Origin of the sequence: Streptomyces sp. NPDC088762 (genome assembly GCF_044750905.1) — a bacterium.
In the GTDB taxonomy this organism is placed as follows: domain Bacteria; phylum Actinomycetota; class Actinomycetes; order Streptomycetales; family Streptomycetaceae; genus Streptomyces.
Window position 1 is genome coordinate 1 of the sequence record NZ_JBIVKT010000003.1, and the last position, 45,869, is coordinate 45,869.

The 45,869-nt window shown below is 69.4% G+C and carries 40 protein-coding genes, 1 tRNA gene and 7 pseudogenes; 24 read left to right on the forward strand and 24 right to left on the reverse strand.

Annotation, left to right across the window (positions count from 1 at the left end; translation table 11 throughout):
- Positions 1-579 precede the first annotated feature (579 nt).
- Positions 580-652, forward strand: a tRNA-Cys gene (locus ACIP5M_RS08235).
- A gap of 67 nt (positions 653-719) precedes the next feature.
- Here the strand turns inward: ACIP5M_RS08235 and ACIP5M_RS08240 are convergent.
- Positions 720-995, reverse strand: a complete 276-nt coding sequence (locus ACIP5M_RS08240; RefSeq protein WP_401193592.1) for a hypothetical protein — start codon at positions 993-995, stop codon at positions 720-722.
- Between the two features lie 190 nt (positions 996-1,185).
- The gene (locus ACIP5M_RS08245) at positions 1,186-1,965 is read right to left on the reverse strand and encodes a helix-turn-helix domain-containing protein (protein ID WP_401193594.1); all 780 of its coding nucleotides are present in this window, start codon (positions 1,963-1,965) and stop codon (positions 1,186-1,188) included.
- 1,183 nt (positions 1,966-3,148) lie between these two features.
- Here ACIP5M_RS08245 and ACIP5M_RS08250 point away from each other — a divergent pair.
- Positions 3,149-3,937, forward strand: a pseudogene (locus tag ACIP5M_RS08250) (glycosyltransferase family 2 protein); the annotation flags it as partial.
- A gap of 472 nt (positions 3,938-4,409) precedes the next feature.
- Here the strand turns inward: ACIP5M_RS08250 and ACIP5M_RS08255 are convergent.
- Together ACIP5M_RS08255 and ACIP5M_RS08260 are read right to left on the reverse strand one after the other, a co-directional pair.
- Entirely contained in the window at positions 4,410-5,381 is a 972-nt protein-coding gene (locus ACIP5M_RS08255; protein ID WP_401193597.1) for a hypothetical protein, read from the reverse strand.
- A 411-nt stretch (positions 5,382-5,792) separates the two neighbouring features.
- Positions 5,793-6,659, reverse strand: a complete 867-nt coding sequence (locus ACIP5M_RS08260; RefSeq protein ID WP_401195031.1) for a GyrI-like domain-containing protein — start codon at positions 6,657-6,659, stop codon at positions 5,793-5,795.
- Between the two features lie 120 nt (positions 6,660-6,779).
- Between ACIP5M_RS08260 and ACIP5M_RS08265 the strand changes: the two genes are divergently transcribed.
- The 6 genes from ACIP5M_RS08265 to ACIP5M_RS08290 all read left to right on the forward strand — a co-directional run bounded on the left by ACIP5M_RS08265 (position 6,780) and on the right by ACIP5M_RS08290 (position 11,195).
- Positions 6,780-7,619 carry a phytanoyl-CoA dioxygenase family protein gene (locus ACIP5M_RS08265; protein ID WP_401193599.1) on the forward strand — a complete coding sequence of 280 codons (840 nt, stop codon included), beginning with the start codon at positions 6,780-6,782 and terminating at the stop codon, positions 7,617-7,619.
- 40 nt (positions 7,620-7,659) lie between these two features.
- A protein-coding gene (locus ACIP5M_RS08270; protein WP_401193602.1) for an IS5 family transposase occupies positions 7,660-8,510 on the forward strand; the annotation gives its coding sequence in 2 pieces (ribosomal slippage) (positions 7,660-7,999 and positions 7,999-8,510; 852 coding nt in all).
- Between the two features lie 384 nt (positions 8,511-8,894).
- Positions 8,895-9,182, forward strand: a complete 288-nt coding sequence (locus tag ACIP5M_RS08275; protein WP_401193604.1) for a hypothetical protein — start codon at positions 8,895-8,897, stop codon at positions 9,180-9,182.
- 243 nt (positions 9,183-9,425) lie between these two features.
- Positions 9,426-9,842, forward strand: a complete 417-nt coding sequence (locus ACIP5M_RS08280; RefSeq protein WP_401193606.1) for a polyketide cyclase — start codon at positions 9,426-9,428, stop codon at positions 9,840-9,842.
- Entirely contained in the window at positions 9,842-10,270 is a 429-nt protein-coding gene (locus ACIP5M_RS08285) for a MarR family winged helix-turn-helix transcriptional regulator (protein ID WP_401193609.1), read from the forward strand. Before ACIP5M_RS08280 ends, ACIP5M_RS08285 begins: the two co-directional genes overlap by 1 nt.
- Before the next feature lie 160 nt (positions 10,271-10,430).
- Positions 10,431-11,195 carry a helix-turn-helix domain-containing protein gene (locus ACIP5M_RS08290; RefSeq protein ID WP_401195033.1) on the forward strand — a complete coding sequence of 255 codons (765 nt, stop codon included), beginning with the start codon at positions 10,431-10,433 and terminating at the stop codon, positions 11,193-11,195.
- A 55-nt stretch (positions 11,196-11,250) separates the two neighbouring features.
- Here the strand turns inward: ACIP5M_RS08290 and ACIP5M_RS08295 are convergent, their stop codons facing one another.
- From ACIP5M_RS08295 to ACIP5M_RS08325, 7 genes and pseudogenes are all read right to left on the reverse strand, one after another.
- Positions 11,251-11,793 carry a hypothetical protein gene (locus ACIP5M_RS08295; RefSeq protein ID WP_401193612.1) on the reverse strand — a complete coding sequence of 181 codons (543 nt, stop codon included), beginning with the start codon at positions 11,791-11,793 and terminating at the stop codon, positions 11,251-11,253.
- Positions 11,790-12,563 (reverse strand): GAF and ANTAR domain-containing protein, encoded by a 774-nt coding sequence (locus ACIP5M_RS08300; RefSeq protein ID WP_401193613.1) that lies wholly within the window; start codon positions 12,561-12,563, stop codon positions 11,790-11,792. Before ACIP5M_RS08300 ends, ACIP5M_RS08295 begins: the two co-directional genes overlap by 4 nt.
- A 649-nt stretch (positions 12,564-13,212) precedes the next feature.
- A complete protein-coding gene (locus ACIP5M_RS08305; protein ID WP_401195106.1) occupies positions 13,213-13,542 on the reverse strand; it encodes a hypothetical protein in 330 nt (109 codons plus the stop codon).
- Positions 13,543-13,622: 80 nt separating this feature from the next.
- Positions 13,623-13,991: pseudogene (locus tag ACIP5M_RS08310) on the reverse strand (ATP-dependent DNA ligase); the annotation flags it as partial.
- 186 nt (positions 13,992-14,177) lie between these two features.
- The gene (locus ACIP5M_RS08315) at positions 14,178-14,591 is read right to left on the reverse strand and encodes a hypothetical protein (protein WP_401193616.1); all 414 of its coding nucleotides are present in this window, start codon (positions 14,589-14,591) and stop codon (positions 14,178-14,180) included.
- A 355-nt stretch (positions 14,592-14,946) separates the two neighbouring features.
- Complete coding sequence (locus tag ACIP5M_RS08320; RefSeq protein ID WP_401193618.1) at positions 14,947-15,375, reverse strand: pentapeptide repeat-containing protein; 429 nt, start codon at positions 15,373-15,375, stop codon at positions 14,947-14,949.
- A gap of 124 nt (positions 15,376-15,499) precedes the next feature.
- Positions 15,500-16,450 carry an RNA-binding protein gene (locus ACIP5M_RS08325; RefSeq protein WP_401193620.1) on the reverse strand — a complete coding sequence of 317 codons (951 nt, stop codon included), beginning with the start codon at positions 16,448-16,450 and terminating at the stop codon, positions 15,500-15,502.
- Between the two features lie 1,316 nt (positions 16,451-17,766).
- Between ACIP5M_RS08325 and ACIP5M_RS08330 the strand changes: the two genes are divergently transcribed.
- Both ACIP5M_RS08330 and ACIP5M_RS08335 read left to right on the forward strand, forming a co-directional pair.
- Positions 17,767-18,102, forward strand: coding sequence for a transposase family protein (locus ACIP5M_RS08330; RefSeq protein ID WP_401193623.1), 336 nt, complete (start codon positions 17,767-17,769; stop codon positions 18,100-18,102).
- Positions 17,984-19,360 (forward strand): ISL3 family transposase, encoded by a 1,377-nt coding sequence (locus ACIP5M_RS08335; RefSeq protein ID WP_401193626.1) that lies wholly within the window; start codon positions 17,984-17,986, stop codon positions 19,358-19,360. Before ACIP5M_RS08330 ends, ACIP5M_RS08335 begins: the two co-directional genes overlap by 119 nt.
- A 56-nt stretch (positions 19,361-19,416) precedes the next feature.
- Here the strand turns inward: ACIP5M_RS08335 and ACIP5M_RS08340 are convergent, their stop codons facing one another.
- Positions 19,417-19,941, reverse strand: a complete 525-nt coding sequence (locus ACIP5M_RS08340; protein ID WP_401193628.1) for a hypothetical protein — start codon at positions 19,939-19,941, stop codon at positions 19,417-19,419.
- Positions 19,942-21,304: 1,363 nt separating this feature from the next.
- On the opposite strand from ACIP5M_RS08340, the gene ACIP5M_RS08345 reads away from it, so the two are divergent.
- Entirely contained in the window at positions 21,305-21,484 is a 180-nt protein-coding gene (locus tag ACIP5M_RS08345; protein WP_401193630.1) for a hypothetical protein, read from the forward strand.
- A gap of 282 nt (positions 21,485-21,766) precedes the next feature.
- Positions 21,767-23,173 carry a hypothetical protein gene (locus ACIP5M_RS08350; RefSeq protein ID WP_401193633.1) on the forward strand — a complete coding sequence of 469 codons (1,407 nt, stop codon included), beginning with the start codon at positions 21,767-21,769 and terminating at the stop codon, positions 23,171-23,173.
- Positions 23,174-23,190: 17 nt separating this feature from the next.
- Here ACIP5M_RS08350 and ACIP5M_RS08355 read toward each other — a convergent pair whose 3' ends face one another.
- Complete coding sequence (locus tag ACIP5M_RS08355; RefSeq protein WP_401193635.1) at positions 23,191-23,511, reverse strand: hypothetical protein; 321 nt, start codon at positions 23,509-23,511, stop codon at positions 23,191-23,193.
- Positions 23,512-24,034: 523 nt separating this feature from the next.
- Between ACIP5M_RS08355 and ACIP5M_RS08360 the strand changes: the two genes are divergently transcribed.
- The 5 genes and pseudogenes from ACIP5M_RS08360 (at position 24,035) to ACIP5M_RS08380 (ending at position 27,139) form a co-directional block, all read left to right on the forward strand.
- The gene (locus tag ACIP5M_RS08360) at positions 24,035-25,105 is read left to right on the forward strand and encodes a hypothetical protein (RefSeq protein WP_401193638.1); all 1,071 of its coding nucleotides are present in this window, start codon (positions 24,035-24,037) and stop codon (positions 25,103-25,105) included.
- Between the two features lie 41 nt (positions 25,106-25,146).
- A pseudogene (locus ACIP5M_RS08365) lies at positions 25,147-25,248 on the forward strand (TetR/AcrR family transcriptional regulator); the annotation flags it as partial.
- A gap of 327 nt (positions 25,249-25,575) precedes the next feature.
- Positions 25,576-25,704 (forward strand): annotated as a pseudogene (locus ACIP5M_RS08370) (transposase); the annotation flags it as partial.
- A 205-nt stretch (positions 25,705-25,909) separates the two neighbouring features.
- Positions 25,910-26,662, forward strand: coding sequence for a hypothetical protein (locus ACIP5M_RS08375; RefSeq protein ID WP_401193641.1), 753 nt, complete (start codon positions 25,910-25,912; stop codon positions 26,660-26,662).
- Between the two features lie 354 nt (positions 26,663-27,016).
- Complete coding sequence (locus ACIP5M_RS08380; protein ID WP_401193643.1) at positions 27,017-27,139, forward strand: hypothetical protein; 123 nt, start codon at positions 27,017-27,019, stop codon at positions 27,137-27,139.
- Between the two features lie 675 nt (positions 27,140-27,814).
- Here ACIP5M_RS08380 and ACIP5M_RS08385 read toward each other — a convergent pair.
- Together ACIP5M_RS08385 and ACIP5M_RS08390 are read right to left on the reverse strand one after the other, a co-directional pair.
- Positions 27,815-28,105 carry a hypothetical protein gene (locus ACIP5M_RS08385; protein ID WP_401193645.1) on the reverse strand — a complete coding sequence of 97 codons (291 nt, stop codon included), beginning with the start codon at positions 28,103-28,105 and terminating at the stop codon, positions 27,815-27,817.
- A 180-nt stretch (positions 28,106-28,285) separates the two neighbouring features.
- On the reverse strand, positions 28,286-28,798 hold the full coding sequence (locus ACIP5M_RS08390; protein WP_401193647.1) for a hypothetical protein: 513 nt from the start codon (positions 28,796-28,798) through the stop codon (positions 28,286-28,288).
- 1,361 nt (positions 28,799-30,159) lie between these two features.
- Here ACIP5M_RS08390 and ACIP5M_RS08395 point away from each other — a divergent pair.
- From ACIP5M_RS08395 to ACIP5M_RS08405, 3 genes are all read left to right on the forward strand, one after another.
- On the forward strand, positions 30,160-30,315 hold the full coding sequence (locus tag ACIP5M_RS08395) for a hypothetical protein (RefSeq protein ID WP_401193649.1): 156 nt from the start codon (positions 30,160-30,162) through the stop codon (positions 30,313-30,315).
- A gap of 221 nt (positions 30,316-30,536) precedes the next feature.
- Positions 30,537-32,033: a UDP-N-acetylmuramoyl-L-alanyl-D-glutamate--2,6-diaminopimelate ligase gene (locus tag ACIP5M_RS08400; protein WP_401193652.1), complete on the forward strand. Its 1,497-nt coding sequence runs from the start codon at positions 30,537-30,539 to the stop codon at positions 32,031-32,033.
- A 353-nt stretch (positions 32,034-32,386) separates the two neighbouring features.
- The gene (locus tag ACIP5M_RS08405) at positions 32,387-32,542 is read left to right on the forward strand and encodes a hypothetical protein (RefSeq protein ID WP_401193655.1); all 156 of its coding nucleotides are present in this window, start codon (positions 32,387-32,389) and stop codon (positions 32,540-32,542) included.
- Positions 32,543-32,616: 74 nt separating this feature from the next.
- Here ACIP5M_RS08405 and ACIP5M_RS08410 read toward each other — a convergent pair whose 3' ends face one another.
- The gene (locus ACIP5M_RS08410; protein ID WP_401193658.1) at positions 32,617-33,735 is read right to left on the reverse strand and encodes a serine hydrolase domain-containing protein; all 1,119 of its coding nucleotides are present in this window, start codon (positions 33,733-33,735) and stop codon (positions 32,617-32,619) included.
- A gap of 151 nt (positions 33,736-33,886) precedes the next feature.
- Between ACIP5M_RS08410 and ACIP5M_RS08415 the strand changes: the two are divergent.
- A pseudogene (locus tag ACIP5M_RS08415) lies at positions 33,887-34,448 on the forward strand (transposase); the annotation flags it as partial.
- A 329-nt stretch (positions 34,449-34,777) separates the two neighbouring features.
- Here the strand turns inward: ACIP5M_RS08415 and ACIP5M_RS08420 are convergent.
- The 4 genes and pseudogenes from ACIP5M_RS08420 to ACIP5M_RS08435 all read right to left on the reverse strand — a co-directional run bounded on the left by ACIP5M_RS08420 (position 34,778) and on the right by ACIP5M_RS08435 (position 37,907).
- Positions 34,778-35,875, reverse strand: a complete 1,098-nt coding sequence (locus ACIP5M_RS08420) for a MerR family DNA-binding transcriptional regulator (protein ID WP_401195035.1) — start codon at positions 35,873-35,875, stop codon at positions 34,778-34,780.
- Positions 35,876-36,117: 242 nt separating this feature from the next.
- Positions 36,118-36,925 (reverse strand): annotated as a pseudogene (locus ACIP5M_RS08425) (IS5 family transposase); the annotation flags it as partial.
- Between the two features lie 43 nt (positions 36,926-36,968).
- Positions 36,969-37,133: a hypothetical protein gene (locus ACIP5M_RS08430; protein WP_401193660.1), complete on the reverse strand. Its 165-nt coding sequence runs from the start codon at positions 37,131-37,133 to the stop codon at positions 36,969-36,971.
- Between the two features lie 136 nt (positions 37,134-37,269).
- Positions 37,270-37,907: pseudogene (locus ACIP5M_RS08435) on the reverse strand (helix-turn-helix domain-containing protein).
- A 138-nt stretch (positions 37,908-38,045) separates the two neighbouring features.
- Here ACIP5M_RS08435 and ACIP5M_RS08440 point away from each other — a divergent pair.
- Positions 38,046-39,032 (forward strand): alpha/beta fold hydrolase, encoded by a 987-nt coding sequence (locus ACIP5M_RS08440; protein WP_401193663.1) that lies wholly within the window; start codon positions 38,046-38,048, stop codon positions 39,030-39,032.
- 914 nt (positions 39,033-39,946) lie between these two features.
- Here the strand turns inward: ACIP5M_RS08440 and ACIP5M_RS08445 are convergent.
- The 4 genes from ACIP5M_RS08445 to ACIP5M_RS08460 form a co-directional block, all read right to left on the reverse strand.
- On the reverse strand, positions 39,947-40,171 hold the full coding sequence (locus ACIP5M_RS08445; RefSeq protein WP_401193665.1) for a transposase: 225 nt from the start codon (positions 40,169-40,171) through the stop codon (positions 39,947-39,949).
- A 145-nt stretch (positions 40,172-40,316) separates the two neighbouring features.
- Positions 40,317-41,117 (reverse strand): transposase, encoded by an 801-nt coding sequence (locus ACIP5M_RS08450; protein ID WP_401195037.1) that lies wholly within the window; start codon positions 41,115-41,117, stop codon positions 40,317-40,319.
- Between the two features lie 210 nt (positions 41,118-41,327).
- Positions 41,328-41,504 carry a transposase family protein gene (locus tag ACIP5M_RS08455; RefSeq protein ID WP_401193668.1) on the reverse strand — a complete coding sequence of 59 codons (177 nt, stop codon included), beginning with the start codon at positions 41,502-41,504 and terminating at the stop codon, positions 41,328-41,330.
- 299 nt (positions 41,505-41,803) lie between these two features.
- The gene (locus ACIP5M_RS08460; protein ID WP_401193670.1) at positions 41,804-42,274 is read right to left on the reverse strand and encodes a hypothetical protein; all 471 of its coding nucleotides are present in this window, start codon (positions 42,272-42,274) and stop codon (positions 41,804-41,806) included.
- A 144-nt stretch (positions 42,275-42,418) separates the two neighbouring features.
- Here ACIP5M_RS08460 and ACIP5M_RS08465 point away from each other — a divergent pair, with 144 nt between their 5' ends.
- Positions 42,419-44,152 carry a serine/threonine-protein kinase gene (locus ACIP5M_RS08465; RefSeq protein ID WP_401193673.1) on the forward strand — a complete coding sequence of 578 codons (1,734 nt, stop codon included), beginning with the start codon at positions 42,419-42,421 and terminating at the stop codon, positions 44,150-44,152.
- Positions 44,149-45,753: a serine/threonine-protein kinase gene (locus ACIP5M_RS08470; RefSeq protein ID WP_401193675.1), complete on the forward strand. Its 1,605-nt coding sequence runs from the start codon at positions 44,149-44,151 to the stop codon at positions 45,751-45,753. Before ACIP5M_RS08465 ends, ACIP5M_RS08470 begins: the two co-directional genes overlap by 4 nt.
- Positions 45,754-45,869: the final 116 nt, after the last annotated feature.

Below are 45,869 nucleotides of genomic sequence, written 5' to 3' on the forward strand. Positions count from 1 at the left end.
CCCGCGGAGCGGGTACCTGAGCGCTGCGCGCTCAGGAGAGACCGGCCTCGCTGCGCTCGGCCGGGGTGCCTTCGGCACCCTGCCCCTCCGCTTCGCTCCGGGGCAGTGAACCGCCTCGCTGCGCTCGGCGGGGCTCGGCTTCGCCGAGCCATGGCCGGCCCTTCGGGCCGGGGTCCTTCGCTGCGCTCCGGACCTGTTCGGCTTTCGCTGCGCTCCAGCCGAATGGCCTGCTTTGCAGGCCTGAGTGACTCCGTTTCACGGAGTCCGGGCCTCCGGCCCGTTGGGCGGGTCCGCTCCGCTCCCCCACCCGGGTCCTTCCGGCTTCGCCTTCAGGACCAGCCCGCTCCGCGGGCGCCGGCAGCAACGTCAGTGGTGCCGGTTAGATTTTCTCTTGACGGGGTCGGCAGCGAAGCCTCCAGCACTGGAAACCCAACGGCAGAAACCTCCTGGGCCTGCTTGGGGGCGGCCACGGCCTAACCGGCGACCGGGGCAAAAGGGCCATGCAGACGCTTGCCAGCACCGGTCCCGTCACCATTCAGAAGCCGCTTCAGGGCTGGCATAGGCTGTACAGGCGCGGTGGGGGTAGGTAGCGCAGAGGTCGACGCGCCCCCCTGCAAGGGGGATGACGCCGGTTCGAATCCGGCCCGCCCCACCGCGTGCTCTCAAGATGACCCCGTTTCACGGAGTCAAATCCTGCGGCCTGTTGGGCGGGCTTGTCCTCAGACCCAGTACCCGCCGCAGTTGGCGTCGCATTCGCAGGGTTGTGGTTCCACGTCCGGTGCCAGGATCAGCGGGCCCAGTCTCCGCACCAGTTCTTTGTCGTCCAGGTGGCCTCCGAACCGGTCCCAGGAGGCGATGAACCGTCCGGGGGCGAGTCCGAGGTCGAAGACCGTCGTAAACGTCGAAATAATGCAGAAGGAGATCGCGCCGTCACGGTCGACCGGATCGCTGATGCGGGTCTCCAGGTCGCCTCTCAGACAGGTGAGCATCTCCAAGCGTGGACGCCCCTCCGATCGCCTTCTGGCGCAGCGCCTGCTCGATCTCCCGCTGCTCGGCTCCGTAGCCCATACCCCACCCCTTCGAAAGAACCAGCCTACAAAGCAGTGATTCAAAATAGTGCCCGGCTTTAGACAGGAAAAGATGGCATGGTGCACGTCGGGTCCTGCGAGCGCGTGCCGGTGGACGTCACGTTCCAGGCAGGTTGATGAGGTATCCGTCGCGGGAGTTCTCACGCATGGTGCGCGCCAACTCGGAGATGTGTTGTGCCTGGGTGGCAGACAGTCGGCGCACCTCCCACAGCAGCGCCGCGGCGTCCACGGCCTCCGAGCTGGGAGGGCGTGGCACATCGCTTAGAACAATGCCCGTCAGTGCGGCCAGTTCGTCGGCATCGATCCCCAGTAGAGCGGCGAAGTCCGTCACCAAGTGGGGCGTCAGTTCCTTGCGCCCAGCCCCGATCACACCGTAAGTGGCCGCCGACAGGTATGTGGGCGTCACCACCGCCAGCGTCTTCGCTATGCCCATCCAGTCCAGATTCCGGTACTGGAACATGCGGACGACCGCACCGCCCGGACCGCCGGTGAGCGGTGCGAGCCGCTTGGGGACGAATCGGGAATGCCGTGCCTCCTGTGGCAGTGCACGGATGAGCTTGAGGAGTTCACGTCGGCCCGCCGCTGGGAGGTGCACCGCATCCATCACTACGTACGGCACCCACCGCGAGGCTGCGGTGTGTAGCGGCGCCATTTCGTTCGGGACCTCCAGTCCCGCGAGGATGAACAGATCGACGGCATGGAAACCCAGCGCAGTCGCAAGGCACCGGAGCAGCCCCTCGCTCGGGGTCTTCCCCGCGAGCACTGCGCGTACCTCGACGGTGCCCAGCCCGGCCCGGTCGGCCAGCTCCTGCACAGTGAGCTTTCTGTGGTCCAGCAGCCGCGCGAGCATCGCGCCGAAACCAAGGTGCCCCGTCATCCCAGCAGCCTACTCAGAAGCGCTTGCAAGGCGTCAGTCCCCCGTTGCGGGCGTGCGGGTCCACCGGCGGATGGCAGTGATGCCACAGTGGTGTCCGTACCGATGTGTGGAGAGGTGCCATCCGTCGTACTCGCCGCGTGTGCCGAGGTGTTCCTGATCGGCCTCTGGGGCAGCCAATGGGCATGGTCACACACGCAGCCATGCGCGAGGCCGGTGAACCTCGGACGGGCGTTCGCCGTACGGCTGCCCTCAGTGGAGAAACGACCTGGTCCTTGATGTGCAGGATCGCTGCCCGCTACGGCCAGGAACCCGGCTGCCTACTCGGCCACTGGCGGTGGAAGAACCACCAGCCCCGGCACCCTGGCGGCACGCTCCGCGCGGACGCGGAAGTCCTGCTCGGTCCGGCGGGCCGGGATGTGCTGGTCGAACTGAGCAGAGTCAGCCAGGAGACGCTCAGGCGTGCGCTGCCGTCCTGGGGCAGCGACGATGACGGACTCTCGGCACAGGGAGAGGGAGACGCCCCACAGGCGCTCTGGCGCGTTGGTGGTTCAGTCATCGGGCCGGTCGCGTTCGGCTGCCGGCCGTGCACGGCACGGCGCACCGGGCAGTCGCATCGCGCGGTGCGTTACGCCGAACGCTGGGATCGGGTCTGCACGCGGCATGGTCTCTGGTTGCTCGACGCAGACGCCGACCAGCAGTTGGAGAATCTCGACCTGCGGAGGGTCCCGGAAGTCGTCGGGGCGCAGCGGCGGTGGGGTGGGGTGTCCCGCCGGGCGCGGCGCGCCGGGGTGGAGCCGGCCGAGGTGTTCGCTCTGGCTCGGGCAGTCGTGTGCCGGTGGTGGGAGCATTCTCTGCACTGGGAGCAGGAACGGATCTGGCCGCGTCGTCTGGAGCAGGTCGACGGCCATGAGGCTCGTGGGGACGTTGACGTTGGCGGGCCATCGCGCGGGACGCGGTGGTCTTCCCCGAGATCGTCGCCGTGGCCGACGTCCTGCTGGGCCCGGTCGCCGAAGAACTGGGTGGACCGACAGCGGGAGAGCGGGACTGCCCCGCCCGCTCCCTGGGGAGAGCCGGTTCGGCCGCCATCTTTGCGAGCAGGTTGGACGTCCCTGGCTCGGGCCGCTGGTCGCGACGGATGGTGGCCCGCTGATCACGTGGAAGGCCGCCGTCATCCGCTGGCTGGCAGGATGAGTCGGCTGTACGCATCGTCGTGGTCGGCAACGGCTGTGCGCTGCCCGGCCTGCCGGACGGGGTCACCGCGGTGGAGCTGGCGGAGAACCTGGGGGTGTCCGGCGGCCGGAACGTCGCCTGGCAGCGGCTGCGGGAGTTCGGGGACGTCGACGTACTGGTGGACCTGGACGACGACGGGCTGCTCGTCGATGCCGATGTCGTGCGACGCATCGCTGACCTTTACGAATCCCAGGCTCGTCTCGGCATCGTCAGCTTCCGGATCGCCGACGAGACGGGCCAGACCCAGCGCCGCCACATCCCCCGCCTGCGCGCGAAGGACCCGATGCGGCGCGGCCTGGTCACGACGTTCCTCGGCGGGGGCCACGCGCTGTCGATGCCGATGCTGGAGGAGACGGGCGGCTGGCCGGACGCGTTCTTCTTCACCCACGAGGAGACCGACCTCGCCTGGCGCGCGCTCGACGCCGGCTGGGACATCCTCTACGAGCCCCAGCTCGTGCTCCAGCACCCCCGGACCTCTCCCGCCCGGCACGCCGTCTACTACCGGATGACCGCCCGCAACCGGGTCTGGCTCGCCAAGCGGCACCTTCCCGCCCCCCTCGTCCCCGCCTACCTCGGCGTGTGGATCGTGCTCACCGTGGCCCGGACACGGTCGGCGGCCGGACTGCGGGCCTGGTTCGGCGGGTTCGCCCAGGGCGTTCGGACCAGCGGCGGCGAACGCAGGCCCATGCGGTGGCGCACCGTCCTACGGATGGCACGGCTGGGCCGGCCGCCCCTCGTTTAGGACTGCGACACGGTCTGCGCGAGCCAGCCACGCGCGGCGTACGGGACGTTCTGCCACGCCACGTAGCAGGCCACCCCGTCGGCGATGGCCACCCGCGACTGACGAGCCGTCAGCTTCGTAGCTGCATGGCGGGATTTCGTTGCTGCGAGGGCGCCGACCGAACCCACGCCATCGCCGGCGTGGACCATCACGGGTCGGCGGCACCGCCCATGCGCTACGGGATCAGTGAGTGTTGACCCCGTTGTGCTTTCACCCATTGAAATCCTGGTCGGATGCCCTCCTGTGGCGCTCCCGTTCCCTTTCACGGCAGTGAGAGCCGCCGTACATCGCCAGCGGGCTTATCCCGTGCAGGGGACATTGCCAGGCCGTGTGTCGGAAGTGATCTAGTGACCTGGTTCGGAAAGTCTTCGACAGGTCGCCCGGCTTTCAGGCACAGCCATCAGCGGTGTCAAGACGTGCCGCACCTCGGTCGCTAGCCGACGGAAACGACCCGGTCGGGCCGACCGTTTGGGGCGATGGTCACTTCGTGGACCGCGCCTGCCTGGGTGGTCATGCGAATTCGGTCGGGAGCCGTCCACACGGTCTCGCTGAGCGCATTGTCTTCGGAGTCGCCGTTGAAGCAGCCGACACTCCAGCGGCGTTCCAGCGGTGGTTTCCCCTCGTCGACGTAGACGCACCAAACCGGGTCAAGAGAGCCGCTCCGCGCCACCACGAGCAGCTGGCGGTCGCCGCGATCGGGAGCCGGCTCAGTCTTCACCTCCTCGTCCGAGCCACCGAACGCAGCCGAGACAAAGCCGCCGAGAAGCAACGTCGGTGCGCCGATGACGAGCAGCGTGGCGACCAGAGGCACCCGCAGTGAGGACTTCGTCAGCCCCAAGAGGACTGCCCCGGTCAGCGCGGCCAGGGCGAGCCGTCCCAGCAACAGGACGTACTCACGGATCCCGATCAGCAGGACCAGCGAGCCCCCGTCTCCCGACTCAAGTCCCGCCACGGCCGTAGCACCGAGGACGACTGACACCGTCAGCAGCAGGAAGGCCCACGGTCTGCGATACCGAGTGAAGTTCATGATCCCCCAAACGACATGGATCACGCAGCATAAGAGGGAAGGCACGACAGAGGCCAGGGCCGATGGGCATGGGTCACAGCCACTCGTTGATGGCTGCGATGAGGACGGTCGCCTCATAGCGGACGGCGAGTCCGGTAGGTTCGCGGCCAGCGAAGGAGCGCTGCCGGCACGGGCGGCGGCCCGCCGCTGCAACCCTTCAGACGACAGGGCGCCAGCCTCGCTGTCCCACACGAGCAGTTCCCCATCGAGGACCAAGCCGTGCGGCAACTGCGCCTCCGCAGCCGCGACGAGATCGGAGAACGCGCCTTGGACCAGAGCGCCGCGGCGGGTCTGGAGCAGCACCCGCCCACCCGGCCCGGCCGCGGTGAACACCAGCACCCGATACCCGTCGAACTTCTGCTCGATGGCCAGGTCGCCCGCCAGGCCGCCGGATCCGGGGGACGGACTCGGCGGCCTGGGCGAGCATCGGCTCGAGGGGCGAGAGCAGAGGCACTCGGGGTGGCCTCCTTCGCCGCCGCGTCGGGCCTGGCACGCTCAGCATGACCGGCGGGCCGGGCCCAGGACCGGCGGGCGCTGCCGAACGGGCCGGTCCTGTCGCCCGAGCTGCTGCTACTCCTGCGGCCATTTCCTGCGGGTCCTTGCCCCTCGCACCACGAGCACGCCAGTTGGCGGATGAGCACCGTACTTGGCGGAGCTGAGCGTTCTGGTCGGCGGGCCGGTGGCTGTCCGCCTTCTCATCGGGACCAGCACGCCAGCCCCGGCGAACAGGGCCAGGGAGGGAATCCGGAATCAATCGGTTTCCCGTTCCACCGGCAGCCATAGCTCGGCCTCCGCCTCGGTGCCGTCCGCCGACATTCGCGTACGAAGGATCTCCGGCCCGGGGCGGCTCCGGTACGGGTTGGATGGGAACCACTCGGTGAACGCATCACGCCACAGCGCCTGGATCGCCTCCGGCGCCGGCCCCGAGGTGGTGAAGACCGCCCATGTCCCGGCCGGCACGGGCAGCGTGGCCATGCCCTCCGGCGCGGACGCCGAGGTGACAACCCCGTGGTAGTAGTCGAGGTCGGTGCCCTCCGCCCGGCTGGGATCGAGGTCGTCGCAGACCGCGAGGATGCCGTGCGGCTCCTGGTCGGACAGCTTCTCCAGCAGCTCCCTTGCCTGGTCGCCGATCCCGCGGACGAAATCGATGATCGCCTGGTTCGGCCCCGAGTGTACGAGCGGCACCCGGGCCTTCGCCCCGACGACACTGAACTCCGGCTTGTGCACGACGCGGTAGCGCATGCTGCTGCTCCCGTCGACGATGAGGCGGAAGGTCATCCGGGGCTGGGAGCTGAGCGCCGCGCCGGTGCGCCGCGCCTCGCCGGGCCCGACGCCGTGCACCACGCGGAACGCCCGCGCGAATGCCTCGCCCGAGCCGTATCCGTACCGCACCGCGATCTCCAGCAGCGTCCGCTCACAAGCCAGTACCTCCGCGCCCGCGATGGTCAGCCGCCGGCGCCTGATGTACTCCGACAGCGGCATCCCTGCGAGCGCCGAGAACATCCGCCGCAGGTGGTACTCCGAGGTGGCCGCGACCCGCGCCAGCTCGCCTACGTCGACCGAGCTGTCGAGCTGCCGCTCGATGCGCTCCATGGCCTGATTGAGCCGCTCCAGCACGCTCGCCTCCAAGATCTCCGACCATCGATTCAATCAGGCGAGGTCCTGCACGCCGCACCCGAGAAAAGCGGTGCGGCAAGTGTCGGGTGACGGGGACGGGCGGCGCCGCACGATGGAGGCATGGACGACACGATTTTGGTATCTCGCTTCCTCCGCGACGGCTTCGTCAAGCTGGAGGGCGCCGTCGCGCCCCGCGTGGCCGCGAGCTGCACGCGGCTGCTGTGGCGGGAGACGGGATGCGACCCGGACGACCCGGAGACGTGGACGCAGCCCGTGCACTGGGTCGGCGGGATGGCACAGGGACCGTTCGCCGCCGCACCCAACTCCCCGGCCCTGCACCAGGCGTACGACCTGCTGGTCGGCGCCGGGCGCTGGGAGCCGCGCTACTCGCTCGGAACCTTCCCGCTGCGCTTCCCGCACGATGAGGAGCCCGGCGACGCGGGCTGGCACATCGAGGGCAGCTATGCGGTGGAGGGCGAGACCTGGCCCTTTACCAATCTCCGCTCACGCGGCCGGGCCCTGCTGATGCTGTTTCTGTTCAGCGAGGTCGGGGAAGAGGACGCCCCGACTCGGATCCGGGTCGGCTCCCACCTCGACGTGCCGAAGGTGCTGGAGCCGTATGGGGAGGAGGGTGCGAGCGGCCTTGCCATCGCGCCAGACCTCGTAGCGGCATCCGCCCACCGGCCTCTCGCCCTCGCCACCGGTTCCCCGGGGGACGTCTTCCTGTGCCATCCGTTCCTGGTGCACGCGGCACAGCCGCACCACGGCGCGCGGCCGCGCTTCATGGCCCAGCCGCCGCTGATGCCGACCGCGCCGTACGAACTGGAGCGGGCCGACGGCGCGTACTCACCCGTGGAGATCGCGATCCGCCGGGGCCTGGGGCAGGCCACCCCCGGTCCCGACGGGGAGGACGCCGGACCCGGCGACCAGAGGGCAAAGCTCCGCCAAATCGAGCGCTAGGGCGTGTCCGCAAAGTGGGTTGGTCGTTACGCCGTTCGTGGTGCGACGTCATGAACTGACTGATCAGGCGTGGGCGGTGATCGAGCCGCTCGTGGCCCCGTCCCGGATGGGTCGTCCGGTGCGGGACCGTCGGCAGGTCCTCAACGGGATCCTGTGGAAGCTGTCCACAGGTGCGGCCTGGCGGGACCTGCCCGAGCGGTATGGACCGTGGAAGACCGTCTACGAACGGTTCCGCCGCTGGTCAGCGGACGGCACCTGGGACCGGCTCCTGTCCCACGTCCAGCAGCACTCGGACGCGGTCGGCGAGGTCGACTGGTCGATCGCGTGTGTCGACTCGACGATCGTGCGGGCCCACCAGCATGCGGCCGGGGCCCGAAAAGGGGGCCCTGGACCGGTGAAGCACTCGGACGCTCCCGCGGCGGGCTGAGCACGAAGATCCACCTGGCCTGCGACGGCCAGGGACGCCCTCTCGCGTTCACGGTCACCGGCGGGAACGTCAACGACTGCACCCAATTCGAGCCCGTGATGGCCCGCATCCGCATCAAGCGCCGAGGGCCCGGCCGGCCCCGCACCCGTCCGGTCCGGGTGGTCGCCGACAAGGGCTACTCGTCGCGGAAGATCCGCGCCTACCTCCGCAGGCGCGCCATCGCCTGCACCATCCCCGAACGCGTCGACCAGATCAGCGGACGCCTGCGACGCGGTGAGAGCCTGTGCCGCCTCGACCGTGGCGTCTACCGGCGCGGCAACGTCGTCGAACGCTGCTTCAACAAGCTCAAGCAGAACAAAGCCCTCGCCACCCGCTACGACAAACGCGCCCGCCACTACAAAGCCCTGGTCACCCTCGCATGCCTGCGGCTATGGCTCCCAGCAGACATTGCGGACAGGCCCTAGGACATCGGGTGAGGGTGATGTCTGCGAGGACGGCGAAGCCCCGCCAGGTTCCTGGCGGGGCTTCGCCGGTCGGCGCGGCTCGTGTGCGCGGTGGTGCAGTGGTTACGGGGGGCGGGCATGGGAGGACCTGGGACCCGGCGCTGCGGGCGCGGAGTGGGGCGGGGACGGAGGGTGCCGGGGAGGTCCTTGGACGCTTTGCTTCGAGGACCGCGTGCTGCTGGTCGTTGCGTACCGGCGGACCAACTTGGCCGTCTCGCGACGTGAAAGGGCATGCCCTCGGCCCGGCGCGCCGCCCTGGCCCGCCGCTCCAGGGCGCTCAACTCCTCATAGAGAGCCGTGGCCTTCTCCGTCATCCCCCGCTCCGGTCCCCGTACGTGCCCGCTCGTGCCCGCTGCGGTCACGCCGGGTAGCCATTCTGCGTCGGGCGTTCAAGACGCGTTCGGTCCGGCCCCCGAAGGGCTCGCGCCGGCCCGCCCCCGGTTCGTCGGCCACTTCGCCGGCATCATGCTCGACGGGGAACAGGTCGACCTTGCCTCCCTTCCCCTCCGGCTACCGGGCCCGGCGCCCGAAGTCATGGCGACGGACCTTGACGCGGTCGACACGGTGCTGTCCGAGCGGGCGTCCCAGCTCGGGGTGGACTTCAGGCGCGGCGTCGCGGTCTTGACCGTCTAAGTGGTCGACTCTCGAAATCCCTTGGGGGTTGCCGCAGTGGTGGGTGCCGTGCCAGAGGCCGGGAGGATGCCTGGGCGGTGAGGCGGAGCTCGCATGTGTGGGCTAGGACCTCCTCGGTGGTGCGGGCGCGGGCAGTGGTTCGGGTGGGATCGGGGCACTGCGGGATGGGGTCCGTGCACCACTGGACAGATAATCTCTGCACAGATAATCTATGGACAGAACATCTAGTCGAGGAGACCACTCATGTGGGAGTACGAGCACAGCATCGAGACCAGCGCCACCCCCGAGGCGATCTGGCGGCTCTGGGCCGACGTTGAGAACTGGGGCACGTGGAACGCCGAGATCGAAAAGATCGAGATGAGTGGCACGTTCGCGGCGGGCACGCAGATCACGATGACGCCGCCCGGGGACGGCCCGGTACTGCTGCGCATCGCCGAGGCGGTCGAAGACGAACTGTTCGTCGACGAGGCCAGCTTCAACGGCCTGCTGCTGCGCACCACCCACCAGATCGACCGGATTGACCAAGACCGGATCCGGGTGGTGTACCGGATGGAGATCACCGGTACCGGCGCCGACGAGGTCGGCCCGCAGATCGGCCCGGGCATCACCGCCGACTGGCCCGACACGATGGCCGCGCTGACCGAACTGGCTCTGAGCTGATGCCCCTCAGCCCCGGCGACAGCCCCGGATTTCTGCTGTGGCATGCCACCCTGCGCTGGCAGCGTGACATCGCCGCAGCTCTGGCCCCGCTCGATCTCACCCATGTGCAGTTCGTGCTGCTCGCCTGCGCCTGGTGGCTCAACACCCAGGGCGAGCATCCCAACCAGCTGGCTCTCGCCCGCCAAGCCGGCACCGACGTCAAGATGACCTCCCAGGTACTACGCACCCTGGAACACAAAGGACTCATCGGGCGTGAAGTCGACCCGGCCGACACCCGCGCCAAACGACTGCGCGTCACCGGCGCCGGCGCCGACCTGGCCCCACGCGCGATTGCCGCCGTTGAGCGCGCCGACGCGCGGTTCTTCCAGCCGGTGCCCTTCGACGACGCGGTAGCCCTGCTCAGCCGCCTGGCTCATCCCGAATCCTGAAACGCCCTCACCGACAACCGCAGGCCACCGAGCCCGAACCCACCGGTCGGTGGCATCTGCAACAGGCCAGCCCCACCGTCCCCAAAGGAACGGCCGCCTTCCTCTCATGCCTGTCACCCCCGCCGTGGCCGTCGTGCTGACCCCCTTCGAGCGCCACCGGCTGAAGAAGATGGCCTACGGTCACAAGACCCCGCATCAGGCCCGGCAGCGGGCAACCATCGTGCTGCTGGCGGCCCGAGGGTGCCCCAACTCCCGGATAGCCGCGCAGACGGGGATGCACGTGGACACGGTGCGCACCTGGCGGAGCCGGTTCGCCGGCGGCGGCCTGCCTGCCCTGTCCGACCGCAGGCGCTCGGGGCGACCGCCCTCGTTCACCCCGCTGCAGGTCGCCGAAGTCAAGGCGCTGGCCTGCCAGTTACCCGCCGAGACCGGGACCCCGCTGTCGCGCTGGTCGTGCCCGGAACTGGCCCGCGAGGTGGTCGCCAGGGCCATCGCCCCGGCCATGTCGGCCTCCACGGTGCGCCGCTGGCTCAAGGCCGACGCGATCAAGCCCTGGCAGTACCGGTCCTGGATCTTCATCCGCGACCCGGACTTCCGGATCGGGCCGGGCCGGCCACGCGTGCGGCCCGACCGCGTCATCGGCGACAAGGGCTACACCTCGAAGGCGATCCGAGCCTGGCTGCGGTGCCGCGGCATCGCACACACCATCCCGGAGCGGTCCGACCAGGTCCGCAACCGGGCCCGGCGCGGCAGCCCAGGCGGCCGCCCGCCCGCCTTCGACAAGCAGGTCTACAAACGCCGCAACCTAGTGGAACGGTGCTTCAACCGCCTCAACCAATGGCGCGGCATCGCCACCAGGTACGACAAGACCGCCCAGTCCTACCGAGCAGCCGGCACCCTCGCATCACTCCTGATGTGGGCGTGACACTTTGACGACAACTCCTGCCGCCCGGGCGGTCCACCGCCCCGGCGTGTGGACGTCAGCCGGACGCGGTTAACTGGCCGGTGCCCACGACCTTGAGGAGGGCGAGGCGTTCGGCGGTGTCGCTGCCGACGGGCGGGGTGTACAGGACGACGCGCTGGTCCCCCTCCGGGGCCAGCAGGACCTGGCAGTCCAGTTCGACCGGGCCGATCAGCGGGTGCAGGACGCGCATCCGCGATGCCCGGCGCACGGAAACCTCGTGCAGCTCCCACAGGCAGGCGAACTCCTCCCCGAGCTCCAGAAGCCGCTCCACCAGGCGCGCCGCGGCGGGGTCGCCGGCGCGTCGGCCCACGGCCGCCCGCAGGTCCGCCACATGCAGTCGGCTGTAGTACTCGTGCTCCTCCACTGGGTACGCGGCGCGCTGGGCCGGGTCGGCGAACCAGCGCCAGACCACGTTGCGGCCGTGCTCGGACACCGAGCACATCCCGCCCAGCAGAGCCTCGGCTATCGCGTTCTGGGCCAGGACGTCACCGAGATCGCTGATCACCTGCACCGGCGTGGCCGGCATCTGATCCAGCAGGTGCAGCAGTCCCGGGCTCACGTGGTTCTCCGGCCGTCCGAGCGGCGGGCGCCGTCCGGCGGGCGGGCGCGCAGTGCTTGGCCGTCCGGTGGCGGGGTACCGGTGATGTTGGTGACGAGGTCGGTACACAGGTCGCGCAGTTTGACGTTGCGGTGCTGGGAGGCGGTGCGCAGGATCGCGAAGGCCTCTTCCGCGCTGCAGCGCTGCTGGCCCATGATGATTCCGGTGGCTTGGTCGATGACGCTGCGGGAGGCCATGGCCGTCTGTAGGTCGGCGGCGAAGACGCGGGCGTCGGCGATGCGTTGGGCCAGTGCGATGGCCCCGGTTGCCTGGGCGGCGAGGGCTCGCAGGTCCGTGAGGTCGGCGTCGGTGACGGCGTCCGGCTTGCCCGCGTAGATGTTCAGGGCGCCGGCAGCGTCGGTGTGTGCGGCGATCGGCAACGACAGTGAGGATCGTGTCCCGAGGGCGGCGGCGTAGGCAGGGTACGGACCCCAGCGCGTTTCGCCGAGCATGTCGGCCACCGGCACTTCCTCGCCCGTGCGCAGGGCCTGCAGGCACGGCCCGTCGTCCTGTCCGTACTGTGCTTCGTCGAGTTCGGGGGCGTGCTTGCCGGTGCTGACGACGGTGATGGGGCGGCGACCCTGGCGCTCCAGGGTGATGCCGCAGCCTTCAGCCGTCGGCACCAGTGTCAGAGCAGCGTCGGACAGGCTCTGAAGGAAGCTGTCCAGGGAATCGGTCTCCAGCAGGATCGAGGTCACATCCGGCAGACCGGGCGTGGGAGCGACGGACATGATCAGTTTCCCTTTCAGGGCCAAAGCCCGCAGATGGTCAGCGCCCCGTGCCGCCAGGAGCCTGCGGAACCCAACCCGAAGGGACATCTCCAGCGCGACCGGCCGCCAGCGCCCGCCCCGAGTCGTTGCCCCTGTACGCCGACGTGGATGCGGCTGTCGTCGCCGCCCAGGCGCAAGCCCCCGACGGCCCGAAGTGGAGGGCACCGGTCGAGCCATCCCACCACCCGGCGCCCAAACCGGACGGCTTCGTCTGATTCCCGACCTGGCCTAACGATCACCCTGACCGTACCCACCACACCCCACACACGGCGGCCGGTCAGCCGCGCCGTAGCCGTTGGCGCCCGCTGCCCGCTGCCCGGCCAGGAACGTGCAGCGGATTCGGCCTCTGGGGCGCCACTCCATCACCGGCCCGACCGAGTCACTGGTGCTCGGCGCACCAGCCCCCGGGACGACGCCACCGCAGTCGTGCCGTTTGCACGCACACGGCTCCCCGGGCCCGGCTACGGCATCACGCGGCGCGCCGACGCAGCCACCGAGGCGCCGCCCCGAAGGCCGCCCAGCCCCCGCCCGGAACAGCTCCGCACACCCTCGCGGCCGCTACCAGGGGCTCAACCCCCGAGAGCGTCGCTGACGTCGTCGGGTCAGCCCTCTAGGCGGAGTGGATGTCCGCGTGATGCGGCGATGTATTGGGTGACGGCGTTGCAACCTGCCTCGACACGTCGAGGCGCAGTGTGCCCGTGCGGCCGACCGCGCCCAGTCGGCCCGCGGCACCGGGGCGGCCCAGAATGAGGATGTGGGGGCGGGCCAGGGCGCCGGTGATCGCGCCGATGATGGCTTCGGTGGTGTCGCGTCTTCTGATCTTGGCCCAGGCGCGGCGGCCGGCCTGATACGGCGCCCCCATGGGCTTGACCACCACCCCTTCGAGACCGGCACGTCGGTCCAGGACTCCACCCAGTCCGCCGCCGGGCACAGCGTCCACGACGAGGACACGGCGCGGGCGGCGAACAACACCTCCAGGCACCGTCTCCTCTCCGCGAACGGGAACCCGGTCAGCTCGATGGCGTCGGCTTGGAGGACGTCAAAGGCAACGTAGAGGGCAGGCAGGCGGGCGGCGAGAGCACCGGCATTACGGGCCCGGGAGACGGCCCGGCGCTGCAAGCCCTCGAACGACAAGGACCCGGCCTGCACACCCCAGACGAGGACCTCGCCATCGAGGACCAAGCCGCCGGGCAGCCGGCCGGCGGCCGCCACCAGCTCAGGAAACGCGTCCTGGACCAGCGCGCCGCGGGGAGTCTGGAGCAGCACCCGCCCACCCGGTTCGGACGGGGTGAAGACGAGCAGCCGAAAACCGTCGAACCTCAGCTCATACGCCAGACCCGGCCCCGAACGGGGCGGTGTCGGGATCGTCTCCGCGGCCTGCGCCAGCATCAACACGACCGGCGGCCTGAGCACCACCTCCCCACCATCCACCGGCCCCCACCCCCAACCCTGGGGCGCGCCGAACCGCACGCCGGCGGCGGACGCCGTACGGCCGAGCACAGAGGGGTGACCAGTTTGATCGCTGCGCAGCGGGCTGTTGCGAGGATCAATCCCCGGCGAAAAGGAGTCACCGCTCTACCGACCCTCGGGGCTGGCCTCCCCCGCTCGCGCGGCGGCCGCCGCCTCCAGCAGGAGCCAGCCGTCGACTTCCACGGCCCGCCGCTCCCCCGGTTGCCACCCCCGGGCGAGTGCCACGTCGAGCAGTGCCCGGACGGCGCCCGGCTCGTGCAGGTTCAGGTCTGGGCCTTGGGTGAAGCCCACGTCCCCGGAGCCGAAGGGGGCGCCGCCCGGGACGTACCGGCCGGGCCCGTCGGCAAAGACAATGCGCAGCGGGCCGCCGGTGTCGGCCGGCTGCGGGGACAGGGTAAGGATTTGGCGGCAGTCCACGGACCGGCCCTCGTGGTCCTTGCGATGGCTGTGACGCATCGTCCATATGTACACGCGCCTTTCGGCGACCAGCCGACGGGGCTTCTTCGGATGGCGAGGCATGCAGCCGAGGGTACGCGGCTTGATCCGCAAGACATCCCGAGCCGTGATCAAGCTTCGATGAAGTCGTCAAACGTCGGTGAGACCGGTCAAGGTCGATGAGACGGGTGACCAGGCCGGGCGGTGCAGGCGATCACTTGGCCGGTAAACCGAAGATGCACTCTCTTGGGAATGTCAGCTTCCACAGCGCTCTAGGAGGCCCACCCCCACCACCCCCGCCACCGCGCCCTCGCCCGGCCCCTCACCTGGGATCCCAGCCAAAAGCCGACCCTGTACCCGCTGACCTGTTAACCGCACCCTCTGGTCCGTCAGAGCCACCGGCTGATCGATGGGGCTCCGGGCGGTCCCCGGCACTCGGTCAATAACGCCGGTGGTGGCTGGGGCGTGCTTGGGGTTGAGATCCCGGGGGGGGACAGTCCCCCGGTGGTTTCCTTTCTGGCTCATGCAGCACACCTCTGAGATCTTTCTCAGCCACGAACTCGCAGTTCAGGTTCGCGGCACCCAGATCCGCGCCGGCCAAATTCGCGCGGCGCAGGCACGCATCGCTCAGGTTCGCGCCGCGCAGGTCCGTCCTGTTCAGGTTGGCCCTGCTCAGATCTCCACGGAGCATCACGCTGACTTTATGCAGGTCACCTTCATGCAGATCGACGCGCGTGGTGCCGTCGTTGTCACTGTCTCTGGATGTGAGAACGCTGACTGCCGCGGTGATGCGCTGGTCCGGATCGTTTCCCCATCCCCTGGCTTCGGCTTTGACCTGTGGGAGCGGATGAAGGATGACAGCCGACATCACGGGTTCAAACAGTAGCGCGCTCAGTCACATCAGCCGGTGATCGGTGTGACTGAGCGCGATACCTGGCCTGGTTGGACAACTTCGATGCACAGCATCGGCTGGTCGCCATGCGCGGCCGGTGTCACCACCGAGCGCGCAGCACGCCGTCGCTGTCGGGAAGGACGGCACAGAGCAGCGGTTGGCGTTCGTCGGCGTACAGGGGCAGGGCACAGGCGGCCCGTGTGCCGGCCACCATGGCGGCGAGCTCCTGGTACTCGGTGTCGTCGACGATCGCGTGGCTGATCGTTCCGTCCTGCGCCTCCCAGAGGAACTCCACGGATCCCTCCTCGGGCAGCGCGGCGAGGACCGCGCCAACGTCGGGGCTGAGGTCAGGCCAGACGGTCAGCACTGCGCGCGGGCCGAGACCGGCGCGCACTGGGTCGAGGTTGTCCGCCGTGAGGCGGTGCCAGCGTGCGGCGTTGCGGACGTAGGCCTCCTCCAGGAGCAGCGTCTGCCGTGAGGCCAGCTCCGTGCGTACGCACGCCCAGAAGCCCTCGTCGGCGGCCTCCGTCACGTCCGGTTCGTCGAGTTCCGCAGCGTACGGCGAGGTCGTCATCGGCTCCGGGAAGAGGCCGAGTTCCTTTGTGCGGGCAACGGCGTCCGCGCAGGGCCGGTCACTTCCGACATACACGTACTGGTCCCACCCGACGTGCACAGTGAACACATCGCTCACCTCCAGTCGGCACCAGGCACCGTTGCCGCGGAGCATGGCCCGGACCAGCTCCAGAGCAACTGGAAGGGAGACCTCGGCCCCGTCGTGGTAGCCGGTGAGGTCGGGTGAGAAGAGCCCCCCGAGGCCGTACCCTTCAATCGGCGGCTCCGCCCCAAAGTGGACGAAGCCGGTGACCGCCGGCTCGCGGATCTCCAATCGGTCGACGTCCGAAGCCTCCGCAAAGGCGGCGACCGCCGCCAGGTACGCCGCTTCGACCGGCCCGTGGTCACTGACCGTGTCCTCGGCACCGATGTAGTGGCCGCGTGCGTCGCGGTCGGCGGGGTCGTACTTGGTGATCTGGTGGACGAACGCTGGCGGCATGCTGCTCCCTGGACGGTCAGAGGGGCTGCCAGCGTAGTTCCCTGTCCATCCAAGAGAGGCGGTGCCCCGTACACGTCCCCTGTCGTTCCCGCGGCATGACAGCCCGGAAGACAAGTCGCTGCGGCACCCGCCAACTGCGATGCGGAGCCTGCGAATCCAGTGCTCACCGACGCACGACCAGACGGCCCGGCCCGGCACCGCAAAAGCGGCGCCGGCCGGGCCGTTCCCGCGGCGGACCGCCGCGGCAGACCTGGACGTATCGCGCGCGTTGCCCTCCCCGACCACGGCGGCCGCGATCCCCGACCCGCCCCAACGCGCTGGTCATCTGCGGCAGCACGGCAGACGGCGGCACCCACTTCGGCGACGCGAAAGATTTGGCGACGTCCTCCCGCGCTTTCGGTGACGTCTCGATGGCCTACGGCCTGGACCCCGTGGGGTAAAAGCCCGCGAAGACCGACGGGTACGCACATACTGGAGCGCCAGGGGGCAGAGCCCCGACACGGCGCAATGGAACCCGAGGCCGGTCCGCAGCCAGGAAGCGGCAACGACCCCGCCTGCACTTCGACGGTCAGGACCTGTGGTGTGGCATACACCGACACTGCCGGCAAGCCCCAGCTCAGCCGGCGCATCAACGTAACAAGCACCTCCCCCGGTACCTGGAGCACACCCGTCCCATCGGAGACGAAACACATCCCACCGTCCTGGGCGCCCCGGCGTCAGCTGCGTCAGCTGCGTCAAGGGCACCGGGTGCCGGTGGGGAAGTCCCTGGACAGCCGCACCGCCGAGCAAGCGGCGTGGGGTCACCATTCCGGGGACGAGCGCGAGCGGCTGCCTCGCATTTCGGGTACCGACCAGCGTCTCGACTGGGGATCGGGGGCGCCGCCGCAGCGCCGCCCCCTGGCTACCGGGCCGTCCGGGGCCGCCGGTGAGCCCACAGGAACGGCAGGAAGTACGGCGCCGTTGGCGATCCTGGCACTGGCCGCGATGACGACGGCCGGATGGGCCGCCTGGCTGGGCTGGGACCAAACCCGCGATGTGCAACCCGACGGATCGACGACAGGGCTACCAACCGTGGCAGGTGATCGGGCTCGTGCTGACTTTGCTGGCCCTGGTGTGCTGGGCGGTGTCCCACGGATACGAAACTCTGGCACAGATCTTGGGGAGCCGTCGCAGAGCATTACCTCGACGTTCGATTGCGAGGAGACTGGCTCGTGTGAGACGGCGTACGCCTTGTCGTCTGACAGTCGGAAGTGACGCTCCATCAGGTTCATCCCGGTCGCTGCTGTGGTCGGCTGTGGACGGTGATGGTGCTGGTCATGCAGATCGATGCACCGTTCTGGGACTCGCTGGTGTTCGACGGGATCGACGATGTGGATGTCAAGGCGGTGACGGCCGCGTTCGGCACGGTCGAGGTGGTGGCGAGAGGCCGCGCGGCCGGGGCCGCATGTCCGGACTGCGGCCGCTTCTCGGACCGAGTCCACGACCGTTACCAGCGCAGGCTGAAGGACTTGCCACTCGCTAGGCAGGGGCTTCGTGATCCGTCTGACGGTCCGGCGCTTCATCTGCGGGTCGGTGGACTGCCCGCGCCGGACGTTCGCCGAGCCGTTCTCGCGGCTGGCCGCCCCGTACGCACGGTTCACGACTCGGTTTAACCGCGCCTTGGAGCGAGTGGCGCTCGCGCTGGCCGGGCGGGCCGGCGCCCGGCTGGCTACTCAGCTGGGCTTCGGCGCGGGGCAGATGACCTTGTTACGGAGGGTCATAGCATTGCCCGATCCACGGTTTAGTACTCCGCGTGTGCTGGGGGTGGACGACTTCGCGATGCGCCGCGGCCAAACCTACTCCACCGTCTTGACCAGCGTCGAAGACCATCGTGTGGTCGATGTGCTCCCGACGCGTGAAGCCGGACCGCTGGCCGCCTGGCTGGTTCGTCACCCAGGCGTGGAGATCATCTGCCGGGACCGGGCGGGCGCCTATGCCGAGGGTGCCCGGCGCGGTGCCCCCGACGCCGTGCAGGTCGCCGACCGGTTCCATCTGTGGCAGGGACTCGGCCGGGCCGTGGAGACCTGCGTCGCCGCCCATCGAGACTGCCTGAGTAGCCCTTCGCCCAACGCTATGTTCCCGGAGGGCACCCGACTGGCTTCGGGCCAACCGCGGGACGAACCGGCGCCCATCGGTCGGCGAGCTGAGCGCAAGAAGGCCGCGCACGCCCTAGTCCACGAGCTGCTCGCTCAAGGTCATTCACGCCGGGCGATCGCCCGGCACTTGAGCTGGGGCCTCAACGCCGTGCTCAGATACACGAACGCCGCGCGCTGGCAGGACACCATCCGCGAGAACCGGCCCCGGTCCAGCAGGCTGGACCCTTACAAGCCCTACCTGGAGCGACGCTTCGCCGAGGGATGTACCAGCGTCACCCGCCTCCACGGCGAACTCGTTGCCAAAAACTCGCCCGTCACCTATCAGATGGTCCGGAGCTACATTGCCACCCTCCGTGGGGCTCCGGTTGGCGCGCCGCCCCGGCCCCCGACGGTGCGGCAGGTGACCGGCTGGCTCACCCGGCACCCCACCGCTCTGAGCGATGACGACCGCGCCGGCCTGAAGGATGTGCTGGCACGCTGCCCCGAACTGGGCACGGCCGCCGGGCATGTCCGCGACTTCGGCGAGATACTCACCGACCGCCTCGGCTCCAGACTCCCTGCCTGGATCGACGCAGTCGACGCCAGCCAGCTACCGTGCCTCACCGGCTTCGCGCTCCACATTCTCCGAGACCTCGACGCCGTGACAGCCGGGCTCACTCTCGACTGGAGCTCCGGCAGCATCGAGGGTGCCGTCAACCGCATCAAGAAGATCAAGCGCCAACTTTACGGACGTGCCGGATTCGAACTGCTCCGCAAGATGATCCTCCTCCAGTGACTCTCCGCGATTTGCGACCCCAGACGTAGCGCCAGAACAGCCTTCGACCTCACTCGTCACAAGCGCGGTCCGACCGTGGGGTGTGCGACGAAGGCACCGGCCGCAATCTGCAGTTGCGCTTCCCATGTCGCCGCGTCGACCCCCAGCGTGTACTCGATGCAGCACGCGCATGGCGGGAGTAGCGCCAGGAATGCTTGCTCCTCAGCAGTCACAACCTGCATCTCCGACCAGTCGTCCGATGCCAACTCGGCAAGATCTACCTCCCCGGCGGTGAATCGCGCGGCCAGCCTGCGCAGCGCGAATCGTCGGGCCAGGTGGCGATCGGGCAGAATCATCCCCAATTCTTCGAGAGCCTGCTCGAATGTGTCACGGATGTCCCGGGGGTCCGCATGACGCGGCAGACCGGCGAGCTCGCACAGGGCTGGCGTATCCATTCCCACTGCGAGTGCCAGGGCAGCGGTCATCGGCAGGTCTTCCGGACACACCTGATACGCCTGATACAGCCACGCTGCCTCCACCAAGGGCGGATGCGCACTGCGGACAAGGCTGCCAGGTTCGGATGTGTTGTCAATCGCTGCCATGTTCATACGATGCCAGCACGGCTCGTGAGAATGCCGGGAGTTTTGGACTGCCCCGGCAAGCCGCCCGGTGCTCTGACCCATCTCCTGCCTTGCCCCGGTGACACTCCGCGACCGCTCCCCAAGATCTGTGCCAGAACCCAAAAGTCAGCGACATCACTCTCGTGGAAGAGCCAGCTCTTGGCGCCGGGCAACAGGCGCTCTCGTAACTCACCAACAAAGCCACTTCGTTGATCGGGCCGGCACATCAGTGCACGAAAGGGACCGTGAGCCTTTGGCTGATGATGGTGCCACCGCCCGGCGGAAGTGGCATGTCGCGGGGGCGTCTTGGCGCCAGTACATCAAATGGGTGAATGATCGTTTCCAGTTCCCGCCGTATGCGTTTGCAGCCTGCGGACACGTGTGTCCCTGCATCTGAAGAAGGGCACAGGTGGATGACCGAGGCTGTGGCCGAGACAGAGCGCGTCCTGCGGGAGTTGGAGCCAGCGGTGGAGCGACTCCTCGAGCGGCACCTGGCCACCGCCCGCGACTGATTCCCGCACCAGTACGTGCCATGGAGCGCGGCACACGACTACGAGAGGGGCGCTTTCAGTACATCGGCCGCACAACCACCCTCGCCCAGGCAACTTGTGCGGCTCTAGCGGGGAAGTTGCATCGGTCTGGGCACGGGCACCTTTGGACGGGTGGTCCATCTCCGCCGGGTGGGGAAGCAGGGAAAAGCTGTCCGTCACGCTGGTGGAGCCCGAGCTCGTGGTGGAGGTCGGCATCGACGTCGCCCGCGATGCCTCCGGTCGCTGGCCTCACGCTGCGCGCTGGCAAACCGGGCGCGCCCCGACCACTCCCCCGGAGACGTCCTCCGTTGGTCGTCGACGGCGCCGGCCTGAGCGCGCCGGACTCGCCCGGCCGGTCAGGTGTGACCTCGATGACGAGGGCCGTTGCGGTGACCGTGCACGCTGCCCCGCTGTCAGCCTTGGGCTGGGGTCAAGGGCACCCTGGTGGGCCTCACCAAGGACGCGATCGACGGTCTGTACGAAGCCGCTGCCGGAAGCGACCTAACACGGGAGAGCAGCGCTGGCGCGGGGAGGACAGCGAGTATCCCAGCGTGGGCACGGGAGGAAGCCAGTTCGTCCGCGTCACCGGACGCAGCCGGGCCGGTGTCAGTTTCCACCGGCTGATCGACCCGGACCGGAGTGGTCAGAAAGGAGATCCCACAGGATGTTGATCCCGCCGACTGCGAGTTCGATGGCATCAGCACCCTTGTCTGCTTCCGGAACTGGCAAGGCCTCTCCGTATGTGCCTTCGACACCGCAAACGGCGAGCTCCGCTGGAAACTGCCGGACAAGGCCGCCAACCGGATCGCCCCACCGTGACCGCCGTGTGGCAAGGACGGATCTACGACCGAACCAACAGCGGCCCGCTGACGCTGGACGCCCGCTCAGGCGAAGACCTGCCCACTCCGCCCGGCATCGCGCCCTACGCGGTGAACGAGTACGTGGGCCTGGCCCTCAGCGGGACGGACGCCATGGCCTACCCGGCCATCGCGTGACGCGGGCTGGCGAGACACCCAGCCGCTACGGCCCGACACTGGGCAACGGGCCCGCGGGGCTGGGACGTCGCAGGCGTATCAAGCCGCCTGAGAATGTGGCGAGACTTCGATTACCCCGTGACGCGCGTCCCACACCGTCTCGGTGGTCGATCAAGGCCAGCTGGGCCCGATGTCCGGCGTCCGGACGCATCTGCGGCTGCACCCTGTACCCGGCTGTCTCGTCGGAGCAGCTTGCTACTGTCCTGGCGACGATCCCGCTAACTCCTCTGGAAGGACGAGAAGATGCGCTCGGCACACGCACTGACCGCAGCAGCTCTGCTGGCGTTAGTGACCACCGGCTGCTCCAGCGGTACTGGCACTACGGGGGACAAGCCGCTCGGGTGGCCCGACGGCGCCAAAACCGCCGCACCGCTCACGAAGCTGAGCGTACCGTCCTCCTTCGACACGTCGCAGGGATGGGACGAGGTGCTCTCATGGGTACCGCAGTCCGCGACGACGCTGCCGGTGACGGTGGTACCGCGGTCCCAGGCCGTCGCGTTCATGCTAGCCGCCTCAAACGGCTACACCATCTCCGCTCGAGGAAGCGACGGCAAGCTGGCCTGGCGGTCTGCCCCGTGGTCCGCACCGACCCCATTAGCAGAAGCCCAGACCTCCTCCAACGGGCCGACAGAGATCCCGGACGTGACAGGCGTGGAAATCGACGGCCACGGCTACGTCGTGGCCTACGCCCACGGCCTGCGCGGCAAGGATCAACTGCACGAGGGCGCCGAGATCGTGCGCCTCGCGATCTTCCCGGCGGACGCGAAGGGTGAATCGGTCAAGCCCCTGCGCGAAATCGATGTGCCGGTGTTGGCCGACCCCGGCGAGATCCATGTCCAGGCCACGGGCGGCCGACTGCTCGTGACCTGGGGGGAAGAGGGGACTTTCCCGAACCGGGGCGCGCTCGTCGACGTGACCAGCGGAGAAGTGGCTGTCCAGGAGGACGCGGACCGGCTGCTGACCCAGTGCCGCACCGCGCCCATGTGCAACACCAGCCGCGTCGTCGCCGCCACGGCGGACGGTCCCCTGGTCGCCATGGGCGGAGGAGGCTTCGGCATCCCCGGGCGCTACTTCAGCGACACCCTGACCCCCGAAGGTGTCGGCGCCAAGTCAGGCTTCATGGGCTTCTGGAACGGCAGCGTCTACGGTGTCGCGGCCGGACACGCCCTCATCAGCTGGCAGGCTGCGTCGGCTGGCGACATCCCAGTGTGGGCAGTCCACGACCTGCGAACCGGAGCGCCGCAGGCCCGACTGGTCTGCGGACAGGAGGTCGCCCGCAGCGACAAGCCCGGCCGCGACTACCCGGTGGTCTCTTCTCCCCGTGGCCACTACCTGGCCGCCGGCTCCGTGGTCTTCGACCTCAAGAACAAGAGGGGCATCTGCCTGCAGGGCGACGGCAACCGCAAGACGATCGCGGTGGTTTCGATCCAAGACAACGGCACCGCGTTCGGGGGAGTGCTCGACACCTCGGCCGGCGGCACTAACGTGTTCGCCCAACTGGACTTGAGCACCCCCAGCGGCAACGCGACACCTCTTGAGACGGGGACGGAGGTTCCCTACTACCACACCACAGACGGAGCGGGCGTGTTCCTCACCCGCAACGATGACAAGAGCCTCCGCGTGTCCGTCCGCGAGCCGGCCCGCCCCTGAACAGCGCCACCGGGAGTTCAGTTGCCTGGCCACCACCCGATGTGCCCGTTCTTCACCTCCTCGGCGTCGTGAACGGACGCCCAGGAGGTCGGCAGGTAGTCGTCGTCGCGGCCACGGATGACCCTCGCCTCTGGCCGCTGAACCGGCGGAACGTCGAGATAGGCATCGATCCGATCGTTCGGGATACCCCTGCCGAGGCGACGCCTGCGCTCGTAGGCGGGCAACTCGCTGAGGTTGCGGGACAGGCAGAACAGCCCCCGGACGCAGCAGCGCTTGCTCGAACGCGTCATCCCACAGCGGCTGTGGTCGTGGTCGGTCTGCTGACTGGCTTTGTTCACGAGAACGGGTTCTGGCGCAACTTCTGTGGAGCTCCGTCGACCGGGCTTCTGCCCGCCTCAGGGCGAGCAGCTGACCTGCCGGTTCCCGGGCGTGCTCCGGCCTCGGACATCGAGATCCGGCTCGACACCACAGAAGTTGTGCCAGAGCCTCTCGGGTTCTGGCACAACTTACCTGCAGCGGCAGGCGTCCGACGGTCGCCGCCGTTCCCCCACTGGCTTTGTTCACGGGAACGGGCTCTGGCACGCGGCGGACGGCTGGGCATGCGAAAGGGCCACCACCCGAGGGGGTGGCGGCCTTGTTCCGACCTGGTGCGGCCAGCCCGCGCCGTTGCACTGCTCGATACGAGCGGGCGACGCAGCTTGTACGCGGGCCGTCATCGTGCGCCACCTGGTGAGGCTGGAGCGGGCTGCTGCCCAGGGCATCGGTGTCGAGCCCGAGTGATGATCGGTCCTGTCAGAGGGGTCTCTTAGTCTCGGTTCATGATCAGCGGATGGTGTGTCCGCGTTATAGGGAGGGGCTGGAGTGAGCTGGTTGCGCAGGAAGGCAGAGGACCGTCCGCGTTGGGTGCTGGATCCGTTGGTGGGGGTGGGTCCGCTGCGGTTCGGGATGGATTCCGACGAGGTCAAGGCCGCTCTAGGTGGACCGCTCCCCGGGAACGGCCAGGTCGCAGCCGACGGAATCCGCTGGCAGGCCTATCAGGGGACGAGCCTGACCTGCATCTACGACCGGGGGATGATCCTCGTCGCCGTGGCGGTCCATGCCATGGAAGGTCCTCTGGTGAGGGTTGGCGAGGTGGAGTTGATCGGCCGGGTTCCCTCCGAGCTCCGCGCTGAGATACATGACCTTGCCCAGTCCGAGGACGTCGTGGTGCAAGTGAACTGGACTGGCGATCCGGAGATACCTGCATGGGGGGTGTCCCTGGGGGCCGGGCGGGAACTGGGGCTGTCGGCCGAGGGCGGGCTGGAGCCGAAGGACACGATGGTGACCTCCGCCCTGCTCGTCGGGCCCGGGTTGGCCCACGACCCCTACTCGACCGCGCCCGTCATGCACTGGCGTAACGTCCGTGAGCGGGCAAGGAACCCGGGGGCCTGGCCGGTGGTACCCAGCCATGAGCGCCCGCTCTGGGAGTGGGCGCCGCTGGAGCGGGTCGGGCCGCTCCGGTTCGGAATGAGCCCGGACGAGGTGTCGGCCGCCCTGGACGGCGAGACGCCGGCAGCCCGGCTCGGCCACTTCCCTCACTGGCGGTTCGGCCGGCCCGGCCAATGGCAACTCAGCGAGGACCGGTTCGAAAAGGCCGGGGTGAGCGCGCACTACTGGCGGCATCCCGACGGCGTTCCCCACCTGGGCGCCGTGACTTCCTACGGCCGCACCGGACCCCAAGTCCTCCACGCAGGCATCCCGCTCGTCGGCGTGACCCCCTCCGCTCTCGACGCGGCCATCATCCGGCACATCGAGGACCACGACCTGGGTCTGCGCTTCTGCCCCAGCGCAGCGGCCGTCTGGGACGGGCTCCAACTGGTCCTGAACGCGGCAAGGGCCGGGGACGTCGCCGTGAGCGAGGCCACGTTCTGCACGGAAGAATGGGAGGTATAGGCGAGACAGACCCACAGCCCCAAGCGCGCACCGGTGAGCACCGCTTGGCACAGGTCGCGGACCGCTGGGCGTTGCTGACCGCTGATGACGCCTCTCTGGACGGGCTCCGGGCTCTGGTGGACGGCCTCCTCACTACCCGCTGACGGACCGCCGCCGCCGATGAACGCGTCAAGTCCTGCGCCGCTGACATTCTGTCAACACGCCAGCACCCGTCTCCTCTGACGAGCATGGTCGCCTTGAGCTGGATGGGCAGCCACCACTCTTCGCGGGTCTGGTTTCCGCCAGCCAGGGTGCGGGCCACGTGGGCCTCGATGGCGCGGACGATGAGTAGGTGCGGCAAGACCCCGTAGCCCAGTCGGGCCAGGGCGGCGTCCTGGAGATATGTCCTCGGAGCCACCAACTACGAAGCCACCTCATCATGCTGAATCAGAATCAACCTGAACGAATCGTCTGAACGACACCACCCTTTGGCACGCGTCGAGCATGTCTTTGCGCGGATGAAGACCTGGAAGATCCTTCGCGACTGCCGCCTGAAGGGCGACGGCGTTCACGCCGCGATGCTCGGCATCGCCCGGCTGCGCAACCTCGCCCTCACGGGATATCTTCCGCCCCCATCGAAGACCTTGGCGTGCGTGACGCCGGCACTGCGGCCTCCGCACCAACGGCAGCCTCCGGGTGCGACGGGGCCAGTTAAGGCCGACACTGGTGGCAGGGCCATGCCGGCCCCCGGCCGGCGGCGAACCGACGGCTGATTGCTGCCGTGCCGGAAAAGGAGGGATACCCCGCAGAAGGGATGACGGGATCATGGCGGACAACCTCGTTGGCAAGTCACAACAGGACGGAATTCCCGGGGTCTACGGCGGAAACGACGTTAACGGCAACGGCGTGGTCGGGGAAACGAATGGCATAGGTCACGGAGTCTTTGGCCAGAACGAAACGGGTCACGGAGTGGCCGGAAGGGCATGGCATTTCGGCGCATTCGGAGTCTGGGGTGTTTTCGGTGATAGCGAGGTAACCCCTCCAACCTCAGACCACTTCGGGTCTCCCAACTCTGCCGGTATCAAGGGAACAACGGCAAATCTGGCGGCAGTTGACACAGATCCTCAGACCAAACTGAAAACATCATCGGGTGTCGTAGGAGAAGTATCAAACCCGGGATCCGGGTTTGGATACGGAGTCCTCGGGTTGGGGCACAAAGACGAGGGTGTCGTCGGTTGGAGCGAACACGGAGCCGGCGGCAAGTTCCACGCTGTTGATGGTGGTGGCATCATCGTGGAGTCCGAGGGCAGCTGGGGTGGCCAGTTCACGTCCACGAAGCGCGGACAGATCAAGCTCGTCCCAAGAGAGGTAGCATTCGGGACAGACCCACAAGGAAATCCCCGCCCGAAGCTGCCGAGATTCGCAGAGTCCGGCGAGATGACCATGGTCACCCAGGAAGGCAAGTGCAGTCTCTGGCTGTGCGTCAAGTCTTGGAAGCCTGGCGGCGGCGTAGTTCCGCAAACGGACGCCCGTTGGGCAGAGGCGAAGCTGGGCGCTGCGTTCAACGGCGAGACCTAGACCAGCTAACCGCCGGGCAGGGCCAAGCTGGAGCGCAGGTGCGGCAGCAGGCGCAGCGGTGGGGCCGATCGCCGTCGTTCTGGATCACACGACCGCTACCGCCCTTCACGACCCCAAGGACCCGTACAACGAAGCCGTCGCCGCGTTCCAGCGGGGCCTGGCGGCCCTCGCACAGGGCGTGGAGCGGGAAGGCGCGGACCGGCCGGTGCCGCGCGGTAAGCGGCTGGGCACCCGACTGGTAGGGAACGACCTGGTGGTGGACTTCGTCGCCGCCCTTGACGATGAGGGTGAGGTATTGGGAGGACATCGCGCAGCACCAGGAGGTGGCTGCCCGGCAGGGCCGCGGCTGCGGCCATGGCCGACAACAGTTTGTCGGTCAGCGCGGTGCCATCGGCCTCCGGCGACGCCGCGCCGAATGACAGCGGCCTGCTGTGGTGCCGTTCCACCATGAACGAAGCTGGTGAACCCGCTCCCTGACGGGTAAGGCCCAACGCCTTCCACCGGCGTCCCGCGTTTCGCCGCTGGCCATGAACGACCTGCACGCATACGCCGACCTCGACTCGGCGCAGCTGCGCACGGCCGCGACGGCCGGTGACCTCCGCCGCCTGCTGCGGGATCAGGTGGCCCGGGCGCACCCCGGGCTGCCGTTGAGGAACGGCAGTCGCTACCCCGTCGGCAAATCCGCCGACGAAGCGGCGTGCACGTGCCTGCCTAGCGCCGGCGGTCAGGCGGGAACGCGGACGCGAGCACGCCCGTGGGCGCGGCCGGCGAGGTCGGGGCGAGTTCGGGGTGGCTTCCGCGCCCAACGACCTGGAGAAGTCGGGCCAGTGCGAGGAGTTCGCCGAGTCGGCCTGCGGTCCGGGGGGCGGTGAGTGCGCGCGCCTCGCTGGGCAGCCCTCCTGAAGGCCCTCCATCCGCCGCTGGTTCTGGTCCCCCGCCGTCTTCGGCGCCGTCGCCGAAGGCGAGACGGGCGAGGAGGTACGCGCCACCGCCCGCGCGCTGGGCGCCCGCCTCTGCCTGCGCCTGCCCGCAGGCTGACCCGCCCAGCCACCGGGCGCCGCCCGCACCCCACGGGAACGCCGACGGCCCCCTGGCATGCACCACGTGGTGCATGCCAGTGCCGTCGTCTTTCAGAGCAGCCGGGCCGCCGGGTTACTGCGTCCAGCCGGTCGCGGAGCGTATCGTCTCCAGCTCCTCGGCGGTGGGCGTACGGAACTCGAGCAGCTCCTCGTAGCAGTCGAGCACGCCGCGGCGCAGCTCGTCGGCTATCTCCTCCAGGCAGTCGGTCTCGAACATGTCGTTCGCGTCCGCCGGCCTGCCCGGGGCCTCGGTGTCGTGGCGGATGAGTGCCGGAGCCTGCGAACTGGTGCTGCAGCGGTTCGGCGGCCGGCTCGGGCCCGGCTGCTGCAGGCCGGAGCGGTTTCGGCCACGCCTGCCGGTCATCAAGGTCCGTCTGATCGGGTCCCCGCGTGGTGAACCGTAATGGGGCGGGCCGTCTGTCCTGCCTGGCGCAGGTCAGACGGCCGCGGCATGCGCCGCTACGAACGCGTCGGCCCCGCGGCGCCCGCCTGGCCAAACCGGGTCGCAGCCAGTGGGGCAGGGAAGGCCCTCGGCCCCGTTCTTTCACTGTCCCCCGAGATAGACCCGGGTGATCCCGCCTCCCAGGTCCTGGAGGGTGATGCCGATGCTCTGGAGCATGGACCTGCGCTTGTCGCCGATGCACGGCGGGCAGACGCTGCCGGTGCGCGCGTTCGGCACGGTGTCGGGACTGGGCAGACCGAGGTGTGCGAACGACACCGGGGACGGGTCCTCCCTCGGAGGCAACGGAGTCTGGGACTTCAGCGGCTGGTCCAGGCGCAGGTCGGCTGCGATCGCCTCGGCCTCGGCGTGCGGCACGGTGAAGGACAGGAGGTAGCTGTCGGAGTCCCAGCCGTCCACGCCCGCCCCCTTCACGTCCTGGGCGTCCGCGGGAATCTGCACCCGCAGGTATGCGGCTGCTTCCTCGCCCCCCACGCCCTCCAGCCACTGCGGGACAACAGCCCGGTTGTCCTTCGGTTCCGGCACAATGCCCAGCCCCACGGCCGTCATGGCCACCACCGCGACACCGCCCCCGACCGCGACCGTCCTGCGTTTCACCGGTTCTCCTCCTCGCCGCGTGACGGATCGCTGCGAGTACCGTCACGGCCCGCGTCCCCCGGTGGCGCCACATCCGCAGCAGGTGCATCAAAATCGTACGTCAGCACAGAACTGGCTCCCCGCATGTCGAACTGCTCCAACCGGCCCTGCACCGCCGCAAGCTCCCCAGCCCTCGACGGTGCTATTTCCGCGGCTTGTCCCGATCCCGAAGACTGTCGTCGCGAACGATCCTGGTCCCGCCGCCGCTGGACTCCTCCCCGCCACCCCCCTGGCTACCCATTGCGTCGTGCCCTTGGTCGTCGTAAGGACTCGACTCTGCACCAGCTCCGGACTCGTAACTCAAATCCGCTGTCGAAGGAGAGTCAGCTCCTGAAGACGGCGGTTGGACTGGTTCCGGCTTCGGCTCGGCCTCAGACCCTGCGCTCCCTGGGTCGGGAGCTGTCGCGTCCGGCGCCGGGCCCGGCCCCGGTTCGCGCTCCCCAGGCTCAGGCTCAGGGCCCGGGTAGTCACCGGGTCCAGACTCAGGACCCGGGTAGTCACCAGGCCCAGGCGTACCAAACATGGGAGGTGCTGGAATCTCAGGCCGCTGTGGAGGTGCGGGTTCCGTTCCACCACCCTGGCCCTGCTGCGGCGGCGCGGGCTCGGTCCCACCACCAGGGAACGAAGGAGGCGAGGGCATTGGCGGAATTGGCGGGATCGGTGGTAGAGGGGGGATGGGCGGAATTGGCAGGATAGGGGGTAGTGGAACACTCGGTCCTCCTGGCTCCTTTGGTTCGCCGGGTTGTCCTTCGCCCGGCTTGCCCGCAGGCCCGGCTTCGCCTGGATCTGCCGGTTGCCCGGGAGGCGCCGTCTCGGGGGGGCTGGGCCTCCGGTGGCGGTGGCGACGGGTCTGGCGTAGACGGTGGCAGACCACCGGGCAGGGACGGCTCTTTGGATGGCGGCTCGGAAGCCCCTGGGGGATCCGGTGCCTCAGGGGGCTCGGGAGGTTCTGGGCGGGCGGCTGGTGGAGCCGGCCCCTTGGGGCCCCCTCCCGGCCGAGCCCGGAATCCCCTCGACTGAGGTTTCGCCCCAACAGCGCAGCGGGAGTGGACGACCGAAGGCGTTGCAGGCCAGACGAGTGTGGTCAGTCGCCCCACCATCCCCGCCCGGTACATCCACACGGTGCCTTTGAAGATCACCTGGTCGTCCGGTCGCGCGTGTGGCAGGCAAACAAACCAGCCGGCAAAGGACAGACGAACTTCGTTCGGCATCGGACAGTAAGAGCCTGGTGCTGTGACCGGACGCCGCCCGTAGCGGTGGACCTCCGCGATCGAATGGCCGGCCCGGCCTGCGGGGTACGCGAGCGCACGTACACTCGCTCCATGAACCGCACACGACGCGTCACGGGAGAGCGCCGGCCGCAGGCCGCCCCCACCGCGCGTGCGGGCTCCGCGGGCCGGACGGGCGTCAGCCCCCGGACAGCCGCCGACGGCCAGGCCCCCACGGTCGGCCGCGGCGTCGTGCGCGGCCACGGCTAGCGCTTCCACCGCCCCCGGGCCTCCTCTCTCCCGCAGCACCACCCAAGCGACGGGCCTCGCCCCGGCAGCCCGGTCTGATCACCGCACCCCGGCCGGCCCTCACCGCCTCTCGGGCAACCCATCGCCCCTCCATCTCACCACCGCAGGTCCGACGCTCCGTCGGCGCTGCCGCCAGGCGAGGGCCGCAGGCCGGGTCCGTAGCCATCTCCGAAGGGACCACCGTGAAGTTGAGCGGGTTGTTGACCGGCCATGAGCACCACGTCATCCAGGGCGACACCGAATCGACGGGGATCACCGCGGGCACCACTTTCGACGTCGACCGGGTGGTGCCGGGCTCGCTCTTCATCGCCGTACCCGGCCACCGCGGCGGCGGCCCCGCCTCCATCGGTGCGGCGCTCGCGCGCGGGGCGGTGGCGGTGCTCGTCGACACGGAGGGAGCCGTCGCCGTGCCCCCCGGACGGAAGCTGCTGCCCGCGGCGTGCGTCGTACGGGTGCCGGACACCCGCAAGGCGGCCGCGGTCGTCTCCTCCCGCTACTTCGGCGAGCCGGGCCGGTATATGGACCTGGTTGCCGTCACCGGGACCAACGGGAAAACCTCCATCTCCTACATGGTCGAGTCGCTGCTGAGGATCTCCGAGGGCGCCTCGGTGGGCGTGATCGGTACCGCGGGAAGCCGGATCGGTGATGAGGTGATCCCGATGCCGCCCTCGGTGCTGACCACGCCGGAATCGCCGGACCTGCAGTACCTTCTGGGCCGCATGCGTGACCGGGGCACCGGAAGCGTGGTACTGGAGGCCACCTCGATGGCCCTGCAGACGTACCGGATGGACCGGACCTTCGTCGACGTCGGCGTCTTCACCAATCTGACCCAGGACCACCTGGACGACCACGGCACGATGGCCCACTACACGGACGCCAAACTGCGGTTGTTCCAAGGGCTGTGCCGGCATGCGGTGGTCAACGTGGATGACGCCGTGGGAGCCGGCATCCGCGCCATGATGCCGGACGCGGTGACGACCTACGGCCTCGACGCGGAGGCCGACTTCCGGGCCACGGACCTGATCGCGGACGCTTCGGGCACGCGGTTCACGCTGAACCACGCCGGCCGGGCGTACCCGGCGGCGATCCCCGTCCCGGGCCGCTTCTCCGTGTCCAACGCGCTGGCGGCGGTCGCTGCCTGCCGGGTACTGGGGCACGATCTGGACGGACTGGTCGCCGCGCTCGCCCAGATGCCGCCGGTGCCGGGCCGGTTCGAGCGCTTCGTGACCCCCGCCGGCACCTCGGTGATCGTGGACTACGCGCACTCGCCCGACTCCCTCGACAAGGTCCTCACGGCCATCCGCGGCTTCGCCCAGGGCCGGGTCATCACTGTCTTCGGCTGCGGCGGGGACCGCGACACCACCAAGCGTGCAGAGATGGGCCGCATCGCCGGCACGCACTCCGACCTCTGCGTCCTGACCTCGGACAACCCCCGCACCGAAGACCCCGAGACGATCCTGGACCACATCACCCCCGGCATCGAGGCCACCGGCACACCGTACGAACGCTCCGCCGACCGCCGCCGGGCCATCGCCCTCGCACTGTCCGCGGCTCAGCCCGAAGACATCGTTCTGATCGCCGGAAAGGGCAGCGAACCGCACCAGATCGTGGGCGAGGACCTCCTCCCCTTCAGCGACATGGCAACCGTCCGAGACCTGGCCTCCCGCCAGCTCCCCTGAAGCTTGATCTCTGCCCTCCGGGCCTCATCCTCGGGTGAGCCGGCCGCCCCACGGCCGCCAAGGCGCCACCGAGGCGATGCTCGTTCTCACCAGAGCGCAGCCCTCCCACGGCCAGGAGGACGCACACGCCCCCGCCGACTGACCGAAACCAGCACGACGATCCGCGCACTGCGCATGCCTTCCAGACTGCCGCTCTCTCCCGAGGTGGCGCGGCACGCGGAGGGCCGCTCAGTTGACGTGAGAGTCCGAGGAGGTGATGGCGTCGAGCGTGATGGCGCACGGCCAGGGCTGGCCCTCACACGGGAAGACTCCTACGGGCCCGCAGTCTCGCGGATCACCCCAACAGGAGGGATATGGGAGGCCACTTGGCCGGGCCCAGGTCGAAGAACAACTCCTGCGCACGGGACGCTGCCACCCCGCCGACAGCGTCGTCATCACCGGCTACCCCCGGCGTCACCGGCAAGACCAACCTCGTCCGCATCCACCGCATCGGCGACCCCGTCCACTGACACCCACACCGCCCGCACGGGCACGCCGCCGGAGCCAAGCCCCGGCGGCGTACGCACATCGCCCCCTCAACAACTCACCGGCACAGCACCTGGTCCACCAACCCCTCCAACCGCTGCGTCACCGCGTAATCCGCCGGATCCGTCGTCACCGCGATACTCACCGCACGACCCTCGGACGTCACCCCACCCCGCGTCTCGAACCCCGTGATGTCACCACCGTGCCCCCAATACACCCCACCGCACGACAACGGCCGCCTCATCAGCCCCAACCCGTACCCCGCCCCCGAATCACCGATCGGCACGGTCGTCAGCATTGCCTCCTGCTGCGCCGCCCGCAGCAGCCGCCCCTCCAGCAAGGCGGTGAAGAACCGGTTCATGTCGGAGTTCGTCGACACCATCTGACCGGCCGCCCACGCCGCCGACGGATCTATCTCCGTCACATCCCGCAGCCGGCCACCGGCCCCCTCCTGGTGATAAGCGCGCGGATGCGCCTCACGGATGGTGCGATCACGCGGCGCCGGAAAATACGTGTGCCGCAACCCGAGCCGCTGCACCACCCGCCGGCCGATCTCCTCCGCCAACGGCCGCCGCGCCACCTTCTCCACGATCAGCCCGGCCAGCACGTAATTCGTATTGCTGTAGTGGAACGTCTTCCCGTCCCGGGACGTCGCCCCATGCTTGAACGCGATCTCCAGCAGCTCCCGCGGCTCCATGTACCGCCCCTGGATGATCGCCTCCTCTACCTCCCCCTCATAGTCCGGAATCCCACTGGTGTGCTGGAGCAGCTGCCGCACCGTGAGGGTCCGCCCGTCGAACCCGTCCCCCCGCACCACACCCGGCAGATACTCCTCCACCTTGTCGTCCAGACCCAGCCGCCCCTCCCCCACCAACTGCAACACCACCACAGCGGTGAACACCTTCGTATTGCTCCCGATCCGCACCTGCCCATCCCGAGGCACCGCCGCCCCCGAAGCCAGATCACCGACCCCAGCGGTATACATCCGCGTACGCCCCTCCCCATCCGACACGGACGCCAACGCCCCCGGCACCCCACCCTCCCGCACCAGCCCGTCCAGCCCCCGCTGCACCCCGTCCGGCCGACCGGCAGCAAACGCCACCGGCTGCCCGACCACCCCCAACGCCACCACCCCGACCGCCACCGCGGCCACCATCCGCCTCGCCATCACACCCATGTGCCAACCCCCAGCAATCGCAGGAACACCGTGCTCCACGCACCATCCCCCGCCCACGCCCACCCACGGCATCCCGCTACCCACCCACCCCAGGTGGGGCAAACCCCCTAAATGGTGTTACTGCAGGCCCGGGTTTGGGCATTTTGCCTGTATAGGTGGAGTGTTGCGGGCTGACCCAGTGTGGGTAGAGACGTTCACCGGTTTACGGATGATGCGCCGGCTCGCACCGCTCTTCGGGATCACCCCGGCGACGGTCTGCCGTGTCATCCAGCGGCTCCGTCCGCTGCCCGCGCTCGAGCCGGCTCCGCGGCCGATGACAGACACCGACCGGTTGTGGATCGTGGACGGCACCCTCATCCCGGTCCGCGACCGGAAGGTGGGCGTCTCGTCGCGGAACTACCGGTTCTCGGCGAACGTGCAGGTCATCATCGACGCCGACACCCGCCTGGTTGTTGCATCCCCCCGGCCGGCGCCGGGGAACAAGGCCGATGCCCACGTCTGGCGGGAGTCGGACCCGCCGGCCACAGCGGCCGGTCAGACGCTGATCGCCGATGGCGCCTACCTGGGCACCGGACTGATCGCCGCACCGCAGAAGGGCAGGTCGTCCGCTCCTGCGCGGACAGGACGAGGACAACGCCGAACACCGCCGGGTCCGTGCCCGCGTCGAGCACACCTTTGCCCGCATGAAGAACTGGCAGATCCTCTGCGACTGCAGCCTACGACCTGCTGCCCCTCTTCGGCCGCGAGGGACACCCCGAGCCCGCTCGCCGCCCTGGGCCTGGTCCCTACGCCGTGGTGCTGTGGAACACCCTCTACCTGGACGCCGACGTCGCTCAGCTCCGCCCCCGGGGGCCTCCACCTCAAGGACGAGGACGTCGCCCGGCTCTCCCCGCTCAAGGACCGGTACGTCAACTTTTTGGGCCGCTACCTGTTCAACATCACCGCCAGCGGCCCTGCCAGGGTCTGCGTCCCTTCGTGAGCCAGGCGTGCCCGAGGACGGTACGAGGAGGAGTAACCCGGGTGAGCCCGGACCGGTGCCCATTCAATCTATGAGCAGGCGGAGGCCGAGATCTGCCGTGTCGAGGTGGGCGAGGTCGCTGTTGCGCTCAGCCCACCGGCCGGAGTCGAGGTCGTCGCGGAGGCTTCGCATCGCCCGCTGCTCGGCGTCCGGCCCGACCCTCGTCCACACCGACATCGCACGGCGGACGTGCTCCTCCAGATACGCCCCCGGTCTGCGCCAGTACGCCTCGAACAGGCCGTCAGTGCAGTCCCACGGGACGGGCACCGGCTCAGCGCGGGCGCCGATCGCGTCGGCCATCCCCGCAAGTGAGGGAAATTCGGCGAGGACGGTGGCGAACTCGGGAAGATAGTCGCGGGTAAGCCAGAACCGGTCCTGCCATCCGGGCTCGTCGGTGTCGAACGTCAGCACCACCACGCGGCGGGCTACGCGCCGCATCTCGCGCAGCCCCGCCATCGGGTCTCCCCAATGGTGAACAGTGGAGACGGCCATCGCGACGTCGAAGGAGTGTTTCTCGAACGGCAGGCTCTCCGCGGCGGCGGCCACGCACGGCGCCGAGCCGGCAGGCCGCTGACGCCGCATGACCTCCGACGGCTCCACTGCGGTCACTTCGCGATCAGCTGGCTCGTAGGAGCCGGTGCCGGCCCCGACATTCAGCACCGTCCGCGCGTCCCCGAGGGCGTCCAAGATCTGCGCTGCGATCCGCGGATCGGTACGCCGCGTCGCCGTGTAAGCGCCGCCGATCGCGTCGTACAGCCGTGGACCGAGCATCCCCAGTTGCTGCTCCGGTGTCACCTTCAGTCCCCTCGCGCGTGCCTCAAGCTCCCTGTCGAGGGCCGCCACCATGGCGTCAGCACGATCACGCCGCTCCACCAGCAGGCCACGTAGCCGGCGCAGGTGCGCGACCGCGTCGGTGGACGAGTCGCCGACCAGTTCCGCGACCTCCCGCAACCCGAAGCCCAGCCGCCGGTAGGTCAGCGCTTCCCTCAGTCGCTCGACGTCACCCGCCGAATAGGCCCGGTACCCGCCCGCGGTCCGCGCCGACGGACGCACGAGCCCGATCTCGTCATAGTGATGCAGCGTGCGGACGCTCACGTTGGCCAACTCGGCCACGCGCCCCACAGTCCAGTGATCTTCCACGGCACCGACTATGCAGCCTGACGTCACGTGAGGGTCAAGAGCCGCACTCATGACCCGCAAAACCCGACGCGGAGCCGTGGCCACGCGCCGCGTCACTGTCGACCTGGCTGATCGCGCATTGGCCCAAAAAGGGGAAGCACAGCCGGCGGCAGCCGTGCGCAGCCAACGAGTAGTTGTCGGCGGGTTAAGAGGTCCTGACAAAGGCGTTGGACGTGGCGGTGTGGGATGAGGCAGGTGGCGAGGCCGAGGAAGGCTTCGTGGTTGTCGTCGCGTCGCTCCCACCGAGTGCGGAGCCGGCGGAAGCCGTGGTGCCAGGCGATGGTTCGTTCCACGACCCACCGGTAGACGCCGAGGCCGGAGCCGTGTGGGACGCCGCGGCGGGCGATCACCGGTTTGATGCCGTGGGCCCCAGACCAGTCGGCGGTACTTGTCGTGGTCGTAGCCGCGGTCGGCCAGGAGTGTGTCGGGGCGTCTGCGCGGCCGGCCGACCAGGCCGGGGACCGGCGGGGATCTTCCGCAGCAGCGGCATGAGCTGGGTGACGTCGTTGCGGTTCCCGCCAGTCAGCGAGACGGCCAGTGGGATGCCCTGGCCGTCGACGATCAGGTGGTGCTTGCTGCCCGGACGCGCTCGGTCGACCGGGCTGGGCCCGCTTTTGGGCCCCGCCGAGCCGCCCGGACGTGGGTGGAGTCGATCACCGCCCGCGACCAGTCCAGCTTCTTCGCCACCCGCAACCTCATCAGCAGCACCAGGTGCAGCTGGTCCCACACGCCGGCGTCGTTCCACGCGGCAAGACGCCGCCAGCACGTCATACCGGAACCGAAGCCCAGTTCCTGCGGCAGGTACTCCCACTGGATGCCGGTGTGCAGGACGAACAGGATCCCGCAGAGCGCCTGCCGGTCCGGCACCCGCGGCCGGCCCTCCACCTGCTTCGGCGGCGGCACGGGCAGCAACGGCTCGATCAGTGACCACAGTTCATCCGACACGATCCACGGCCGCGACTGACGTTTCCCCACGGCCGGACCAACGACCATCCGAACCGAAAGTCACATGATCAACAACTTCTGTTAGGGCCTCTTAGAAGATGGCGGTGATGGTGGTATTCCAGCCGCTGGTCCCGACGAGGAGGGGGTTGCGGTGGGTGGTGGGGGTGCCCGGATAGAAGAGGAGACAGCCGGTGGGCCGGAACCTCCCTCCCCGGTAGCCGGGACTCGCCAGGCGCCGGATGAGCCATGCCCCCATGCAGGTCGGTTTGGGCGGTGAGGTGCGGCAGGTGGGCTGAGGCGAAGCTCAGTACTTGTCACCGGTGGAGCCGGGTGACATGGCGAATGACACCGAATGAAGCAGCGTGGTTGTCACCCATGAGGCACGCGGCTTGTCACAATTGCTCATTCCGCGCCTTTCTGTCACCAGTCCCGCGACCAGCGGCTGGAGGGGTGCGCGGCCGTAGACGTTCTCCCTGCGGCCCGAACAAGATCAGATACTCGACCGGTCCGTCGGATCCGGCGTTCGCGACTCCATGGGAGATGCGGGTGTCGAACTCGGCGGCGTCCCCGGCAGCCAGGACGAGGTCCTGGTCACCGAGTGCAAGCCACAGCCGCCCGTACAGGACGCACAGCCACTCGTAGCCCTCATGGGAGACCTGCCGTGGCCGCGCGGGTGGCCCCTCAATGCAGGCAGGACATGCTTGTGGGCGTGCAGGCCGCCGACGTACCGGGTGAGCGGCAGCACCACCTTGCCGTCGCCGAAGCTCAACGGCGCCGAGGCGCGCGGCTCGGCCGCTGAGACGGGTGCAGTACCGGCCAGCTCGTCCAGAGAGACGCCGTACTCCTTCGCCAGCCGCAGCACCACCTCCAGGGTGGGCTTGCGCCGGCCGGTCTCGATCCGCGACAACGTGCTCGGCGAAATGCCGGTCGCACAGCTGATACCGGCGAGCGTGGCGCCGTGCTGCTCGCGCGCGGCTCGCAGCCTGGGCCCTATCGCCGCCAACGTGGCGGCCACCTCGTCGACTGCCACCGTGACCGTTCCTTCCGACCGCGCCGCTCGTCCGTCCTGCGAGTTTGCCAGGACGGCAAGACTGATCGCGCCGGGCGGGCGTCGCGCCGCATGATCGATGGGCAGCCGCGTCCGCCCGTGAACCGAGGAGAAGCCCCCATGCAATCCAAGCCGACCGCCGCACTCCGCCACCGCACCATCGAGGCCCCGGCCGGACGCCTGCACCTGGTCGAGCAGGGCACCGGTCCGCTGGTCCTGCTCGTGCACGGCTTCCCCGAGTCCTGGTACTCCTGGCGCCGCCAACTTCCGGTCCTCGCCGCGGCCGGGTACCGGACAGTGGCGATCGACGTACGCGGCTACGGCCGCTCCTCCAAGCCCGCCGCAACCGGCGCCTACCGAATGCTCGACCTGGTCGAAGACAACGTCGCCGTCGTGCGCGCCCTCGGCGAGGAAAGCGCGGTGATCGTCGGCGACGACTGGGGCTCCAACATCGCCGCCGCCTCCGCCCTGCTCCACCCGGAGATCGTCCGCGCCGTAGGCCTGCTGAGCGTCCCCTACGCGCCGCCCGGCGGCCCCCGCCCCACCGACATCTTCGGCCGGATCGGCGGCCCCGAGCAGGAGTTCTACGTCTCCTACTTCCAGGAACCCGGCCGCGCCGAGACAGAGATCGAACCCGACGTACGGAGCTGGCTCGCCGGTTTCTACGCCGCGTTGTCCGCTGACACCATGCCTGCCCATGACGAGCCCGGCCCGCACTTCGTCGCCCTGGGCGGCCGGCTGCGCGACCGTTTCCCCGCTGGCCCGCTCCCAGCTTGGCTGACCGAGGACGACCTCGACGTCTACGCCGGGGAGTTCGAGCGCACCGGCCTGACCGGCGCCCTCAACCGCTACCGCAACATGGACCGCGACTGGGAAGACCTCGCCCCCCACCGCGGAGCCCCGATCACACAGCCCGCCCTGTTCATCGGCGGCACACTGGACGCCTCCACCACCTGGATGGCCGACGCCATCGACGCCTACTCCACCACTCTCCCCGCCTTATCCGCCTCCCACCTCCTGGACGGCTGCGGCCACTGGGTCCAGCAGGAACGCCCCGACGAGGTCAACAGCCTGCTGACCGACTGGCTCGCCACCACCCACGGCTGAACCAGGCAGACCGCCTGGGCAGCTTGACGGTTCGATCGGGTGGGCGACGCTTTCGGCCGCTTCTTGAAGATGCGGTCTTGTCTCAGGCCTCTCAGGGAAGGGCTCCGCAGCCTGTGAGCACTTCTCCGAAACGTCCTGCCACAAGGCCGCTCTCGAAGGCCGGTGGAAGTCCTGCATGAACTTCTTCGCGGGCCCGAAGCTGCTGGTCATCGACGAACTGGGCTACCGCCCACTACCTGGCTGTGTCAGCGAGTTACGGGTTCTGGCACAGATCTTGGGGAGTCGGCACGGAGAGCCATCGCGATGTTCGAGGATGCGGGAGGGTTTGAGCCTCGGCTCCGTGCCTGGTGTTCTGTCCCACCGAAGACTGACAGTGATCAGGCGATGGTGGCATCCCGTGCATGGACCCGTGCTGGGTCAAGGTGGAGTTCGTACGCGGTGTAGCACTCGCTGATCTCTGTTCCCACCGTAGCGCCGCATGGGCACAGTCGATTCAGTCCACCCTGGCCATGCAATCCGCAGCAGCCGGCGTGGTCCCCTTCAAGGTCGGGCAGCAGGTCTGGCGCGTCGTTGGGATGGAGAACGATCGTGTCTCGGGGGCCTGCGGATGTGAGGAACCCGTCTCCGTCGGGATCGCAGACAGCCGGTCCCCCCGGAAATACTGCGACGCATTCGTCAGTGGGAAGAAACGGGGCGCCCCATGGCTCGGGCTCCAGGGCGTAGAACCCCTCATTCATGGTGGCCGGGGCCCGACGATACCCGTCGGGTCCGATCCGCCCGTCGAACTCGGGCCTGACCAGTGTCTCGGACATCTGCACATCCCTGGTCAGAGGCTGGGCACAGGCGGCACACGCCAAAGCGATCACACGACGTTCCAGCCCGCCGAACCCGTATCAGCAAGCGACTGTTGCGGGCTACTGCAGCAGGATCATCTTCCGGAGCAGGTGGAAGCCGGCTCCGCCGTAGAGCTGCCTCTTGATCTTCTTGATGCGGTTCACGGCGCCTTCGATACTGCCGGAGCTCCAGTCCAGGGTGAGCCCGGCTGTCACGGCGTCGCGGTCCCAGAGCAGGTGAAGTGCGAAGCCGGTGAGCCCGGGCAGCTGGCTGGCATCGACCGCGTCGATCCAGGCAGGGAGCATGGCACCGAGGCGGCCCGTGAGTATCTCGCCGAAGGCCCGGACATGCCCGGCGGCCGTGTCCAGTTCGGGACAGCGGACAGGACATCTTTGAGGGCGGCATGGTCCTCCTCGGTCAAGGTCGTGGGGTGAGGGGTGAGCCAGCCAGTCACCTGGCGCACCGTTGGAGGCCGGGGCGGAGCGCCGGCCGGAGCAGTGCGCAGGGTGGCGATGTGGGCACGGACCATCTGGTAGGTGACGGGTGCGTTGTCGGCAACGAGTTCGTTGTGGAGGTGGGTGACGCTGGTGCATCCCTCGGCGAATCGGTGTTCCAGGTAGGGCTTGTAGGGGTCCAGCCTGCTGGGTCGGGGCTGGTTCTCGCGGATGGTGTCCTGGCAGCGTGCGGCGTTCGCGTACCGGAGGACGGTGTTGAGGCCCCAGCCCAGGTGTCGGGCGATCGCCCTGCGTGAGTGGCCCTGGGCGAGTAACTCGTGGACCAGGGCGTGTACGGCCTTCTTGCGCTCGGCCCGCCGGCCGAGGGGTTCCGAGTCGTCCTGTGGTCGGCCGAACTCTGGGCGGGTCGTCTCCGGCGGTGTGCTGCTGGGCGACGGGCTGCGCAGGCAGTCGCGGTGGGCGGCGACGCAGGTCTCCACGGCCCGGCCGAGGCCCTGCCACAGATGGAACCGGTCAGCGACCTGCAGGGCATCGGGGGCGCCACGGCGTGCACCTCGGCGTATGCGCCCGCCCGGTCCCGGCAGATGATCTCCACGCCGGGATGGCGGATCAGCCAGGCGGCCAGCGGCCCGGCTTCACGCGTCGGGAGCACATCGACCACACGATGGTCTTCGACGCTGGTCAAGACGGTGGAGTAGGTTTGGCCGCGGCGGATCGCGAAGTCGTCCACGCCCAGCACACGCGGAGTACTGAACTGCGGATCAGGCAGTGCCATGACCCTGCGTAACAAGGTCATCCGCCCCGCGCCGAAGCCCAGCTGCGCAGCCAGCCGAGCTCCGGCCCGCCCGGCCAGCGCGAGCCCCACTTGCTCCAGGGCGCGGTTGAGCCGAGTCGTGAACCGTGCGTACGGGGCGGCGAGCCGGGAGAACGGCTCGGCGAACGTCCGGCGCGGACAGGCCGCCGACCCGCAGATGAAGCGACGGACCGTCAACCGGATCACAAAGCCCTACTCAGCGAGCGGCAGGTCCTTCAGCCTGCGCTGGTAACGGTCGTGGACTCGTTCCGAGAAACGGCCGCAGTCCGGACATGCAACCTCGGCCGCGCGGCCTCTCGCCACCACCTCGACCGTGCCGAACGCGGCTGTAACCGCCTCGACATCCACATCGTCGATCCCGTCGAACACCAGCGAGTCCAGAACGGTGCATCGGTCTGCATGACCAGCACCATCACCGTCCTCAACCGACCACGGCATCGATCGGCAAGCACCTGAGGGAGCGTCACTTCCGACTGTCAGACGACAAGGCGTACGCCGTCTCACACGAGCCAGTCTCCTCGCGATCGAACATCGAGGTAACGCTCCGATGGCTCCCCAAGATCTGTGCCAGAAGCGAGACTTGGACACACCTGTCTGGAGCGTCGGCGTCGGCCGATGGCCGACGGAGCTTGCCAGACCTGTGATCGCTGGGAGGGCGTCGTCGTCTCTCAGTGTCCGCCCTGTGGTGAGGTGGCGGAGTCGTTCATGCAACGGTCGAGCAGTGCGTGCATGCGGGGCACGGGGAGCGAGGGGTGTGCCGCGGCGCCCTCTGCTGTGCGCGAGTCAGCGAGGAGGGCATCCAGGGCTTCCGGTGTCAAGCTCGGGTTGGCAGCGGCTGCCCGGCACACCGACTCGTCGGGGTCTTCCACCGGGGCCTCGGCCAGGGTGGGATCGGCTGCGGCCAGGGCCCGTACGTCGGTATCCGAGTGGCCGATGAGGTGGGCCCAGCCGGTGCGGGGGAACGCGGGCAGAGTCAGCAGGTGCGGTCGGTGGGCCGGGCGGGTGACGAAGACGTCCAGGAGGAGTTGGGGCGGAGCCAGCGGGTGGTGGCAGGCCAGCAGGATCCGTACCTCCTCGTCGTCGTCCTGTGCCAGTGTCGCGGCGAGTTCCGCAGGCGTGATCGGGCAGGTGTACATCACCTACGGCGGGTAGGGAGCACGCGCTCGTCATCCGTAACTGCACTACCCGTATGATCGCCTCGCTTCGACGGTCGGCGGGGAGGGCGGGGCAACATGGGGGTTTCCGGAGTGCCAGGATCGGCGCACATAGGACCGTTCCGGGTGGTGGCCGAGCTCGGACAGGGCGGTATGGGCCGGGTACTCCTGGGCGTCGCCCCCGACGGACGGCTCGTCGCGGTCAAGCAGGTGCATGCCGAACTGGCCGGGGACGACGGCTTCCGGACCCGGTTCCGGCGCGAGGTGACGGCCTCCCGGCAGGTGTCCGGCGCCTACACCGCGCCCGTGGTCGACGCCGATCCGGACGCGGCGACGCCGTGGTTCGCCGCCCAGTTCGTGCCCGGGCCCTCGCTGAGCCAGGCCCTGGACGCCATGGGTGCGCTGCCGCTGGAGTCGAGCCGGCTGCTCGCGGCCGGTCTCGCGCAGGCGCTGGCCGACGTGCACCGGGCCGGTCTCGTCCACCGGGACCTCAAGCCGTCCAATGTGCTGCTCGCCGAGGACGGCGTCCGAGTCATCGACTTCGGCATCGCCCGGGCGGCGGAGGGGCAGACGAAGCTCACGCACACCGGGGCCCTGGTGGGATCGCCCCCGTTCATGGCGCCGGAACAGGTGGACGGGCGCCAACTGACCGCAGCCGCCGATGTGTTCTCGCTGGGCTCGACCCTGGTCATGGCCTGTACCGGAAGGCCGCCGTTCACGGGCACCTCGGTGCCGGGCATCCTCTACAACGTCGCGCACTCCGAGCCCGACCTGAGCGCTGTGCCGCCCGCCATGCTGCCCCTGATCGAGGCGTGCCTGGCCAAGGATCCGGCACAGCGTCCGTCGCCGCAGGCCCTGCTCTCCATGATCGGGCCGGTACGGCCCTCGGCGCGGCCGTGGCCGGAGGCGGTGCACCGGCTCGCGCTCGCCCAGCGAGCCGAGATCGACCGGTACGTCACCGGGGCGGGCGGCGGCGCGTCGCTCACTGGTGTCACGCCTCCCCATGCCGCAGCCACCGCCGCCTCGCCCGCCGGTGCCACCCCGTTCACCCCCACAGCACCCGGCGCCGCCCCCCTCGGCCCCGCTTCCCTCAACCACGCCCCCACCATGACGGCGGCCGCTCAGGCACCGCACCCGCCCGCCACTCCCCCGCATCCGGCGTACCAGGGACATCAGGAGTATCCGTCACCGCCCGCGCCCCCGCCCCCGCCCCCGCCCGCCACCGGCTCACGGCGCAGGCGTCTGGCCTGGATCGCCGGCGGTTCCGTCGCCTCGCTGGCCACCGTCATCGCGCTGCTTGCGACGTTCCTGCCGCCGGAGATGAACCCGTTCCATACGGAGGCCGTCCCGACGCCGGGCGACAAGCCCCTGTCCGAAGTCACCGACAAGTACGCCGGATTCCCCCCGTCCTGCAAGGAGGTCGGGGACGAGGTGAAGGTGCCGGCCGAGTTCGCGCTCCAGCCCATGCCGCCCGGCACCGAGGTCTCCAACCAGGAGGACTACGACGACAAGGCCCCTTACCAGGAAGGCCGTTGCATCTGGCAGAGCCGCTCCGGCGACAAGATCGACCTCACATGGGACCGGTTCCGGACAGCGAAGGGCAAGACCGGGGCGGAGCGGGCGAAGAAACACTACGAGGCCCTCTACATCCCCGGCACCACCCACCGCGAGGATGTCGGGGCCGGCGAGGAGGCGTTCTGGCACGGCGACCCGACGAACGGCGGCTGTGTGCTGTACGCGCGGGACGTCAACTTCGACGTGTTCGTCTCCGTGCAGGGCTCCGCCTACCCCACCGGCGACAAGTGCGAGGCCCTCGCCGTGTCCGCGGCCAAGGGGACCTATCAGGCGTGGGCGGCGCAATGAAGCCCCTGAGCCCGCCCGAACCGGCCACGGCCGGACCGTACCGGCTGCTCGCCGAGCTCGGCCAGGGCGGCATGGGCCGGGTGCTGCTCGGCGCCGCACCCGACGGCCGCCTTGTCGCGGTCAAGCAGGTGCACGCCCGGTTCGCCACCGACGACGGGTTCCGCGCCCGCTTCCGTCGCGAGGTCGCCGCATCACGCCAGGTTTCCGGCGCCTACACGGCGGCGGTCCTCGACGCCGACACCGAGGCCCGACTGCCCTGGCTGGCATCGGCGTTCGTGGCAGGCCCGTCACTGGGCGCGGCGGTGGAGAACACCGGGGTGCTGCCCGAGGAGGCGGTACGCCGTCTCGCCGCGGGCCTGGCCACCGCGCTGGTCGAGATCCACCGCACCGGCATCGTCCACCGCGACCTCAAGCCGGAGAACGTGCTGCTCGCCGAGGACGGCGTACGCGTCATCGACTTCGGCATCGCCCGGAGCGCCGAGGGCGCGGACACCACCGCCCTCACCCACACCGGCTGGGTGGTCGGCTCGCCCGCCTTCATGTCGCCGGAGCAGGCGGAGGGGCAGGAACTCACCCCGGCGAGCGATGTGTTCGCGCTCGGCGCGGTCCTCGCGATGGCGGCCACCGGCGACAGCCCGTTCTCCGGCACCTCGATGGCGGGGACCCTCTACAACGTCGTCCACACCGAGCCCGACCTGACCACGCTGCCGCCGGGGCTCGCCGCCCTCATCGGACCGTGCCTGGCCAAGGCCCCCGCCGACCGGCCGACGCCGCGGCAACTCCTCGCTCTCCTCGGCCCGATCACAGCCGCCGAACGGCCCTGGCCGCCCTCGGTACACGGCCTGATCGCCACCCAGCAAACCGAGATCGACCGACTGCTCGACACCACGGACCGCACCCCCGCCCCGGGGGCGTACTCCCCCACCTGGGTCTCTCCCTCTGCTCCTGGTCCCGGCTTCGGGCCACCGCTGCCTTTCGCGGGTACGCCCCCACGCGGACGCGCCATGAAGATCACGGCCCTCGTGCTCGCGGGCGTGCTCGCCGTCGCGGGCCTCGGCGTCGGCGCGTACGTACTGACGACTCGCGACGACGAAGGGGGCGGCTCGTCCGGGCCGCCCGACAAGTACAGCAAGGTCCCGACCTGCGCGGAGGCGGCCGGTCAACTGGGGCTGCCCGAGCGGGACAAGAAGCGCGACTCGACGGGAGACAGCACCGGCGATGCGTCGACGAGCTGCACCTGGATGGGCACGGACGACCTCGGGGGCGGCTACGTCCTGGAGAACGCCTATACGCTCGCCTACGTCAAGTGGACGCTGAAGCGCACCGTCGGGGACCACAAGAACGCGACCGACGTGCAGCGCGAGGAGTTCACCGAGGCCGCGGCCCAAGGCACCCGCGACAGCGGACTCGGCATCGGCGACGAGGCGTACTGGGAGCAGCCCAGAGGCGTCGACGAACACTGCGACCTGACCGTGCGCGATGGCAACATGACCCTCTGGGTGGTACTGGGCGGCGACGAGCACCCGGAGTCGACCTGCAAGACGGAGGCCGCACGGATCGCCCGCGCGGCCCTGGCGGCCATCCCCCCGCAGGGTCATTGAAGTGACCGCGTTGTCCGGGGCCGTGGAATGCCCGGCCCTCGCGGGAGGGGGCCGGGGCCGACACGGCCACCGCGGGCGCCCCCCCCCGGCCGCCGCCGCCCGCGGGCGGGGGGCTG

Coding starts and splice junctions, on each gene's coding strand:
- ACIP5M_RS08245 (WP_401193594.1), bottom strand. CDS start 1,965: ATGACGGGGCACCTTGGTTTCGGCGCGATGCTCGCGCGGCTGCTGGAC.
- ACIP5M_RS08265 (WP_401193599.1), top strand. CDS start 6,780: ATGGACGACACGATTTTGGTATCTCGCTTCCTCCGCGACGGCTTCGTC.
- ACIP5M_RS08280 (WP_401193606.1), top strand. CDS start 9,426: ATGTGGGAGTACGAGCACAGCATCGAGACCAGCGCCACCCCCGAGGCG.
- ACIP5M_RS08285 (WP_401193609.1), top strand. CDS start 9,842: ATGCCCCTCAGCCCCGGCGACAGCCCCGGATTTCTGCTGTGGCATGCC.
- ACIP5M_RS08300 (WP_401193613.1), bottom strand. CDS start 12,563: ATGTCCGTCGCTCCCACGCCCGGTCTGCCGGATGTGACCTCGATCCTG.
- ACIP5M_RS08315 (WP_401193616.1), bottom strand. CDS start 14,591: ATGCCTCGCCATCCGAAGAAGCCCCGTCGGCTGGTCGCCGAAAGGCGC.
- ACIP5M_RS08320 (WP_401193618.1), bottom strand. CDS start 15,375: ATGTCGGCTGTCATCCTTCATCCGCTCCCACAGGTCAAAGCCGAAGCC.
- ACIP5M_RS08325 (WP_401193620.1), bottom strand. CDS start 16,450: ATGCCGCCAGCGTTCGTCCACCAGATCACCAAGTACGACCCCGCCGAC.
- ACIP5M_RS08330 (WP_401193623.1), top strand. CDS start 17,767: ATGCAGATCGATGCACCGTTCTGGGACTCGCTGGTGTTCGACGGGATC.
- ACIP5M_RS08340 (WP_401193628.1), bottom strand. CDS start 19,941: ATGGCAGCGATTGACAACACATCCGAACCTGGCAGCCTTGTCCGCAGT.
- ACIP5M_RS08350 (WP_401193633.1), top strand. CDS start 21,767: ATGCGCTCGGCACACGCACTGACCGCAGCAGCTCTGCTGGCGTTAGTG.
- ACIP5M_RS08375 (WP_401193641.1), top strand. CDS start 25,910: ATGGCGGACAACCTCGTTGGCAAGTCACAACAGGACGGAATTCCCGGG.
- ACIP5M_RS08380 (WP_401193643.1), top strand. CDS start 27,017: ATGGCCGACAACAGTTTGTCGGTCAGCGCGGTGCCATCGGCCTCCGGC.
- ACIP5M_RS08385 (WP_401193645.1), bottom strand. CDS start 28,105: ATGACCGGCAGGCGTGGCCGAAACCGCTCCGGCCTGCAGCAGCCGGGC.
- ACIP5M_RS08395 (WP_401193649.1), top strand. CDS start 30,160: ATGAACCGCACACGACGCGTCACGGGAGAGCGCCGGCCGCAGGCCGCC.
- ACIP5M_RS08405 (WP_401193655.1), top strand. CDS start 32,387: ATGGGAGGCCACTTGGCCGGGCCCAGGTCGAAGAACAACTCCTGCGCA.
- ACIP5M_RS08410 (WP_401193658.1), bottom strand. CDS start 33,735: ATGGGTGTGATGGCGAGGCGGATGGTGGCCGCGGTGGCGGTCGGGGTG.
- ACIP5M_RS08430 (WP_401193660.1), bottom strand. CDS start 37,133: ATGGGGGCATGGCTCATCCGGCGCCTGGCGAGTCCCGGCTACCGGGGA.
- ACIP5M_RS08440 (WP_401193663.1), top strand. CDS start 38,046: ATGCAATCCAAGCCGACCGCCGCACTCCGCCACCGCACCATCGAGGCC.
- ACIP5M_RS08445 (WP_401193665.1), bottom strand. CDS start 40,171: ATGCTCCCTGCCTGGATCGACGCGGTCGATGCCAGCCAGCTGCCCGGG.
- ACIP5M_RS08450 (WP_401195037.1), bottom strand. CDS start 41,117: ATGACCTTGTTACGCAGGGTCATGGCACTGCCTGATCCGCAGTTCAGT.
- ACIP5M_RS08470 (WP_401193675.1), top strand. CDS start 44,149: ATGAAGCCCCTGAGCCCGCCCGAACCGGCCACGGCCGGACCGTACCGG.